We start from the raw sequence: 57,416 nt of genomic DNA on the forward strand, positions 1-57,416 counted from the left end.
CTGCTCGCGATGACGGCGGCCCATTCAACATCGATGCTGGCTGACAGACCGCTTTCGCGAGCAAGCCCGCTCCCACAGGGAATCCGGTTTGTGCAGGTCGATGGGGTGTTCATAGGGAGCGCGCCGGTTCGCGGCTGATGTGTTGGCCGGCTTCGAGCAGCGTCGAGCAGGCGCGCACCCGGCGGCCATCGCCCAGGCGTACCCAGCAGTCCTGACAGGCGCCCATCAGGCAGAAGCCGGCGCGGGGTTCGGCGCTGAAGTCGCTGCCGCGCAGGTGTTCGCTGCAGGTCAGCACGGCCGTCAGCAGGGTGTCGCCGAGCAAACCACGGGCAGGCTTACCATCGAGGGTGAAGTCCAGGGCCGGGCGGTCGCCTTCGGCCAGTCGTTTCAGCAGAGCCATCGGCGCCCTCATTGTTTACCCACCAGAACCCGATCCAGGCCGTACACCCGATCAAGCAGAATCATCGTCAGCGCGGTCAGCGCGATCACCAGTGCCGACACCGCCGCCATCATCGGATCGATGGATTCGGTGGCGTACACGTACATGCGCACCGGCAGCGTTTGCGTGGCCGGTGAGGTAACGAAGATCGACAACGTGACCTCATCGAAACTGTTGATGAACGCCAACAGCCAGCCACCGGCAACGCCCGGCAAAATCATCGGCAAGGTGATTTGCCGGAACAGCGTGAAGCGTCCGGCACCGAGGGATTGCGCGGCATGTTCGGCGCTGCGGTCCAGACCGATGGCCGAGGCCAACACCAGGCGCAGTACGTACGGCGTGATCACCAGCACATGGGCGAAGATCAGCCAGGCGAAGCTGCCGTTGACGCCCATCAACGCAAACAACCGCAGCAAGGCGACGCCCAGTACCAGATGCGGAATGATGATCGGCGACAGGAACAGACCGTTGAAAAAGTCCCGTCCGGGGAACTCGAAGCGAGTGATCGCCAGCGCTGCCGGCACCGCGATCAGCGTCGCCAGCGTGGCGGCGCAGAACGCCAGGATCAGGCTGTTGTAGAACGCATCGACAAAGTCTGCGCGCTCGAACACCGCGCGGAACCAGCGCAGGGAAAATTCCGTGGTTGGCAGGCTCAGGGTGTTTTCCGGGGTGAAGGCAACGAGGCACACCACCATCAGCGGCGCGAGCATGAACAGCACCACCAGGGTATGGAACAGCAGGGCGAAAGGACCGTTTCTGGACATGACGAATTATCCCAATGACTTCTTGTAGCGGCCTTCGATCATCCGGTTCCACGACAGCATGATCAGCAGGTTGAGCAACAGCAGCGCGACGGCAATCGCAGCGCCCATCGGCCAGTTCAGCTCCGACAGGTACTGGTCGTAGATCAGCGTGGCGACCATCTTTATCCGGCGTCCGCCGAGCAGTCCGGGAATGGCAAATGAACTGGCCGCGAGGCCGAACACGATCAAGGTGCCGGAGAGCACGCCGGGCATGATTTGTGGCAGCACCACTTTGCGCATCACCGTGAGGTGGCTGGCGCCCAGCGACAGCGCGGCTTGTTCGGCGGCCGGGTCGAGTTTTTGCAGCGAGGTCCAGACCGGAATGATCATGAACGGCAGCATCACGTGAACCAGCGCGATCACCACCGCGAACGGCGTATACAGCAGCTTCATCGGCGAGCCACCGAAGGCTTGCAGGGTCTGGTTGACCAGGCCGTCGGCGCCGAGCAACAGGCTCCAGCCGAAGGCACGCACCACCACCGAAATCAGCAACGGCGTGAGGATCAGAATCAGGAAGATCGAGCGCCACGGCGCGCCCATGCGGCTGAGGATGTAGGCCTCGGGCACACCGATCACCACGCAGAGCAGGGTGGTCAGGGCGCTGATCCAGAACGTCCTCAGAAAGATCTCGTAGAAGTACGGATCGCCCAGCAGGCTGCTGTAATGATCGAGGGTGTAGGCGTCGCTGTTGATCCCCGAGCTGTAGTCGAAGACGTTGAACGACAGCACCAAGGTCAGCAGCAGCGGGATAACCAACAGGCCGAGGTACAACGCCAGGGCCGGTGCCGATAACCAATACCCCTGACGTCCCTGACGCCCTTGGCGGATGACGGCAAGCGTACTCATGCCGACACCTCGTCGACACTCAGCACCCGCAGCAGCGCCGCGTCCCAGTCGAGCCCCACCGCGGTGCCTTCGGCCAGCGGTGCCGAGCCGTCGTTGCGGCGTACCACACAGAGTTCGCCCAAGGTCGTCGATACGCCGTACAGCCATTGGCTGCCGAGGAAGAAGCGGCTGACGATCTTGCCTTGCAAACGACCATGGCCAACATCACGCAGATCGATTTTTTCCGGGCGCAGGCTCAGGGTCAGCTCACCGTCACCACGGCCGCAGACTTGCACAACACCAGCACTGTCCCGTTCGCCGGGCAGCAGGTTGGCCTTGCCGACGAAGCCGGAAATGAACTCGGTGCGCGGGTGTTCGTAGAGGGTGTAGGGCGCGTCGATCTGAGTGATGCGCCCGGCTTGCATCACCACCACACGGTCGCTGATCGACAGCGCTTCGGATTGGTCATGGGTGACCATCAGCGTGGTGATGCCGACCTCACGCTGGATGCGGCGGATTTCGAACTGCATCTCCTCGCGCAAATTGGCGTCGAGGTTGGACAGCGGTTCGTCGAGCAGCAGCACTGGCGGCTCGATCACCAACGCCCGGGCCAGCGCCACACGCTGGCGCTGACCGCCAGAGAGTTCTCGTGGGTAACGCTCGGCGTGCTGGTTCAGACGTACCAGTTTCAGCACCCGATCCACCCGTTGCTGTAGTTCGCCGTTGGACACTTTACGCATGCGCAGGCCGAAGGCGACGTTGTCTTGCACGGTCATGTGCGGGAACAACGCGTAACTCTGGAACACCACCCCGAGGCCGCGACTGGCGGGTTTGGCGTGGGTGATGTCGCGACCGTCCAGCACAATGCGCCCGCTGCTGACTTCAACGAAGCCGGCGATCATTTGCAGGGTGGTGGTTTTGCCGCAGCCGGAGGGGCCGAGCAAGGAGACGAACTCGCCTTTTTCCACCGACAGATTGGTGGCGACGACTGCGTCGATCTCGCCGTAACGTTTGCCGAGGTTTTCAAGTTGCACGAAGGCCATGACTGCGCTCCACCTGAGATTGTTATGCGTCGCCAAAGGCGCGCTTTTTTGTATGGGCAGATACGAAAAGGATGTTGCCGGGGGGCGTTGGCGCTCGACTTCTGTCGGCTGCCGCTGTTGTTCGAATCGCCCCTGATGGACGCAGAGTAGGACGAAGAATAGGATGGGCTCAATGGCCTATTTCACTGAAGCGATGACTATTTTCAGTTTCATTCAGTGAGTAAATTTATCATCGAGAAAACACATGCCTGATTCCATTGAGCGGAATGAAAATAAAAATGAAGTCGGTGTCGGTGCCGTCTCAAGACTGTTTGCAGTGCTGCGTAGCCTGGGTGACACCGTCGAAGGCGGAGAGCGCGTGACCCAACTGGCGCAGCGCATCGGTTTGTCGCAACCGACCACCCACCGCTTGCTGCGCAGCCTGATGGACGAGGGCATGGTCGAGCAGGACGCGCGCAGCAAACGCTATCGCCTGAGCCTGGAGTTTTTTGCCTTGGCGGCCCGTGCCGGCAACACCGGCAACTTGCGCGAACTGGCGCGGCCGGCATTGCTGCGGCTGTCGGCTTCGTTGGGGGATTCGTTGTTTTTACTGGCGCGCAGCGGTTTCGATGCGATCTGTCTGGACCGCAGTGAAGGGCCGTTTCCGATCCGCACGTTTACCGGCGACATCGGCGGGCGGGTGGCGCTCGGCGTGGGGCAGGGCAGTTTGGCGATTCTGGCGTTTCTGCCGGAAGAGGAGCGCGACACGGTGATTCATTACAACTTGCCGCGGCTCAAGGATTTTCACCTGTACGACGAGGTGTTCCTGCGTTCGGAAGTCGAGAATGTGCGCACCCTCGGTTACGCCGGGCGCAACACCGGTGTATTGCAAGGCATGGCCGGGGTGGCCGTGCCGATCCTCGACCGCGAGGGCCGGGCGGTGGCGGCGCTGAGTGTGGCCACGGTCAGTGATCGCCTGGGGCCGGATCGTTTGCCGACGGTGGTGGAGATGCTCAAACGCGAAGCCGCGCTGATCGGGCCGCGCATCAATCCGTTCGATCCGCTGTTGCGAAGGCCTTCGCAGGTGTTTGGGCAGGGGTGACTGCGATCTCCAAATAATCGCTGCCCAATAATCGCTGACCCAATGTGGGAGCGAGCCTGCTCGCGATAGCGATTTGTCAGTCGACATTAATGTTGAATGTGCCGGCTTCATCGCGAGCAGGCTCGCTCCCACAGGGGGAGGGTGGTGATCAGAACTTTAGCGTCTGCTTTAGCATCTGCGCCGCCGGCGTGTCACTTGGGCTGACCATCGCATAGTTGTACCCGGCCCCCGACCAGTACTCGGCCTGCAACTCGCCATCGCTGCGGCTACCTCGAGGGAGGAGGAAGTTTTTCGGCCCTGGCGGGCGGACGTAGAAGCTGATCTTGTGCCCGCTCCGGTCTTCGTACACCACCATCGCCGCCGGCCCCTGTTCAGTGCTGAGCAGCCGCCCGCTGATGGGGTTGTATCCGGCAGCGGTCAGGTTCGGCAGGCGTTGGGCCTGGCTGAAATAACGGTCGAGCCAGCCCTGCATATCGCCGTCGTCGCTGACTTTGTAGTCCGCCGGCAGAATGCCTTGTTGGGCAATCAGGCGGTAGGCTTGCATGGCATCGGTCATCGGTAGCGGGGCGCTGACCAAGGTCATTTGTCGCGCCTGCCAACCGCCCAATCCGCCGATGCTGACCGCAATCAGCAGCATCGCGGCGCTGGCCAGATGACGGCGCGACTGGCGTGTGACTCGCTGGCGAATCATTGCCGGGTCGAGTTGCGGGTTGGCCGGTTGCTGCAAGGCACCGCTCAGGGCCGCGCGCAATTGTTGGGCATCGTGCTGCCAGGCACGCACTTGCGCGGCCACTTCGGCGTTGCCGGCCAGATAAGACTCCACCAGATGCCGGTCGGCATCGCTGAGTTGGTGATCGACGTAGGCGTGCAGGTCGCGCTCACCGGGAGGCATGCTGATCATTTGAGTCTCCGCAGAGAAGGACGGGTGATTTCGCCGTCGCTGAGCTGGCGCAAGGCCTGGCGCGCGCGGGACAGGCGCGACATCACGGTGCCGGTGGGGACGTCGAGAATCTCGGCGACCTCCTTGTAACTCAAGCCTTCCACCGACACCCAGAGCAACAGCGCACGTTGTTCGGTGCTGAGTTGATCGAAGGCTTGCAGGGTCGATTGGGCGATCACGGTGCGCTCTGCCGAAGGCTGCGCATCGTCACGGCCAGTAAAGAATTCGAGCATCCGCGCATAACGCCGGGAGCGGCGATGAGCGTCGAGAAACTGCCGATAAAGAATCGAAAACAGCCAGGCACGCAAATCGCCCTCAGGACGTTTATCGCCCCAACTCGACAGCGCGCGCTCAAGGCAGGCCTGCACCAGATCGTCGGCGCTGCTGGGGTTGCGCGTCAGCGAAACGGCGAAACGTCGTAGCCTGGGAATGACTTCCCTGAGTTGTTCGTCGATATCGTTCATGGCGTTCTGACGAGTCACTACGCTGTGGTGAGTGTTCAGGAAGACGTCCGGCATTCGAGGTTATTCCACGCCTGGAAAAATAAACACCGGGCGATGGAATAAACCCTGGCGCGGTTCGTCTGCCTGATTCTTCTCACTTGTGGCCGATGGCCCTGGAGTCATTCATGGTAGATCGCTCATCACCGCCAACGGGGCCAGGCCGGCCCCCGTTGAGTGCCGCGAGCCTGACGTTACGCCTGACCGGCATTGCCGTGGTGGTCGCTGCGCTGGCCGGGGCTTTTGCCTACGTCAACGGCACACTCGACCCACAGCGCCTGACGCCGAAAGATTTGGTCAATGTACTGGAGAAAAACAACGGCGTGCACCCGGGATTCCGTCGCAATCATGCCAAAGGCGTGTGCGTGATCGGGCATTTCGAGAGCAGCAGCCAGGCGCGCGAGTATTCCACTGCCCAAGTGTTCAGCGAAGCGCGGACCCCGGTGGTCGGGCGTTTTGCGCTGCCTGCCGGCAACCCTTACGCGCCGGACAACAGCGTGCCGATCCGCAGCCTGGCGTTGCGTTTCACCCAGGCCAACGGCCAGCAATGGCGCACCGGGATGAACAGCATGCCGGTGTTCCCGGTGGGCACGCCCGAGGCGTTCTATCAGTTGCAACAAGCACAGTCACCGGATCCGGCTACCGGCAAACCGAACCCGGCGGCGGTTCCAGCGTTTTTTGGTTCTCACCCGGAAGCCGCGCCGTTTCTGGCCTGGATCAAAACCGCCAAACCTTCGGCCAGCTACGCGACGCAAACCTATAACAGCGTCAATGCGTTTTACCTGGTGAACGCGGCCGGTCAGCGACAAGCAGTGCGTTGGAGCATGATGCCAGTGGCTCAGGATGCGGCAGGTGCAACGGCCCCCGAGGGCGGTGATTTCCTTGAGAAAGACTTGGTGCAGCGTTTGGCCGCCGGACCGCTGCGTTGGCAGTTGAACATTACTCTGGCGAAACCCGAAGATCCGGTCAACGACGCGAGCAAGGCCTGGCCCGACGGCCGAAAAGTGCTGAACGCCGGTACCTTGGTGCTCGAAAGTACTCAGCCGCAACTCAGTGGCGAGTGCCGTGACATCAACTACGACCCACTGGTATTGCCCAGCGGTATCGAAGGCTCCGACGACCCGCTGCTTGCCGCTCGCTCAGCGGGTTACGCCCGTTCCTACCTGCGCCGCACCAGCGAAGTGACGCAATTGCCCAACGCCAGACAGGAGTCTCGACAATGAGCGCTCAACCGAATCATTTCGCGCCGTTGGCGCGGCTGCTGCATTGGCTGATGGCGCTGATGATCATCTCGATGCTGTTTATCGGCGCGGGCATGGTGGCCTCGGTGTCCGAGCGTCATGAGTGGCTGATCCATCTGCACAAACCTCTGGGCGTTGCGATTCTGTTGCTGGTGATCGTGCGTCTGGCCGTGCGCTTTTCGACCCGGCAACCACCGCTGCCAGCGGACCTGCCGGGCTGGCAAGCGTTCGCGGCCAAGGCTTCGCATATCTTGTTGTACGCCTTGATGTTGATTTTGCCATTGCTGGGTTGGGCGATGATTTCGGCGGCTGGCGATCCGGTGATGCTCAGTAGTTCACTGCAATTGCCGTCGATCCTGCCGGCGAATGCGCAGGTGTTTGCGTTGCTGCGCCAGGCGCATGGGTATCTGGCGTATCTGCTGTTCCTGACCGTGCTGCTGCACTTGGCGGCGGCGTTGTTTCACGGTTGGGTGCGCCGCGATGACGTGCTGAACAGCATGCTGCGGGGCAAAGATCGCGGGTGATCAGGGTTGCTGAAAAATGTGGCGAGGGGGCTTGCCCCCGTTCGGCTGCGCAGCAGTCGTAAACCGATTAAACGCGGTATGCCTGACCTATCGCATTTTGGGCTGCTTCGCAGCCCAACGGGGCGATGCGGCGTTCCGACAAGCCCCCTCGCCACAGGTGTTGGGTGTTTTGGTGGCCAACGTCAGCCACCAGTAAATCAACGCCACGGCATTGATGCCCGCACCCAGCCAGCACACCCCGATCCATCCCGCCCAGGCGTACATCGCCGTCGAACCGATAGAACCCAAGGCGCTGCCGATCGAATAGAACAGCATGTAGCCGGCGGTGAGTCGGCTTTGCGCTTCGGGGCGCACGCTGTAGATCATGCTCTGGCTGGTGACATGAACGGCCTGCAAACCCAGATCCAGCGTAATCACCCCAAGCAGCAGCGCCCATAACGAGGATTGGGTGAGTGCGATGGGCAGCCACGAGGCGAGCATCAGCAGCAACGACAGTCCACTGGTCCATTGACCCAGACCGCGATCGGCCAAATGCCCGGCACGAGCGGCGGCCAGCGCACCGGCGGCTCCGGCCAGGCCGAACAGTCCGATTACGGTGTGGGAAAGTGAAAGCGGCGGGGCACTCAACGGCAACACCAAGGGCGTCCACAGCACCATGGCGCTGGCGAAGGTCAGCAGGGCGAGCATGGCCCGTTGACGCAATACCGGTTCTTCCTTGAATAACGTGAATACCGAGCCGATCAACGCACCGTAAGCGCTATCCGGTCGCGCATCTTCGTGCTTGGGCAGCACACGAAACAACAGCAGCGCCATCATCAGGGTCAACCCGGCGGACAACAGATAAATCGAACGCCAGCCGGCCAGATCGGCCATGCCGCCCGCCACCGTTCGTGCCAACAGAATGCCGACGACAATGCCGCTGGTGATCACGCCCACCACACGTCCACGTTGCGCCGGGATGGCCAGGGTCGCTGCGTAGGCCACCAGGACTTGTGTCACGACCGCCAGTAACCCGGTCAACGCCATGCCGAGCAACAGCCAGGTGCTGTTCGACGCTAACGCGATCATCAACAAGGCCAGGGCCGACAACAGCGTTTGCACGACGATCAGCCGGCGGCGGTTGAGCAGATCCCCTAGTGGAACCAGGAGCAACAGACCCACGCCATAACCGATCTGGGTAAGGGTGACGACGATTCCGATAGTTGCAGGCTCTATAGCGAATGCGTCGGCCATGGCATCGAGCAGCGGTTGTGCGTAATACACATTGCCGACAGCCAGGCCGCAGGCGACGGCAAACAGCAGCACCACTGCGCCGTTTAACGGGTGGTCAGGTTTCATCACAGACGTCCTTTTGTGGTTTCAAAATAAAACCAGTTGTACGGTAGGGAGTCTGGTTTTATATTGCAACTACATTGGTTGCCGGCGGACGTGGTCATGGTTAAACGTACAAGCATGGAAGGCGCCGAGTGCCCGGTCGCCCGTTCGCTGGACGCGATTGGTGATTGGTGGTCGTTATTGATCGTGCGCGATGCGTTCGATGGCCTGCGGCGATTCGGTGAGTTCCAGCGCAATCTGGGCATGGCGAAAAACATTCTCTCGGCACGCCTGCGCACGTTGGTGGCTCACGGGATTTTCGATCTGGTGCCAGCGTCGGACGGCAGCGCGTATCAGGAATACGTGCTGACGGAGAAGGGCAAGGGCCTGTTCCCGTTGATCATCGGATTGCGGCAGTGGGGCGAGGCGTTTTTCTATGAGGCGGGGGAGGCGCATTCGCGGGTTGTCGATCGTGAGAACGGTAAACCGGTGCGGGCTCTGGAATTACGTGCCGAGGATGGGCGCTTGTTGGGGCCGGAGGATTGTCTGCGGATCGCTGCCGAGTGAAACATCAAAAGATCGCAGCCTTCGGCAGAAGCCTGCGATCTTTTGATTTTAAGGGCGGTCAACGCAAGGTATCGACCATGTCGGCGATCGTCGTCAGTACGTCCTTGGCCAATTGCTTGGAGCGTTTGCCGGACCAGCCGGTCAGCGGGTTCGGTGCGTCGTTATTGTCCTTGAAAGGCATTTCCAGGGTCTGCGACAGGCAGTCGAACTTCTGGCCGACACTGTTGCAGGCCAGGGTCATGTTGGCCTTGCCAGGCAAGTCGCGGGTGTAGCCGTGTTTGATCTGGAAGTCTTTGGTCTGGTGTTTCAGATGATTGCGGAAATGCGCTTCGAGTTGTTCGATCCGTGGCGTATAGCCCGGGTTGCCTTCGCAACCGGCGGTGAACACGTAGGGGATTTCTTCATCGCCATGGATGTCGAGGAACAGGTCGACGCCATACTTTTCCATCTGCTGCTGAACGAACAGCACTTCCGGACTGATTTCCTGGCTGGCGTTCTGCCAGGCGCGGTTCAGGTCCTGGCCCATGGCGTTGGTGCGCAAATGACCGTGGAAGGCGCCGTCCGGGTTCATGTTCGGCACCAGGTACAGGTCGGCACTGGCCAGGAGTTTTTTCAGTACCGGGTCGTCGTGTTTTTCCAGGCGCTCGATCACGCCTTCCATGAACCATTCGGCCATGTGTTCGCCCGGGTGTTGCTGGGCGATGATCCAGACCTTGCGCTGACCTTCGGCACCCGTACCTTTGCGCAGTAACTGGATGTCGCGACCTTCAACGCTCTTGCCGGTGGCCAGCAGTTCGGTACCGGCCTTGGTCAGTGCCTGTTCGATCAGCCAGTCATGCCGGCCTCGGCTGTAGGGTTCGAAGTAGGCGAACCAGGCATGCGTGGCAGTGGCTTCGAGGCTGAAACGCAGGCAGTCGCCTTCGAAGATGGTTGGCACCCGGAACCAGTTGACGTGGTCATAGGACGCCACGGCCTGATAGCCATCCCAGGCTTTGTTGTACGAGGATTTACTGGCGTTGTTCAGACGAAACCAATGCTCTTGACCGACGTGCAGACCGCTGGCCTTGAAGTGGAACCACTGGAAATGCTGGCTGCGGGTGTCTGGCTTGATCGCCAGCAGCGCTTGCAGAGGATTGCTGATGTCCAGCACTTCGATGTTGCCGCTGTCGAAGTTCGCGCTGATGTCGAAAGAAGATTTAGCCACGGCCATAATCGGTTCCTGAATATGATTTTTATGGCTGTTACTTTACACGCAAGAGAGGGAGAAACCGGGGGGAAATTGCGGGGTTGAAAAGGGGGGGCGTCCTCCTTGACGCCGATGCAGCTTAGAGACTGTGCAAGTGATTCTCAAGTGCTATTTTGCGTTAGTTTGGCCCAATGTTACCGGGCCTCTCTTGCCAACAGATATTCATTTGATATCATCCGCGCCAATCGAATTTGCAGCACCCACAGACTTCATTAGCCTGAAGCCAAAGCCAGAATAACTGGCAAAAAAAAGACCCGGCAAAAAGCCGGGTCAAAAACCGTGATTAGCCTGATGAGGAGATAGTCCAGGAGACCGACCTAAGGTCCCTTGGGCCATCGACTGATCTCGCGACCAGTTGATGCAATAATAATCATTATCATTTGCAAGTCAAATGTTTTTATCTGCGCGATTGGAAAGTTTTTCCTGTCCTCCTCCAAAGCGCTTCCTCCTCAATCGTTCTGATTGCCCTCCAGGGACCGGTCGACCATCGCCTTGGCCATGTCGATCATATGCACCGTCGAAAACGCCAGATCCCGGCTTGCGCCCTGCAGCTGGTTGGCTGATTCATGCGCGGTGGCGGCGGCACATCGCAACAGATCCGAAGCATGGACCAACGCCTCTTCGCTGCTGATGTTACGGTTCACATCGAAGAAACGTTCTTCGCTGACCTCTTCTGACACAGCTGGTTTCAAGTAATAGTCCAGCGCCCGCTGCGCGGCGGCAGAGCCTTTTGGCGAGTTGAGCGTAGTGTCGAATTGCATGTCGGGCAGGGTAATGCTGGGGATGGTCATGACGATGGCAAGCTCCGTGATAGATTCAAATCCGTGAGCCCAGCTTAGTACGTACTGTATTTGTGTCTTGAATTTAAATACTACAATTTGTGTTTTGTTGGTCGGAGTACCCCACGTATCGTGCCGCACATGGATAAATGGATTGAATTGGTCAAGGCCAAAATGAGTGAACTCAAAGTCACTCAAGAGATACTCGCCGAGCGCATCGGAATGTCCCAGGGCGGCGTCGGCCATTGGCTGAATAAACGTCGTCAGCCCCGCATCCAAGAGATGAACCGCGTCTTGCAGGCGCTGGGGATGGACTATCTGGAAGTCGCGATGGTGATCAGGGAACCGCAGGTCTCACAGGATGAAGAGATCTCTCTGACGCAGAAGTACAACCCGTACTTTCGCTACCCGGTCAGTGACTGGCGGGTAACCGGGGAGGTGCGCGACGGAGAGTTATTGACCTACGGCGCTTCATCGGCGGTCAGCAAACCGCGCTTCGAGTTGTCCGATTACCACGCACAGGGCGCCGCGTTCTGGCTGGTGGTGGTCGGTGATGCGATGACCGCGCCCACGGGTCTGAGCATTGCCGCGGACATGTTGATTCTGGTGGACCCGGCCATCGTGCCGGAGCCTGGCAAACTGGTGATCGCCCAATGGCCCGGCAGCGCCGAGGCGGTTTTTCGCAAACTGATCGAAGAGGGCGGGCAGCGTTATCTGGTCCCGCTCAATCCGACCTACCCGAAAGCCCTTTACACCGAAGAATGCCGAATCATCGGCGTGGTGGTTCAGGCGACTGCCAAATTCTAATCAGATCGGTCCTCGCAACGCGTAGGACCGATCTTCATTTCACGTTAGTTCCAACTCCACCAACGCACTGCCTTCGCTGACCATCTCGCCTTCCTGGCAATACAGCGCCTTGATCACTCCGGCGTGGGGCGCGCGGATGCTGTGCTCCATTTTCATCGCTTCCAGCACCACCAATTGCGCCCCGGCGTCGACCGTTTGCCCGGCCTCCACCAGCACTCGCACGATGCTGCCATTCATGGGCGCGGTGAGCCCGCCCTGATGGCTGTGACTGGCTTCGACGGCACTGATCGGGTCATACGACTCGATGCGGCGCAGCTCACCGTCCCATTGCAGATACAGCGTATCGCCACGGCGGATTGCCCGATGCTGGCGGCGCAAACCGTTGTGTTCGGTCAGCAGGTATTCACCCTTGAGCTGTGCGGTATGAGCGTCGGCATCGCCCAGGGTCAGCGCCCGGTCTTGCCCTTCGCAACTCAAGTGCAGGGTGATTTCTGTCGGCAGTCCGGCACGGAATCCGTTGCCGATACCCCAAGGCGAACTCAGGTCATCAGCGCGGGTCATGCTCGGCTGGCTCTGGGCAAATGCTTGCGCGGCCGCTTGCCAGAATTCATCGCTGAGGTCTGAAGGTGCTGGCAGCAGTTGTTCCTGATAACGCGGAATAAAACCGGTATCCAGCTCCGCCGCCGCAAATGCCGGGTGGCCGATGATTCGACGCAGGAAGTTGATGTTGGTCTTCAGCCCGCCAATAGCAAACTCATCAAGCATGCTTAGCAAGCGCAGCCGCGCCTGTTCACGGTCTTCGCCCCAGGCAATCAGCTTGCCGAGCATCGGGTCGTAGAACGGCGAAATCTCGTCGCCTTCTTCAACGCCACTGTCCACGCGACGCCCCGGTCCTGCGGCAGATTCACGATACAACGCCAGACGCCCGGTCGCCGGTAGAAAATCGTTGCCTGGGTCTTCGGCATACAGCCGCACTTCGATCGCATGGCCGATCAGCGGCACCTGGTCCTGAGTCATCGGCAGCGCTTCACCGCGGGCCACGCGAATTTGCCAGGCCACCAGGTCGAGGCCGGTGATCGCTTCGGTGACCGGGTGTTCAACTTGCAAGCGCGTGTTCATCTCCATGAAGAAGAACTCACCGCGCGCATCCAGCAAAAACTCCACAGTGCCGGCGCCGACGTAACCGATGGCCTGTGCCGAGCGCACGGCGGCTTCGCCCATGGCTCGCCGCAGTTCCGGGCTCAGACCCGGAGCCGGGGCTTCTTCGACGACTTTCTGATGCCGACGCTGGATCGAGCAGTCACGTTCATTGAGGTACAGACAATTGCCATGCTGGTCGGCGAATACCTGGATTTCCACGTGGCGTGGTTTGAGCAGGTACTTCTCCACCAACATCCGCGAGTCGCCGAACGACGACTGCGCTTCACGTTGCGCCGAGGCCAGGGCTTCGGCCAGTTGGCTGACATCCTCGACCACTTTCATGCCTTTGCCGCCGCCGCCCGCCGTGGCTTTGAGCAGCACCGGATAACCGATGCGTTCGCAGGCGTCGCGGAAGGTATCAAGGTCTTGGGCTTCGCCGTGATAGCCAGGCACCAGTGGCACGCCAGCGGTTTCCATCAAGGCTTTGGCCGCGGACTTGCTGCCCATGGCGTCAATGGCCGAGGCGGGCGGGCCGAGGAAGATCAGGCCGGCTGCTTCGATTGCGCGGGCGAATCCGGCGTTTTCCGAGAGAAAGCCATAACCGGGATGAATCGCCTGAGCGCCGCTGGCTTTCGCGGCGGCGATCAGCTTGTCGATTTGCAGGTAACTGTCGGCGGCTTTGCTGCCGCCCAGGTCGACGCGGATATCGGCTTCGCGGCTGTGCCGGGCGTCACGGTCGGTGGCGCTGTGCACGGCCACGGTGGTCAGGCCCAGAGCTTTGGCGGTACGCATCACCCGGCAGGCGATTTCGCCGCGGTTGGCCACCAGCAAGGTGGTGAGAACAGGTGCGCTCATCAACGCGGCTCCTTGAGGGTGGTTTCGGCTTGCCAGTTCGGCGGACGTTTTTGCAGGAAGGCGCGCAGGCCTTCCTGGCCTTCGGGGCTGACGCGGATTCGGGCGATGGCGTTCTCGGTGTAGCGCCGCAGCGCCGGGGTCAGCGCGCCGTGGCCGACTTCACGCAGCAAATCCTTGCTGGCGCGCATGGCCGCCGGGCTGTTGAGCAGCAGGTTGTCGATCCACTGATCGACTTTCTGCTCCAGTTCAGCCATCGGATAGCTCTCCGACAAAAGACCGATTTCGCGAGCCCGTTGCCCGCCGAAACGTTCGGCGGTCAAGGCATAGCGGCGTGCCGCGCGCTCACCGATGGCTTGCACCACGAACGGGCTGATGACCGCTGGCGCGAGGCCGATGCGCACTTCCGACAGGCAGAACTGTGCGTCGTCGGCACCGATGGCCATGTCGCAGCAACTGATCAGGCCCAGCGCGCCGCCATAGGCCGCGCCTTGCACCACTGCCACGGTCGGGATTTTCAACTTGGCGAGGTTGTACATCAACTCCGCGAGTTCCCGGGCGTCGTCGAGGTTGGTGTGGTAATCGAGTTCGGCCGATTGCTGCATCCACGCCAGATCGGCACCGGCGCTGAAATGCTTGCCGCGCCCACGGATCAGCAGAAAACGCAGACTGGCATCGCTCGACACTTTGTCCAGCGCAAGGATCAGTTCGCGGATCATTTCGGCGTTGAAGGCGTTGTTCTTTTCTTCACGGCTGAGCCACAGGGTCGCAAAACCCCGCGGGTCGGTCAGCAGTTCGAGGGTGTTGAAGTCGCTCATGTTTTGTCCGTCTCCACGGTCCTTGTGGGGGCGTGCTTGCTCGCGAACGCGATAACCGGTTTTACGATTGCTTCGCAATCGAACGGGGGCAAGCCCCCTCGCCACACAAGCCCGCTCCCACAGAAAATCACATCCGGAACACGCCGAAGCGGCTCGGTTCGATTGGTGCGTTCAGCGACGCCGACAAGGCCAGGGCCAACACGTCGCGGGTCTGCGCCGGGTCGATGACACCGTCGTCCCACAGTCGAGCGCTGGAATAATAGGGATGCCCCTGTTCTTCATACTGATCGAGGATCGGTTGCTTGATCTCGGCTTCCTGCTCGGCGCTGAAACCATGACCACTGCGTTCGGCTTGCTCACGCTTGACCTGCACCAGCACGCCCGCCGCCTGTTCGGCACCCATCACGCCGATCCGTGCGTTCGGCCACATCCACAGGAAACGTGGATCGTAGGCCCGCCCGCACATGCCGTAATTACCGGCACCGAAGCTGCCGCCGATGATCACGGTGAATTTCGGCACCTTGGCGCAGGCCACGGCCGTCACCAGTTTCGCGCCATGCTTGGCGATGCCGCCGGCTTCGTATTTCTGGCCGACCATGAAACCGGTGATGTTTTGCAGGAACAGCAATGGAATACCGCGCTGGCAGGCCAGTTCGATGAAGTGCGCGCCTTTCTGCGCGGCTTCGGCGAACAGGATGCCGTTGTTGGCGAGGATCGCGATCGGGTAACCGTGCAGGTGGGCAAAGCCGCACACCAATGTCGTGCCGAACAGTGCCTTGAACTCATCGAACACCGAGCCGTCCACCAGCCGTGCTATCACTTCGCGCACGTCGAACGGTTGCTTGGCGTCCGCCGACACCACGCCGTATAACTCGTCGCTGCTGTACAGCGGCGCGATCGGCGTGCGCTGTTGCAGTTCACCGAGCTTGCGCCAATTGAGGTTGGCGACGCTGCGCCGGGCCAATGCGAGGGCGTGTTCATCGCTCTCGGCGTAATGGTCGGCGACCCCGGAAATCTTGCAGTGCACATCGGCCCCGCCGAGGTCTTCGGCGCTGACCACTTCACCCGTCGCGGCTTTCACCAGCGGTGGGCCGGCGAGGAAAATCGTCGCCTGTTGACGGACCATGATCGCTTCATCGGCCATCGCTGGTACGTAAGCGCCCCCGGCGGTGCACGAGCCCATGACCACCGCAATCTGCGGAATGCCCATGGCACTCATGTTGGCCTGGTTGAAGAAGATCCGACCGAAGTGTTCGCGGTCCGGGAACACTTCATCCTGACGCGGCAGGTTGGCGCCGCCGGAGTCCACCAGATAGATGCAGGGCAGGCGATTTTGTTGGGCGATGGTTTGCGCGCGCAGGTGTTTTTTCACCGTCAGCGGGTAGTACGAGCCACCTTTCACGGTGGCATCGTTGGCGACGATCATGCATTCGACGCCTTCCACCCGACCGATACCGGCAATCACGCCAGCGGCGGGAACGTCTTCGCCGTACACCGCGTAGGCCGCCAGTTGGCTGATTTCGAGAAATGGCGAACCCGGATCGAGCAGGCGATTGATCCGCTCACGGGGCAGCAGTTTGCCCCGAGATGTGTGACGCTCCTGAGCCTTCGGGCCGCCACCTTGCTGCACTTGCGCGAGCAAGGTGTGCAGGGCGTCGACCTGTTTGAGCATCGCCGCGCTATTGGCCGCGAACTCTGCCGAACGGGGGTTGAGCTGGGTATGCAGGATAGCCATGTGCAGCTCCGTTTAGCGGGTTTCGTTGAACAGTTCGCGACCGATGAGCATGCGACGGATCTCACTGGTGCCGGCACCGATTTCATACAGCTTGGCGTCACGTAGCAGACGACCGGCCGGGAATTCGTTGATATAGCCGTTGCCACCGAGAATCTGGATCGCGTCGAGGGCCATTCGGGTCGCGCATTCGGCGCTGTAGAGGATGACTCCGGCGGCGTCCTTGCGGGCGGTTTCGCCGCGCTCGCAGGCCTGGGCCACCGCATAGAGGTAGGCGCGGCTGGCATTGAGTTGGGTGTACATGTCGGCGACCTTGCCTTGGATCAGCTGGAATTCGCCGATGCTCTGGCCGAACTGTTTGCGGTCGTGGATGTATGGAACGATCAAGTCCATGCAGGCCTGCATGATCCCGGTCGGGCCTCCGGAAAGCACCACGCGCTCGTAGTCGAGGCCGCTCATCAGCACTTTCACGCCACCGTTGAGTACGCCGAGGATGTTTTCTTCCGGGACTTCGACGTCATCGAAAAACAGCTCGCAGGTGTTGGAACCGCGCATGCCGAGCTTGTCGAACTTGCTGCTGCGGCTGAAGCCTTTCCAGTCACGCTCGACGATGAACGCGGTGATGCCGTGCGGGCCTTTTTCCAGGTCGGTCTTGGCGTAGATCACATAGGTATTGGCGTCGGGACCGTTGGTGATCCAGGTTTTGCTGCCGTTGAGCACGTAGTGATCGCCACGTTTATCGGCGCGCAGTTTCATCGACACCACGTCGGAACCGGCATTCGGTTCGCTCATGGCCAAGGCACCGATGTGTTCGCCGCTGATCAGTTTTGGCAGGTATTTGCTTTTCTGTTCGTGAGTACCGTTGCGGTTGATCTGGTTGACGCAAAGGTTGGAGTGGGCGCCGTACGACAGGGCGACCGAGGCCGAGCCACGGCTGATTTCTTCCATGGCGACGACGTGCGCCAAGTAACCCAGGCCTGCGCCGCCGTACTCTTCTGGCACGGTAATGCCGAGCAGACCCATGTCGCCGAATTTGCGCCACAGGTCAGCGGGGAACAGGTTGTCGATGTCGATCTGAGCGGCGCGCGGGGCGATCTCTTTGGCGACGAAGGACTGAACCTGATCGCGCAGCATGTCGATGGTTTCACCGAGGGCAAAGTTCAGGGATGGGTAGCTCATGGGGCACCTTTTGGCTTTTTTGTAGGGTGGGGAGGGCAGTGATTCGGCTCTCACCTTTACGTTAACGTAAGCCTGTGACGAATGGCTGTCAATCACCCTTTACGTTAACGTCAACTTGAGCGACTCTGTAGGAGCTGAGCTTGCTCGCGAAGAACGATAACGCGGTCGTATAGTTACACCGCGGTGCTCCCATCGCGGGCAAGCCTCGCTCCTACAATAAAGACAATAGGGGTCGTCATGGATCAACCCAGTGCAAGCCCGCAGCGCAGCTATACCCGTGGTTCCCAGGACAAAGCCTTGCTGGCGATGACCATCGGTCAGGCGTTCGATAACACGGTCGCGCAATACCCGAACGGGGAGGCGCTGGTCGTGCGCCATCAACAGCTGCGTTACACCTGGCAGCAGTTGGCAGAGGCCGTCGACCTGCACGCCAGAGCATTTTTGGCGCTGGGCTTGCAGACCGGTGATCGTCTGGGTATCTGGGCACCGAACTGCGCCCAGTGGTGCATCAGCCAGTTCGCCAGCGCGAAAATCGGCGTGATCCTGGTCAACATCAACCCGGCTTACCGCAGTTCCGAACTCGAATACGTGTTGAAGCAGTCCGGTTGCCAATGGCTGGTCTGTGCCGGGGCTTTCAAGACCTCCGACTATCACGGCATGCTGCAGGGGCTGGTACCGGAATTGGCAGAGCAATCCATCGGCCAGTTGCAGGGCGAACGCTTGCCGGAACTGCGCGGGGTGATCAGTCTGGATGCGCAGCCGCCATCGGGTTTCCTGCCGTGGTCGCAGCTGACTGATTTGGCGGCCAGCGTGTCGGTCGAGCAATTGCGCGAACGCCAGGACAGTCTGCATTTCGATCAAGCGGTAAACATCCAGTACACCTCCGGCACCACCGGTTTCCCCAAGGGCGCGACCCTCAGTCATTACAACATTCTCAACAACGGTTACATGGTCGGCGAAAGCCTCGGGCTGACGGCCAATGATCGGCTGGTGATTCCTGTGCCGCTTTACCACTGCTTCGGCATGGTCATGGGCAATCTCGGCTGCGTCACCCACGGCAGTACCATGATTTACCCCAACGACGCCTTCGATCCATTGCTGACGCTGAGCACCGTCGCCGAAGAAAAAGCCACCGCGCTTTACGGCGTACCGACCATGTTCATCGCCATGCTCGATCAGCCCAAGCGCGCGGAGTTTGATCTGTCGAGCCTGCGCACCGGGATCATGGCCGGGGCGACCTGCCCGATCGAGGTGATGCGCCGGGTTATCAATGAAATGCACATGAGCGAAGTGCAGATTGCCTACGGCATGACGGAAACCAGCCCCGTGTCTTTGCAGACCGGTCCGTCAGACGAGCTGGAATTGCGCGTCACCACCGTTGGTCGAACCCAGCCGCAACTGGAAAGCAAAATCATCGACGAGGCGGGCAACCTGGTACCGCGCGGCACCATCGGTGAGCTGTGTACTCGAGGCTACAGCGTGATGCTCGGCTACTGGAACAACCCGCAAGGCACCGCCGAGGCTATTGATGAAGCGGGCTGGATGCACACCGGCGATCTGGCGAGCATGAATGACGAAGGCTACGTGTGCATCGCCGGGCGTAACAAGGACATGATCATCCGCGGCGGTGAGAATGTTTACCCAAGGGAGCTGGAAGAGTTCTTCTTCACCCACCCGGCGGTAGCCGACGTGCAAGTGATCGGCATTCCTTGTTCCCGCTATGGTGAAGAGATCGTCGCCTGGATCAAATTCCACCCCGGCCACAGCGCCACCGAGCAGGAACTGCAAGCCTGGTGCAAGGAGCGCATCGCGCACTTCAAGACGCCGCGTTACTTCAAGTTCGTCGAGGAGTTTCCAATGACGGTGACTGGGAAGATCCAGAAGTTTCGGATGCGTGAGATCAGCGTTGAGGAGCTGCGAGGTAATCACGCCTGACCACAATTCCTTGTGGGAGCGAGCCTGCTCGCGATGACGGCAGCACATCCAATATAGATGTCGGCTGAACCACCGCTATCGCGAGCAGGCTCGCTCCCACAGGGGGGGCAGTGGAAATGGCAAACACCAGAAAGCACAAAGGGGAGCCGAAGCTCCCCTTTAATTTTGTCGTTACGTGCTCTTTTTTTATTATTGAGGGGCGGTCTGTTGTTGTTTTTGGCAACCGTGGCCCTTTACCGCTGTTTTTGTCGATCCCCATCCGGGATCAAGAGCAAACGTATTTTTTTGAGCGCTGATCTACTTTTTCGCCAAGCGATCCAACCAGTTCGGGAGCTACCTGAAGGTAGTTTTATTGTTCTCTGCCCGGTTGCGGGTTACTTCGAAAAGCACCCTGAAAAGCACATCCTCTCCAAAAAAATCTGTTAGCTGCGTCTCTGCCGTGTTGTTCTTGTTATGTCAGAGTCGTTACGTCTTATTTTTATTGGTTTGCAGTTTTTATTCTTGTTATGCCATAGAGATAGCAGAAGCCGTGCCAACTTTTAAAAACCCTTTAAATTCAATGCTTTGAGTTTTTCGTAGGATTTTTCATCCGACCCAAACCCGACAATTTGTTTCCGTGTTACTCGCTTCCGCCCACGTTTCTGCACACGCGGTAACACCCGGACACATCCACACTGTCACTGTGCGCTGCGAGCCTTGGCGACGCGCGAACCCGTAGGGCGCCCCAGCACCGCGCAAATCTGTTGGCCGGCCCGAATCAAGGCGTCCAGGTCGACTCCGGTCTCGATACCCAGGCCGTTGAGCAGGTAAACCACGTCTTCGGTCGCGACATTGCCGCTGGCGCCCTTGGCGTACGGGCAGCCGCCGAGGCCGGCGATGGAGCTGTCGAACACCGCGATGCCTTCCAGCAGGCTGGCGTAGATGTTGGCCATGGCCTGGCCATAGGTATCGTGAAAGTGCCCGGCCAGTTTTTCACGTGGCACATCGGCCGAGACCACTTCGAACATCTTGCGGGTCGCGCCGGCAGTGCCGGTGCCGATGGTGTCTCCCAGTGAAACCTCGTAGCAGCCCATGGCATAAAGCTCACGAGCAACCCGGGCGACTTGTGCAGGCGCGACATCACCTTCGTAAGGGCAGCCCAGCACACAGGACACGTAACCGCGCACGCTGACGCCGTGTTGTCTGGCGGCATCCATGATCGGCACGAAACGCTCCAGGCTCTCGCTGATCGAGCAATTGATGTTGCGCTGGGAAAATGCTTCGGACGCAGCAGCGAACACCGCGACTTCCTTGACCCCGGCGGCAATGGCGTCTTCAAAGCCCCGCAGGTTGGGGGCGAGGGCGCCATAGGTCACGCCCGGCTTGCGCTTGATCTGCGCGAAGACCTCGGCGGAACCGGCCATTTGCGGCACCCATTTGGGCGAGACGAAACTGCCGACTTCTATATAGCCCAGGCCTGCGGCGGTCAGCGCGTCAACCAGTTGCACTTTGTCCGCAACGCTGATGGGCTGGGCTTCGTTTTGCAAACCGTCGCGGGGGCCGACTTCGACCAGGCGTACGTGGGTGGGTAGGGACATGGCAATGGACCTGTTGAAATTGTATGAATGTTCACAGAACCCTGTAGGAGCTGAGCTTGCTCGCGAAAGCGTCAGGTCAGTCGACATCAATGTTGAAGGACATACCGCTTTCGCGAGCAAGCTCAGCTCCTACACGAGCTGCTGGCTCTTGATCGTCTGTTCCAACGCCTGGGTACAGCGCTCTTCGGCCGTATCGAGTTCCAGTTTCATCTGTTCGATGTCCAGCAATTGCTGTTCGAGTTGTTCCCGACGCTCGGCGATTTTCGCCAGCATGCTGTGCAGTTGCTTGGTGTTACCGCTGGAGGGGTCATAAAGCTCGATCAGCTCGCGGCATTCGGCCAGGGAAAAACCAATGCGCTTGCCCCGCAGAATCAGCTTCAGGCTGACCTTGTCACGGGGCGAATAAATGCGTTCCTGGCCGCGGCGCTCGGGGCTGAGCAGGCCTTGCTCTTCATAGAAGCGAATGGCCCGGGTGGTGATGTCGAGCTCGCGGGCGAGGTCGGAAATGCTATAGGTCTGGCTGCTCATGGAAGCGCTCGAAAAAGGTCATGGCGCTAAGCTAATGGCAGGTTGACGTTTACGTCAAGGGGCATGGATCTTCGTTGGTATTACCGGCCTCTTCGCGGGCAAGCCTCGCTCCTACAGGTTTGGTGTCGATCATTTAACCTTGTAGGAGCGAGGCTTGCCCGCGAAGAACGATGACGCGGTCCAAAGTCCTACACCTTATCGAGCTTCTTCTCATGCGCCGTAACCTGCTGGCACAACTCGATCATTTGCTCGCGCATCCAGCGGTTGGCCGGGTCCTGGTCGGTGCTTTCGTGCCAGTAGAGGTGAGTTTCCACCGGAGGAACCTCTTTAACCGGCAGGTTCACCGCGTACAAGTCATGGCGACGGGCGAAGCGTTCCGGCACGGTCATGACCATGTCAGTCTGTTGCAACACCTGGGACGCCATCAGGTAATGCTGGGAGCGCAGGGCGATCTTGCGCTGGATGCCCATTTTGCCCAGGGCCAGATCGACATAACCCAGACCGCTGCGCCGGCTGGAGATATGGATGTGGGTCAGGGACAGATAATCGTCGAGGGTGAATTTCTCTTTGCCCGCCAACGGATGGCCCTTGCGCATGGCGCACACGTAACGGTCCTCCATCAACTTGACGTGACGCACCTGCGGGTCGGTGTTGAGCGGCGCATCCACCGCGAAATCGAGACGCCCGGCCGCCAGTTCCTTGGTGGTCTCGCGACGTTTGGACAAGAAGCTTTCGATGATCACCGTCGGCGCCAGGCGTCGCAGGCGCTGGAACAGCGGCGGCAGGATCACCGCTTCAGTGAGGTCGGTCATGCTGATGCGGTAGGTCTTGACCGCCTGTAACGGGTTAAAAATGCGGCTTTCCTGCACCGACACTCGCAGCAAGGAGAGGGCGTTGCGCACGGGGCCGATGATGTTCTGCGCCATCGGCGTCGGCACCATGCCTTGGGCGGTGCGCACGAAAAGCGGATCGTTGAAGGTCTCGCGCAGGCGGGCCAGAGCGTTCGAGACTGCCGGTTGAGTAATGCCGACAATTTGCCCGGCGCGCGTCAGGTTGGCTTCGGTGTAGATCGCGTCGAAGACGATGAAAAGGTTGAGGTCGACCTTGCTCAGATTCATTGCGCTGCGCTCTCTGCTCTTGTTTTAGGAAGGTAGCTCGATCAGTCGATCATATATCGGTGATGAATGTTAATACACGCCGAGAATAGGCTAGGTAAATTATCAACGCTGTTCTAGCATCGATTGCATGACCTGAACAACCTCCCTTTAGAAGGTAGCTGCCCATGGATTTCGCTTATTCGCCCAAAGTGCAAGAACTGCGTGAGCGCGTGACCGCGTTCATGGACACCTACGTTTATCCCGCTGAAGCGGTGTTCGAACGCCAGGTCGCCGAGGGCGATCGCTGGCAGCCGACAGCGATCATGGAAGAACTCAAACTCAAGGCCAAAGCTGAAGGCCTGTGGAATTTGTTTCTGCCTGAATCCGAACTCGGCGCCGGCCTGACCAACCTCGAATACGCGCCATTGGCGGAAATCATGGGCCGCTCGCTGCTCGGTCCTGAACCGTTCAACTGCTCCGCCCCGGACACCGGCAACATGGAAGTGCTGGTGCGTTACGCCAATGAAGAACAGAAGCAACGCTGGCTCGAACCGCTGTTGCGCGGCGAGATTCGTTCGGCGTTCGCCATGACCGAGCCGGACGTGGCCTCGTCCGACGCCACCAACATGGCCGCCCGCGCCGTGCGTGATGGCGACGAATGGGTGATCAACGGCAAGAAATGGTGGACCTCAGGGGCCTGCGATCCGCGCTGCAAGATCCTGATCTTCATGGGCCTGAGCAATCCGGATGCACCGCGCCACGCGCAGCACTCGATGATTCTGGTGCCGGTGGATACCCCGGGCGTGAAGATTGTCCGTCCACTGCCGGTGTTCGGTTACGACGATGCGCCTCACGGCCACGCCGAAGTACTGTTCGAAAACGTCCGGGTGCCGTACGAAAACGTCCTGTTGGGTGAAGGACGCGGCTTCGAAATTGCTCAGGGTCGCCTCGGCCCAGGCCGGATTCACCACTGCATGCGTTCGATCGGCATGGCCGAGCGTGCGTTGGAGCTGATGTGCAAACGTGCGGTCAACCGCACCGCGTTCGGCAAACCCCTGGCGCGTCTGGGCGGCAACATCGACAAAATCGCCGATTCGCGGATGGAGATCGACATGGCGCGCCTGCTGACGTTGAAAGCCGCATACATGATGGACACCGTTGGCAACAAGGTGGCGAAGAGCGAAATCGCACAGATCAAAGTCGTCGCGCCGAACGTGGCATTGCGGGTGATCGATCGGGCGATCCAGATCCATGGCGGGGCAGGGGTTTCCAACGATTTCCCGCTGGCCTACATGTATGCCATGCAACGCACGCTACGCCTGGCCGACGGCCCGGACGAAGTGCACCGCGCGGCGATCGGCAAGTTCGAGATTGGCAAGTATGTACCGAAGGAAATGATGCGTAGCGGTCACTGACAACCTGTGGCGAGGGGGCTTGTCGGAACGCCGCACCGCCCCGTTCGGCTGCGCAGCAGTCGTAAATTGTACACCGCGTCTTTCCAGGAAAAATGCGGTGGCCGGTTTTAGGCCCGCTTCGCGGTCCAACGGGGCAAGCCCCCTCGCCACAGTAAGCCCCCAAGCCACATTGTTCGGTGTTCACTTCAATACACCCAAACCTCAACCCGCCGATTCTTGATCCGTCCCTCATCCCCGCTGTTGGTCGCCACCGGCATCTCGGCGCCGAAACCGCGAATCTCGCGAAACACCACGCCGCTTTTCACCAATTCTCGCCGCACCGCCATGGCCCGCAGTTTCGACAGCAGGTCCGCCCGCGCCGGGTCGCTCTTGGCGTCGCCAAACCCCACCAGCGTCACCTGTCGATTGGTTTTGTCGTGCTGCTTTATATAGTCGAGCACCCGCGACAGGTCCTGTCGGGCCTTGTTGTCCAGTGTCGCGCTGCCCTCTTCGAAACGAAAATTCACCGTCAGCCGCTGGGCATGGCGACTGAGTGCCTGATAACCCTCAGGCATCAGCGCATTCGGCGTGACGGCCATGGCCTGAACGGTCTGCGCGATAAAACCATTGGCCGCGACGACCGCCTGGCCTTTGCTGCTTTGGGCAAACTTCACCAAGGCCTTGGCCCAGGGATTTTTCCCATTCGGCGGCAGGTAAAAGAACAGCCGACGGGACAGCGGGTAATCTTCCGTCGCGATCAGGCTATTGACCGGCAGCATGGCCTGGGAGTCGCCATCGACAATCGCTACGGCTTTGGCCTGGCGCACATAAGGCAAGCCGATGAAGCCGATGCCTTGCGGGTCCAGACTGACCGCGTCGGACAACTGCTCGCTGGATTCGAAGCGTTTCGCGTTGCCGCTCAGGGTTTTTCCACGCGGGCTGAGGACCAGTTCCTTGAACGTGTCATAGGTGCCCGATTGATCATCCCGCGCATAGAGATGAATCGTCCCACCGGTGCCGCCGAGTTCTTCCCAGGTTTTCGCTTCGCCGCTGAAGATTCGCGCCAGTTGTACGGTGTTGAGTTGCTTCAACGGATTGTGCGGATGAAGGATGATTGCCAGCCCATCGATGGCGATGACTTGCTCGGCAACCGGGCTTTTCAGGTCGCCCAGCGGTTCGAGATCCAGCCGTTCGCTGTCCTTGATCGGGCGCGACGAGGCCGCGAGATCGGCCCAGGCGTTTTTCAGGGCTTTGAACCCGGTGCTGGAACCGTGGGCCGCGACCTCCACCTCGACTCGGCGTCCCTGAACGGTTTCGCCGACGATGCGTTGTTCGTTGGCTTTGTCCGGGGTCTCGCGGTGAACCTTGAGCAGGCCCTGTTCACGCATCAAGCCCTCGACCAGCGCCGGGCCCAATGCCGCGCCAATGGTGTTGGAGCCCTGAATGCGCAACACCGGGCCACGTTCGGGCGTCGGCAAATCGCCGGCCGACGCCGACATCGGCAGCACAGCACCGAGCAGCAACAGGAACAACACGCGCAGCGTCATGCCGGCACCTAATGAAGCCAAAGAAAGTGCCGGGAGAATAAGTCAGTAAGGTTTCTGAACGATGACAGTGATCGTTCCCACGCTCTGCGTGGGAACGCCGCCGGGGACGCTCCGCGTTCCGCTCTTGATGTGACGCAGAGCATCACGGGATGCATTCCCACGCAGAGCGTGGGAACGATCAGCAACGCCGCCGGATCAGCTCAACTCAAGCCAGATCGGTGCGTGGTCGGAGGGTTTTTCCATCCCGCGCAAGTCGTAATCCACGCCGGCATCTTTCACTCGCGGCAATAACCCATGGGACGCCATGATCAGGTCAATCCGCAGCCCGCGCTTGGGCTCATCCTCAAAACCGCGGCTACGGTAGTCAAACCAGCTGAAACGGTCGGCAACGTCTGGGTTCAGGTGACGGAAGCTGTCCACCAGGCCCCAATTCTTCAGGCGAGCCATCCATTCGCGTTCTTCTGGCAGGAAGCTGCACTTGCCGGTTTTCAGCCAGCGTTTCATGTTGTCCGGGCCGATGCCGATGTCGCAGTCTTCCGGGGAAATGTTCACATCGCCCATCACCACAATTGGCTGGTCGTTGCTGAACTGGCTTTCCAGCAACTGCTGCAAATCGCTGTAGAAACGTTGCTTGGCCGGGAATTTGGTGGGGTGATCGCGGCTTTCGCCCTGTGGAAAATAGCCGTTCATGATGGTCACCGGCACGCCATTTGCGTCGGCGAACGTGCCCCAGATGAAGCGCCGCTGAGCGTCTTCTTCGTCAGTGGCGAAACCTTTGTACAGCGCAATCGGCTCCTGGCGCGAGAGCAGGGCCACGCCGTAATGGCCTTTTTGCCCATGGAAATGCACGTGATAACCCAGTGCCTGAACCTCGGCCAGGGGAAACTGGTCGTCGTGGACCTTGGTTTCCTGCAACCCGATCACGTCCGGTTGATGTTTCTCAATCAGCGCCGCCAGCTGATGCGGGCGAGCGCGCAGCCCGTTGATGTTGAAGGAGACGATCTTCATGGTCGGCAGTCCTGGCAAAAATGCGATGCTAGCTGACATGTAGGAATGGGGCCAGCCTTGGGGTGAGGCGATTCGTTGTGTTCTGTCAGAGATGTGTTGGCAGATTGGACCTCTTCGCGGGCAAGCCTCGCTCCTACAAGGTTCGCGTCGAGCCATAATTAAATGATCGACACCCAATTTGTAGGAGCGAGGCTTGCCCGCGAAGGCGTCAGCCCGGTCGATGAAGATCCCGGCTTGGTCTATACCTGTCTGGGGAACTGTGAAGCCACCCACAGGCTCGTACCAATAAGAACGCGGCCTTCTGAGCCGCGCCCAGGGGAGAACCACCGTTATGCCCGAAACCTCGACCGTCATCGCCGATATTCACATGCTCGACAGCGGCTATTCCCGTGAAGCCCGCTCCCTGTTGTACCAGGCGTACCGGCACGAGCCGACGTTCGGCTACCTGTTCGAAGCCGAACGCCCCGGTTATGAACAACGAGTTAGGGCGACGGTGCGCGAACTGGTCAAACAACACTTTTTGCAGGATCTGCCGGCCATCGGCCTGCTGGTCAACGACCGCTTGATCGGCATCGCCCTGATTGCACCGCCACAACGCCGCCTGGGCATTACCGAAAGCTGGGCCTGGCGCCTGCGGATGGTGCTCAGCACCGGGTTTCGCTGTACCCGACGCTACCTCGATTACCACGCCGCCGTGATGGCGTGCGTGCCGTCCGACTCGGTGCATGTTTTGCCATTACTGGGGGTTCATCCGCAATTCCAGGGCAAGCACTTTGGCGAGCAATTGCTGCAGGCAGTCCATAACTGGTGCGCGGTCGATGAACACTCCCAAGGCGTGATCCTCGACACCGGGAATCCTCGTTATCTGGAGTTCTATAAGCGTCAGGGCTACGAGGAAATCGGCGAAGTGGCTGTAGGACCGATTCGTGAACACGTATTTTTCCACGCCAACCCGCAGGTGTTACAAACAGCAACGGGATAAAGGTAGAACTTTCAGCGCACGCCAGGCTCTATCACGCTCCCAAGCTCGTGATAGCATCCGCGCCTATGAAGTTTCCACGAAGATTTACCAGTGGCGTGCTGATGCTGATCTCCAGCTGCGCGGCGCTGGCGCAAAGTGAATTGGATGTGCGGATCAAACCGTCCAACGATGAACTGAAGGCCAATATAGAAGGCTATATCGGTAGCCTCGGCGATCGCGATGAAGAAGCCTTGCTGCGCTTCAGTCGTGGCGCCGAAGAACAGGCGCGCAAGGCCGCCCAGGCCTTGGGTTATTACCAGCCGCAAATCGACAGCGACGTGAAGGGCGGCAAGACGCCGCGCCTGGTGTTGAATATCGACCCCGGCGAGCCGATCCATTTGCGCAACGTCACGGTGCGCATCGACGGTCCGGCGGCCTCGTTCAAATCCTTTCGTGTACCGAAAAGCGACCTGCTCAAACCCGGCGCAGTGCTTAACCATGGCCGTTACGAAGACGCCAAGCGGCTGATCCAGAACCAGGCCTCGCGCTACGGTTTTTTCAGTGGGCGCTTCACCCGCCAGAAACTGTTGGTGGACCCGCGGGCTGGCGTCGCCGACATCGAATTGATCTACGACAGCGGCCCGCGCTATGCGCTGGGCAAGGTCAGTTTTGAAGGCGACACGCCGTTCGACGAAGACCTGCTGCAACGCATGGTGCCGTTCAAGGCCGGTGCGCCCTATGACTCTGAACTGATCGCCGAACTCAATCAGGCGCTGCAATCGAGCGGCTATTTCGAGGGCGTGCGCGTGGACGCGGCGCCGACCGCGTCCAAGGACGACGTGATCCCGGTGGCGGTCAAACTGGAAACCCGCAAGCCACGGACCATGGGGTTGGGTCTGGGTTTTTCCACCGACGTCGGTCCACGGGTCAAAGCCAACTGGACCCGCCACTGGGTTAATCCTCAGGGGCACAGTTATGGCTGGGAGGCCGAGATTTCGGCGCCACGGCAGAACGTCGGGCTGTTTTACGACGTTCCGCTGGACCCGCCATTGACCGACAAACTGCGCTTTGCCGGTGGTTATCAATATGAAGAAATCGCTGGCACCGACACCCTCAGCAAGCTGCTGACCCTCGGCCCCGAGTGGCACAGCAAGTTGCCCAGCGGTTGGCAGCGGGTGGTGTCGCTCAAGTGGCAACGCGAGGAATACCAACTCGGTGACGATTCGGGGCTCAGCACCTTACTGATGCCCGGCGTGAGCTATTCGTACCTGAAAAGCGACAATCGCATTGACCCGCACAACGGTTATCGCCTGCAATTCGAAACCAAAGTCGCCAAGGAAGGATTGGGTTCGGACACCAACCTGATCTACGGCACGGCGCTGGTCAAAGGCCTGACCACGGTCTTCGACAAACACCGTTTGCTCGGTCGGGTGCAGGTCGGCGGCAGCGCCACCAACGGCTACAAATCGGTGCCGCCGTCCTTGCGCTTCTTCGCCGGTGGCGATCAGAGCGTGCGCGGGTACGACTACCAGAGCCTGTCCCCGGAAAACTCCGATGGCGACCGTATCGGTGGCCGCTACATGGTGGCCGGCAGCGTCGAGTATCAATACTCCATCGCCGAAAAATGGCGGGTCGCGACCTTCATCGACCAGGGCAACTCCTTCAACACACTCGAACTGCCGAACCTCAAGACCGGTGTCGGTATTGGCGTGCGCTGGGTCTCGCCGGTCGGGCCGATTCGCCTCGACCTGGCCCACGCGATGGACGACGACGGCGGCATTCGATTGCACTTTTCCATGGGGCCTGAGCTGTGAAGCGTGGTTTGAAAATAACGCTGCTGGCGATTCCGGCACTGCTGATGCTGGTCGTGCTGACACTGGTCACCGTGCTGGGCACTCCGACGGGCAGTCGTTGGGCGCTCGGGTTTGTGCCGGGTTTGACCGTGGAGAATTTCCAGGGCCGTTTGGGTGGGCAGTGGAGCGCCGATCATCTGCTGTGGCAGCAGGACAACAGTCGGGTTGAGCTGAACAAAGCAATTTTCGCCTGGTCGCCGCTGTGCCTGATGCGCATGACATTGTGCATCGAGCAACTGCAGGCCGAGCAGGTCAGCCTGCAATTCCCGCCGGGCGTGGAAGAGCAAGGCAGCGGGCCGATCAGTCTCCCGGACTTGAAATTGCCGCTGGCCATCGAATTGGGCGACGTCAAAATCGGCCGCCTGCTGTTCAACGGCAGTGAAGAACTCAAGGGGCTGCAACTGGCGGCGCACTGGACCGAGAAGGGTTTGCAGATCGACTCGGTGCACTTGCAGCGTGATGAACTGAGCCTGAACCTCTCCGGCCTGCTGCAACCGAGCGGTAACTGGCCGCTGACCGCTGAAGGCAAACTGACCTTGCCGGCGCCGGGTACCGAGCCATGGACACTGGCCCTGAAGGTCGATGGCGATCTACTGAAAACCCTGAACCTGAAAGCCGACAGCAGCGGCTACCTGAACGGCCAACTCACTGGCGAGCTGCAACCGCTGGTGGAAAACCTCCCGGCCAAAGTGCGGATCACCGCCGACGGCTTCAAGGCCAGTGCTGATCTACCGGACACCCTGCAACTCAATCAACTGGAACTCACCGGTGACGGCGACCTGAAAAACGGTTACCAGTTGCTCGGCAAAGCCACGTTACCCGCAGAGCAAGGCCCGGTTGCGCTGTTGCTGCAAGGCAAGGTCGATGCCAAGGGCGCGCAAATCGCCGGCCTTGACCTGACGGCCAACGACAAACAAAGCCTCAAGCTCACCGGGCAAGTGGACTGGAGCAAAGGCCTGAGTGCTGATGCAAAAATCGACTGGCTGGACTTCCCGTGGCACCGTCTCTATCCGTTGATCGACGAGCCGCAAGTGGCGCTGCGCAGCTTCAACGGTGAGGTCTCCTACACGGACGGCAACTACATCGGTAACTTCAAGGCTGCGCTGGATGGCCCGGCCGGAGCGTTCAGTCTGAACAGTCCGTTCAGCGGCAACCTAACCCAAATCCACCTGCCGCAATTCAAGCTTGAAGCCGGGCAGGGCAAGGCCGAGGGGCACCTGAATCTGCAGTTTGCCGACGGTATCGCCTGGGATACGGCGCTGGACCTCTCGGCAATCAACCCGGCGTACTGGCTCGCGGAGCTACCGGGCACGTTGGCCGGTCCCTTGCGCAGCAAAGGTGAAATGAAGAATGAAACGCTCAGCCTGACCGCCGACCTGGACCTGAAAGGCAAGCTGCGCGGGCAACCGGCGGTGTTGCAAGCCAAGGCCGATGGCGGCGGCGAGCAATGGAACCTCAGCGCGTTGCAGATTCGCCTTGGTGACAACAGCATCAACGGCCAGGGCAGCCTGCAACAGAAACTCGCCGGCCGGATCGACATCAAGCTGCCACGCCTGGCCCAACTCTGGCCGCAACTGCGTGGTCAGCTCAATGGTCAGGTCGATGTCGCCGGCACGCTCAAGGCGCCACAAGGCAAGCTCGGTCTGCAAGGCACGCAACTGGCGTTCGAAGACAATCGCCTGCAAAGCCTCAATCTGGACGCCACCCTCGACAGCGCCCAGCGCGCGAAAATCGACCTCAAGGGCAGTGGCATTCAGACCGGTGACACGTCACTGGGCACGTTGACCGCCAGCGGTCAGGGCGACATCAAAAATCAGAAGCTCGCCCTCGACCTGCAAGGACCGAAGCTGAAACTGGCGCTTGGTCTTGATGGCACGCTGGACAAGGGCAATTGGCGTGGGCGTCTGGCCAGTGGCGATATCCAGGCCGGCGGTCAGGACTGGAAACTGCAAAATCCGGCGAAGCTTGAGCGACTGGCGGACGGCAAAATCAACTTCGGCGCCCATTGCTGGATGTCCGGCCCGGCCAGCCTGTGTGGCGAAGACCAGCGCTTGATGCCCGAGCCGAAACTGCGTTATCACCTCAAGCAGTTCCCCATCGACAGCCTGGCGCAATGGCTACCAAAGGATTTCGCCTGGAAGGGCAAGCTCAACGCCGACCTGCAACTGGACTTGCCGGCCAGCGGCCCGAACGGCCAAATCAGCATCGACGCCAGCGGCGGCACCTTGCGTATGCGCGAGAAGGAGCAATGGCTGGACTTCCCGTACCAGACCCTGAAGCTCACCAGCAAACTCACGCCTAAACGCATCGACACCGACCTCAACTTTGTCGGCGGCAAGCTCGGTGAGCTGATGGTTCAGGCGCAGATCAATCCGCTGCCGAAGAACAAACCGCTGTCCGGTTCATTCCGCCTCAGTGGTCTGGACTTGTCGGTGGCGCGGCCGTTTGTGCCGATGGTCGAGAAACTCTCCGGGCATTTGAACGGCAGCGGCACACTGTCTGGCGGACTGCTGGCGCCGCTGGTCAACGGCAACCTTGAGCTGCGCGACGGTGAAATCTCCGGGCCTGAACTGCCGATGGCGCTCGAAGCCTTGCAACTTCAAGCTGTGATTGCCGGCGAAACCGTGCAGCTGAATGGCGGCTGGAAAAGCGGCAAGAGCGGGCAGGGCAGCCTCAATGGCAACATCGCCTGGGGTCAGGCGCTGGTCGTGGACCTGGCACTCAAGGGCTCGCAGTTGCCGGTCACCGTCGAGCCCTACGCCGCGCTGGAAGTCGCGCCGGACCTGAAGATTTCCATGAAGGACGACAGACTGGCAATCGTCGGCAAAGTGCTGGTGCCCAAGGGCGAAATCACCGTGCGCGAACTGCCGCCATCGACCGTCAAGGTCTCCGATGACACGGTGATCATCGGTCAGCAGACCGAAAAGGGCAAACCACCGATGGCCATGGCGATGGACATCGATGTAGTGGTTGGGCAGGACAAACTCAGCTTTGCCGGCTTCGGCCTCACTGCCAATCTGCAAGGCCAAGTGCACATTGGCGACAACATGGACACCCGTGGCGAGCTGTGGCTCAACGACGGGCGTTACCGCGCCTACGGTCAGCGACTGACGGTGCGCCGGGCGCGTCTGTTGTTTGCCGGTCCCATCGATCAGCCGTATCTGGACATCGAAGCGATTCGCCAGACCGACGATGTCATTGCCGGTATTCGCCTGAGTGGCAGCGCCGAGCAGCCGACCACGCAGATCTTTTCCGAACCGGCGATGAGTCAGGAGCAGGCATTGTCCTATCTGGTGCTGGGGCGTCCGCTGAGCACTACCGGTGAAGACAACAACATGCTCGCACAGGCCGCTCTCGGGTTGGGTTTGATGGGCAGTTCGGGTGTGACCAGCGGCTTGGCCAAGGACCTGGGCATTCAGGATTTCCAGCTCGATACCCAAGGCAGCGGCACCAGCACCGCCGTAGTGGCCAGCGGCAACATCTCGGAAAAACTCAGCCTGCGTTATGGCGTCGGCGTGTTCGAACCGGCCAACACCATCGCCTTGCGCTACAAACTGAGCAAAAAGGTCTACCTCGAAGCCGCCAGCGGCGTGGCCAGTTCGCTGGACATCTTCTACAAGCGGGATTTCTAAACCCGCGTTTTTCTTCCAGATACCGCGTCGCCCCCAATCGCGGGCAAGCCCGCTCCCACAGGGATCACACCGAACCTTGTGGGAGCGGGCTTGCCCGCGATGGCGTCAGAACGTCCACCGCATAATCCGGCCCCGTTTATCAACCAAATACAAAGCATCCTAACTATTGCATTGACATTCGCTGCCTAGGCAGTAACATCTCGACATACATTCTCTGCCTAGGCAGCTAATCGGTGGTCAGATGAAACATTTCACCTCATACGATTTCCATAATTGCCACCTCGGCCTTTTGCTCGGGCGCGCCGCGCTGCTCAAGGACCGGATCATCGACACGCACATGGAGCCCCACGGCATTACCGCCGCGCAGTTCAAAGTGCTGATCATCATGGCCCAGTTCGGCGTCGATACCCCGGCCGAGCTGTGTCGTCACCTGTCGCTGGACAGCGGTTCGATGACCCGCATGCTCGATCGTCTGGAACAGAAAGGTTTCCTCGCCCGCCAACGCTCTGAGGCAGACCGGCGTCAGGTTCAGCTGGTGCTGACCGAACAGGGCCAGCAGCTGACCGACCAGCTGCCGCAGATCGGCGCCGACGCGATGAATGAACTGGCCGGCGCCATCACCCCGGAAGAATTGAAAACCCTGGAACAGATCCTGAAGAAAATTCTGGTGGCGGCGGGTGACTCGATCACTCTGCTGCGGGTAGGTGGCCATGAACAGTAAAAGCCTGCGTAGCGGCCTGAGCCTGGTGCTGTTGGCCATGAGCCTCGCCGGTTGCGCCAGTTACAGCGGCCTGACCACCGAAGGCGTCAGCCTCGATGCGAAAAATCTCAAGGCCGGGCAATCCCTCAACGGCGTGACTCTGTCGCCCGCGGCGTGGCCGAAAAGCGACTGGTGGAAAAGCCTTGGCGATCCGCAACTCGACGGTCTGATCCGCGAAGCCTTGCACGACAGCCCCGACATGCAAATCGCCGACGCCCGGGCCCATCAGGCCAGCGCCGCCGCCTATGCAGCCGACGCCGAGCGGATGCCGACCCTCGATGCCAGCGCCGGCGTCAGCCGTTCGCGTCTGGCTCGCGATCAGGACCCGAGCGGGCAGGGCGGCACCTACTCCACCGTGCGCAACGTTGGTGCCACTTTCAATTACAACTTCGACCTCTGGGGCGGTCAGCGCGACGCCTGGGAAGCCGCATTGGGCGAGGCCCGCGCCGCCGAAGTCGATCAGCAGGCCGCGCAGCTGACCTTGTCCGCCGACGTTGCCCGCGCTTACAGCGATCTGGGGCAGGCGCACATCATCCATGACCTGGCCAGCGAAGACCTCAAGCGCACCCGGCAAATGCTCGACCTCAGCCAGCGTCGCCTGAGCTCGGGGATCGACAGCCAGTACCAGTTCCAGCAGACCGAAAGCCTGGAGGCCAGTGCCGAAGCCAGCCTGATCGACGCCGAGAAACGCCTGCAAAGCGCGAAAATCGCCTTGGCGGTGCTGTTGGGCAAAGGCCCGGATCGCGGCAATGAAATCGCCCGACCGAAAGTGCTTCAGACCAGCGCCGTGGCGTTGCCGTCGGTGCTGCCGGCGGAGTTGCTCGGTCGTCGCCCGGACCTGGTGGCGGCGCGCTGGCGGGTTGAGGCCGCGAGCAAAAACATCGCGGCGGGCAAGACCCGGTTCTACCCCAACCTCAATCTCAGTGCAGCGGCGGGTGTGGAGTCGTTGCTGGGCGATGCGATGTTCGGTTCGGCGAGTCGCTTCTTCAACATCGCGCCGACGATCTCGGTACCGATTTTCGACGGTGGCCGCCTGCGTGCCGACCTCGATTCCCGCGACGCCGATTACGACCTCGCGGTGGCGCAGTACAACAAAAGCCTGGTGAAAGCCCTGGGCGATGTCAGCGACACCATCAACCAGTTGCGCGATATCGGCCGGCAAATCGGTGCCCAGCAACACGCCACCGACATTGCCCAGGATTCTTACAACACCGTGGTCCAGCGCTACGGTTCCGGCATCGGTAACTACCTGGACGTGCTCAGCATCGAGCAGCAATTGCTCCAGGCCCAGCGTCAGCTGGCCAACCTGAATGCCGAGCAGATCGACCTGTCGATTCAACTGATGCAAGCGCTGGGCGGCGGCTTTCAGGGCGAAACCCTGACCGCGGCCAACGCAACCCCAGCCACGCTGAACCACTAATTCAAGGTACTTGTCATGGCCACAGTCGATACAACTCCAACCCCTGACGACACTCAAGACGCGAGCAATTCGCGCAAACGTAAAGTGATGCTGTTTGTGCTGACAATCGTGGTAATCCTCGCCGGAGCCGGCGTCTGGGGTTATCACCAATTCTTCGGTCGCTGGAATGAAAGCACCGATGATGCCTATGTGAACGGCAACGTGGTGGAAATCACCCCGCTGGTCACCGGCACCGTGGTCAGCATCGGCGCCGATGATGGCGACCTGGTTCACGAAGGCCAGGTGCTGATCAACTTCGACCCGAACGACGCCGAAGTCGGTCTGCAAAGTGCCCAGGCCAATCTGGCCCGCACCGTGCGCCAGGTGCGCGGCTTGTACAGTAATGTCGACGGCATGAAAGCCCAGGTCAATGCGCAGCAGGCCGAAGTGCAAAAGGCTCAGGACAACTTCAACCGGCGGAAAAACCTCGCTGCTGGCGGGGCAATTTCCCAGGAAGAACTGTCCCACGCTCGCGACGACCTGACCTCGGCGCAGAACGCCCTCGCCAACGCCCAACAGCAGCTTAAGACCACCAGCGCGCTGGTGGATGACACCGTGGTGTCGTCGCACCCGGACGTAATGTCCGCCGCCGCGCAACTGCGTCAGGCGTACTTGACCCATGCCCGCAGCACCTTGATCGCGCCGGTCACCGGTTACGTGGCCAAACGCAGCGTGCAACTGGGTCAGCGGGTCCAACCGGGTACGGCGCTGATGGCGGTGATCCCGCTGGATCAGCTGTGGATCGACGCCAACTTCAAGGAAACCCAGCTGCGTGACATGCGCATCGGTCAGCCGGTGGACATCGAGACCGACCTCTACGGCAGCGACGTCAAATACAGCGGCACCATCGACAGCCTCGGCGCCGGGACCGGCAGCGCGTTTGCCTTGCTGCCGGCACAGAACGCCACCGGTAACTGGATCAAGATCGTCCAGCGGGTGCCGGTACGCATTCATATCAACGCCGAAGAGCTGGCCAAGCACCCGTTGCGGGTTGGCCTGTCGACTCAGGTCGATGTGAACCTGCGCGACCAGAGTGGTCCGGTGCTGGCGCAACAGTCGCCGCAAAAGGCTTCGTTCAGCACCGGCATCTACGACCGTCAGTTGGCCGAGGCCGATGCGATGATCACTCAGTTGATCCATGACAACAGCGCAGCGGTCAGTAAAACCGCGCACCGCTGATTGGTCATCACACCGACCCTGTGGGAGTGAGCTTTTGTGGTGAGGGGGCTTGCCCCCGTTGGACTGCGCAGCAGTCCCATCTTCTAGGGCCGCTTCGCGACCCAACGGGGCGATGCGGCGTTCCGACAAGCCCCCTTGCCACAGGAGCCCCGGTCCAAAAAATTCAGCTCCAAAGGATTTGCGATGAGCAATAACGCGTCTTTCACGCCGCCCAGCCTGCTGCTCAGCACCATCGGCCTGTCGCTGGCGACCTTCATGCAGGTGCTCGACACCACCATCGCCAACGTGGCCTTGCCGACGATTTCCGGCAACCTGGGCGTGAGTTCGGAGCAGGGCACCTGGGTCATTACCTCGTTTGCCGTGAGCAACGCCATTGCGCTGCCGCTGACCGGTTGGCTCAGCCGGCGTTTCGGTGAGGTGAAGCTGTTTCTCTGGGCGACGATGCTGTTCGTGCTGGCCTCGTTTCTCTGTGGCATCTCAACCTCGATGCCAGAACTGATCGGCTTTCGGGTGCTTCAAGGCCTGGTGGCAGGTCCCTTGTACCCGATGACCCAGACGCTACTGATTGCAGTCTATCCGCCCGCCAGGCGAGGCATGGCCCTGGCGTTGCTGGCGATGGTCACGGTGGTGGCGCCGATTGCAGGGCCGATCCTCGGCGGCTGGATTACTGACAGCTACAGCTGGCCGTGGATTTTCTTTATCAACGTACCGATCGGGGTTTTCGCGGTGATGGTCGTGCGCCAGCAACTCAAGGCGCGTCCGGTAGTGACCAGTTACCAGCCAATGGATTACGTCGGTTTGATCACCTTGATCATCGGTGTCGGCGCGTTGCAGGTGATCCTCGACAAGGGCAATGATCTGGACTGGTTCGAGTCGAATTTCATTATCATCGGCGCGGCTATTTCAGTAATTGCGCTGGCGGTGTTCGTGATCTGGGAAATGACCGACAAGCATCCGGTGGTCAACCTGCGGCTGTTCGCTTACCGCAACTTCCGTATCGGCACCATCGTGCTGGTGGGCGGTTATGCCGGGTTCTTCGGCATCAACCTGATCCTGCCGCAATGGCTGCAAACCCAAATGGGCTACACCGCCACCTGGGCGGGTCTGGCGGTGGCGCCGATCGGTATTTTGCCGGTGCTGCTGTCGCCGTTTGTCGGCAAGTACGCGCACAGGTTCGACCTGCGACTGTTGGCCGGTGGCGCGTTCCTGTGCATCGGTTTGAGTTGCTTCATGCGCGCCGGGTTTACCAACGAAGTGGACTTCCAGCACATCGCGCTGGTGCAGCTATTCATGGGCATCGGGGTGGCGCTGTTCTTCATGCCGACCCTGAGCATTTTGATGTCGGACTTGCCGCCGAGCCAGATTGCCGACGGTGCGGGCCTCGCGACCTTCCTGCGGACCCTGGGTGGTAGTTTTGCGGCGTCGTTGACCACCTGGATCTGGATTCGCCGCGCCGATCAACACCATGCGTATTTGAGTGAAAGCATCACCACCTATGAGCCGGCTACCCGGGAGGCGTTGAACACGCTCGGCGGGGCGGGCAATCCGGCCTATGCGCAGCTGGATCATGTGCTGACCAGCCAGGCGTACATGCTCTCCACCGTGGATTACTTCACGTTGCTCGGGTGGGCGTTCATGGGGCTGATTTTGCTGGTGTGGCTGGCGAAACCGCCATTTGCGGCGAAGGCGGGGCCTGCTGCTTCCGGGCATTAAGCGACCTCTTGTAGGAGCGAGGCTTGCCCGCGAAGGCGTCGCCACATTCAACATCAATGTTGACTGATATGACGCCTTCGCGGGCAAGCCTCGCTCCTACAGGGGTTTCATTCTGCAGTCAGGCGCGGGTTACCAAAATCAAACGGCGCCAGCGCAAACCCATTCTCATCCACCTGCAACGCCCAGCCCTGACGGTCCCAATCCCCCAACACAATGCGTTTGGCCGCCTGCTCGCCAATCTGCAACTTGTGGATGGCGGGGCGATGGGTGTGCCCGTGGATCAAGGTTTTCACGCCATATTGCTGCATGACCCTCGGCACTTCTTCCGGCGTGACATCGACAATGTCATTGGCCTTCATCCGCGTTTGCGCGCGGCTTTCACTGCGCAGCTTGCGCGCCAGTTTATGCCGAGTACGCAAGGGCAGATGGCGCAGGATGAACCGGGTGATCGGGTTGCGCAGGTAGCGCCGCAGCTTCATATACGCTTCGTCGCGGGTGCAGAGGCTATCGCCGTGCATCAACAGCACCGGCTCACCGTAAAACTGCACGACACTCGGGTCTTTCAACAACGTGCAGCCGGCCTGTTTGCAGAAAGCCTGGCCGAGCATGAAGTCGCGATTGCCGTGCATCAGAAAAATGGCCGTGCCGCTGTCGCTGAGGTCGCGCAGGGCCTGGCAGATGGAACGCTGGAACGGCGTCATGGCATCGTCGCCAATCCACGCCTCGAAAAAGTCGCCTAGAATGTACAACGCACTCGCTGAACGGGCACGTCTAGCGAGCAAATCCAGAAACGCCCGGGTAATGTCCGGGCGCTCCTCTTCCAGATGCAAGTCTGAAATCAGCAGTATCACTCAATGATCTCGGCTTTCTCGATGATCACGTCTTCTGCTGGTACGTCCTGGTGGCCGGCTTTGGAAGTCGTGGCCACGCCTTTGATCTTGTCGACCACGTCGGTGCCTTCGACTACTTTGGCGAATACGGCATAGCCCCAACCCTGAGTGGTTTTGCCACTGTGGTTGAGGAAGCTGTTGTCAGCCACGTTGATGAAGAACTGGGCGGAAGCCGAATGCGGCTCCATGGTGCGGGCCATGGCCACGCTGTACTTCACGTTCGGCAGGCCGTTGTCGGCTTCGTTCTGGATGCTTGGGCGCTTGTCTTTCTTTTCTTTCATGCCTGGCTCGAAACCGCCGCCCTGGATCATGAAGTTGCCGATGACACGGTGGAAAACGGTGTTTTCGTAGTGACCGGCTTTGACGTATTCGATGAAGTTGGCCACGGTGATCGGGGCTTTCTCAGCGTTCAGTTCCAGGACGATGTCGCCATGGTTGGTGGTCAGTTTGACTTGAGTCATGATCGATACTCTTTTTCTATGAATTCGTGGGTTTCGGGGCGTTCAGGCCCTCAACCAGTCCGGCCAGTGTCGGCCAAGGCAGGCAGTTTAGCGTGCCGGGCGCGAATTTCGAGGCTGTTTTTCATTGCCGGCCGATTAAATGCAACCGATTGCCGGCCTGCTCTGTCAGCCACTTGACAGCATCGGCTATGATAAGCCCCTTTGATTTATAACAGCCGCTTTGATTTGGCCAACTGGCCGCGCACTTGTACGTTCAAGGATCCTATGAGCAAGCCCACTGTCGACCCTACCTCGAATTCCAAGACCGGCCCTGCCGTGCCGGTCAATTTCCTGCGCCCGATCATCCAGGCGGACCTGGACTCGGGTAAGCACACGCAGATCGTCACCCGCTTCCCGCCTGAGCCCAACGGCTACCTTCACATCGGTCACGCCAAGTCGATCTGTGTGAACTTCGGTCTGGCCCAGGAATTCGGCGGCGTCACGCACCTGCGTTTCGACGACACGAACCCGGCCAAGGAAGACCAGGAATACATCGACGCGATCGAAAGCGACGTCAAATGGCTGGGCTTCGAATGGTCCGGTGAAGTGCGCTATGCCTCGCAGTATTTCGACCAGTTGCACGACTGGGCGGTAGAGCTGATCAAGGCCGGCAAGGCCTACGTCGACGACCTGACCCCCGAGCAAGCCAAGGAATACCGTGGCAGCCTGACCGAACCGGGCAAGAACAGCCCGTTCCGCGACCGCTCGGTTGAAGAAAACCTCGACCTGTTCGCCCGCATGAAGGCCGGCGAATTCAAGGACGGCGCACGCGTGCTGCGGGCCAAGATCGACATGGCCTCGCCGAACATGAACCTGCGCGACCCGATCATGTATCGCATCCGTCACGCGCATCACCACCAGACCGGCGACAAGTGGTGCATCTACCCGAACTACGACTTCACCCACGGTCAGTCGGACGCCCTCGAAGGCATCACCCACTCGATCTGCACCCTGGAGTTCGAAAGCCATCGTCCGCTGTACGAATGGTTCCTCGAGAACCTGCCAGTGCCGGCGAAACCGCGTCAGTACGAGTTCAGCCGCCTGAACCTGAACTACACCATCACCAGCAAGCGCAAGCTCAAGCAACTGGTCGATGAAAAGCACGTTCACGGTTGGGACGATCCGCGCATGTCCACGCTGTCGGGTTTCCGTCGCCGTGGCTACACGCCGAAATCGATCCGCAACTTCTGCGAAATGATCGGCACCAACCGTTCCGACGGCGTGGTCGACTTCGGCATGCTCGAATTCAGCATCCGTGACGACCTCGACCACAGCGCCCCACGCGCCATGTGCGTGTTGCGTCCGCTGAAAGTCGTGATCACCAACTACCCGGAAGGCCAGGTCGAAAACCTCGAACTGGCGTGCCACCCGAAAGAAGACATGGGCGTGCGCGTTCTGCCGTTCGCCCGCGAGATCTACATCGACCGTGAAGACTTCATGGAAGAGCCGCCAAAAGGCTACAAGCGCCTGGAGCCGAACGGCGAAGTGCGTCTGCGCGGCAGCTACGTGATCCGTGCCGACGAAGCGATCAAGGACGCCGATGGCAACATCGTCGAACTGCGTTGCTCCTACGACCCGGAAACCCTGGGTAAAAACCCTGAAGGCCGCAAGGTCAAAGGCGTGGTGCATTGGGTGCCGGCTGCGGCCAGCGTCGAGTGCGAAGTGCGTTTGTACGATCGCCTGTTCCGTTCGGCCAACCCTGAGAAGGCCGAAGACAGCGCCAGTTTCCTGGACAACATCAACCCTGACTCGCTGCAAGTTCTCACTGGTTGTCGTGCCGAGCCTTCGCTGGGCAATGCACAGCCGGAAGACCGTTTCCAGTTCGAGCGCGAAGGTTACTTCGTCGCGGATATCAAGGACTCGAAACCGGGCGCTCCGGTATTCAACCGTACCGTGACCTTGCGTGATTCGTGGGGCCAGTGATTCAAGGAACCTAAAGTGCTTACGATCTACAACACGCTCACCAAGAGCAAAGAAGTTTTCAAGCCGCTGGATGGCAACAATGTGCGCATGTACGTCTGCGGGATGACCGTGTACGACTACTGCCACATTGGCCACGGCCGCAGCATGGTCGCGTTCGACCTGGTGACTCGCTGGTTGCGTTTCAGCGGTTATAACCTGACGTATGTGCGCAACATCACCGATATTGAAGACAAGATCATCAATCGGGCCAAGGAGAACGGCGAGCCGTTCGACGTATTGACCGAACGCATGATCACCGCGATGCACGAGGACGAGGCGCGGCTCAATATCCTCAAGCCGGACATGGAGCCACGGGCCACCGATCATATCGCTGGCATGCAGAGCATGATCCAGACCTTGATCGACAAGGGCTATGCCTATGCACCGGGCAATGGCGACGTGTACTACCGCGTCGCCAAGTTCATGGGTTACGGCAAGCTGTCGCGCAAGAAGATCGAAGACCTGCGCATCGGCGCACGGATCGAAGTCGACGAGTCGAAACAGGACCCGCTGGACTTCGTGCTCTGGAAAGGCGCCAAGCCGGGCGAGCCGAGCTGGCCTTCGCCGTGGGGCGACGGACGTCCGGGTTGGCACATCGAGTGCTCGGTGATGTCGACCTGCTGCCTCGGCGAGACCTTCGACATTCATGGCGGCGGCAGCGACCTCGAGTTCCCGCACCACGAAAACGAAATCGCCCAGAGCGAAGCGGCCACCGGCAAGACCTACGCCAACGCGTGGATGCATTGCGGCATGATTCGCATCAATGGCGAGAAGATGTCCAAGTCCTTGAACAACTTCTTCACCATTCGCGACGTGCTGGAAAAGTACCACCCGGAAGTCGTGCGCTACCTGCTGGTGTCGAGCCACTACCGCAGCGCGATCAACTATTCGGAAGACAACCTCAAGGACGCCAAAGGCGCGCTCGAGCGTTTCTACCATGCGTTGAAAGGCCTGCCGAACGTGGCGCCTGCTGGCGGCGAAGCGTTCGTCGAGCGTTTCACTCAGGTGATGAACGACGACTTCGGTACCCCGGAAGCCTGTGCGGTGCTGTTCGAGATGGTGCGCGAGATCAACCGTCTGCGCGAGAGCGATCTTGATGCGGCGGCTGGTTTGGCGGCGCGCTTGAAGGAATTGGCGAGCGTGCTGGGTGTGTTGCAACTCGAAGCCGATGACTTCCTGCAGGCCGGTGCCGAAGGGCGGGTCGATGCGGCTGAGGTCGATGCACTGATCCAGGCTCGTTTGACGGCTCGTGCCAACAAGGACTGGGCCGAGTCCGACCGCATCCGCGACCAGCTCACCGCCATGGGTGTGGTGCTGGAAGACGGCAAGGGCGGAACGACCTGGCGATTGGCTGACTGATTGCTTGATTGGCTACGCCTTTCACAAAAACAGAAACCCGCCTTGTGCGGGTTTTTGTTTATGTGCAGGGTTTTAGTTTTGCGGTGACAGGGCTGGAGCCATCGCGAGCAGGCTCGCTCCCACAGGGGATTTGTGTCGTGCCGAAGATCAAATGTGGGAGCGAGCCTGCTCGCGATTGACTGCGCAGCAGTCAGCTTTCTGACTGGCGCAATCGCTTGTAAAGGGTATTGCGGCTAACCCCCAACCGCCGCGCCAAGTGGGAAATATTCCCCCCAGCCGCCTGCAACTGCCGATTCAATTCCTCGGCATCATTCAAATCAACCACTATCGGCTCCGGCGAATCCACCGGCTCCATCTCCAGATCGACAAAAAAATCATCCGGCAAATGCTCCGGCCGCACGGGTTGCTCCTCGGCCATGGCCAGCGCTACCTGCATCACACTGCTGACCTGACGCAAATTCCCGGGCCACGGGTGACGGCTGAACAGCTCCATCACTTCACGGCTCAAGCCAGCCCATTGGCTCGGTTCGCGGTGCTGTTCCCACAGCCGTTTGAACAGCGCTTCTTTATCGCTGCGTTCCCGTAGCGGCGGCAGTTCCAGGGTCAAACCACCGATGCGGTAATACAAATCCTCACGGAACCGCCCCAGCTGAACCTGTTCGCGCAACGAGCGGTTGGTCGCTGAAATGATCCGAATGTCCACCGGGAACAGCTCACTGCTGCCCACCGGTTGCACGCAACGCTCCTGCAGCACCCGCAACAGCCGCGCCTGGGTTGGCAGCGGCATGTCGCCGATTTCGTCGAGGAACAGCGTGCCTTTGTCGGCCTTGCGGATCAGCCCGATACTGCCTTTCTGATTGGCGCCGGTGAACGCGCCTTTCTCGTAGCCGAACAGTTCGGATTCCACCAGTTCGGCGGGGATCGCGGCACAGTTGACGGCAATGAACGGTTGTTTGCTGCGTGAACTGGCCTGATGCAGGGCTTTGACGAAGACTTCCTTGCCGACTCCGGTTTCCCCGTGGATTAACAGCGGGATGTCCTTTTCCAGCAAGCGCTCGGCCTGGCGCACGGCTTTTTCCACACGGCTGTCGCCAAAATGCAGGGTGTTGAGGCTGATCGCTGTGGGCGCCGGCGCCGTGGGTTCAGCACGCTCAGGTTCAGAAAACAGACGAGCCCGAATCGGCGCCTGTTTCGGCCGCTTCAACAGGCATTGAAAACGGTTGCGCCCCGAGGCTTGCAGGGCAAACGGCAGGCCGTCCGGCTGGTTCAGCAGTTCCAGCAAAGAGACTTTGAACAGGCTTTCGACGCTGACCCGCGACAGGCTGATGCCCAGCAGGTTGTCGGCCCGGCGATTGGCCGACAGCACCTGACCGGTTTCGTCGAAGATCAGCAACCCGGCCCATTGGCTGTCGAGGTTGTTCAGCCCGGTGTTGAAGGTCAGCTGGAAATGCTGGCCATGGAACAGGTTGAGGATCAGCCGGTTCTCCACGGTCTGGCTCATCATCTTGACCATGCCCAGGGTGTGCGACGGCGGCAGGTAGCTGTCGCTGGACACATCCAGCACCGCGATCACCTTGCGCTCGGCATCGAATATCGGTGCGGCGGAACCGGTCATGAAGCGGTTGGCCTTGAGAAAATGTTCATCGTGCTCGATGTGCACCGCCTGCTCGCAGGCCAACGCAGTGCCGATCGCATTGGTCCCGCTGCAACGCTCCATCCAGCTGGCGCCGGCACTGAAACCGCGAGTCAGGCTTGGCTCGATGAAACGCTGGGCACCCCAGGACGTCAGCACCTGGCCCTGATTGTCGGCGAGCATGATCAGGCAATTGGAGTTGCTGAGGATGTTCTCGTAATACGGCAGGACTTCCTGATGGGTGGTCTGCACCAGTGAATGCTGGCTCTCCAGCAACTGAGCGATGCCATCGGCGGGTAGCTGATCGAACGCCGGCGCGCTCTGATGATCGAGCCCGAACGCGCGGCAGCGAGACCAGGAGTCCAGGATGATGGCGTCGTGGGAGAGCGGCGGGGCGGGTGCGGCCATGGCAGTCGATCTCTGAGCAAGCTTTTATTGTTGTTATAGGTAGTTCCCTGTGGGAGCGAGCCTGCTCGCGATAGCGATCGGTCAGTCGACTTCAATGCTGACTGATCCACCGCTATCGCGAGCAGGCTCGCTCCCACAGGTTCTGCGACTTTGCGCATCTGCAGGCAAGACAAAGCATCCGTAGAGTGTTGTTCACATTTGTTCATTGTCAATCTTTGAACTGTTCAATTGTTCAGTCTCGGTTGTTCATTTCTGTTCAGCAACGAACGCGGTTTTTCCTTCTTTTTCGTATTTTCCAAGCCAGATCAATCGCTTGGAATTTCTGGCACGAATGTCGCTGTAGTGCTCCGGTCGCTTGACTCCAATAATAAAAAGGCCGAGCCATGTCACTAATCCTGGAGCACGTCAGCCGTACCGTCGAGGGTCAGACCTGGATCGACGATGCGTGCCTTAACTTCGAACCCGGATCGTTCAATGTTTTGCTCGGTCGCACGCTGTCCGGCAAAACCAGCCTCATGCGCCTGATGGCAGGTCTGGATAAACCCGACAGCGGCCGCATCCTGATGAACGGCGTCGACGTCACCCAGCGCCCGGTGCGCTTGCGCAATGTGTCGATGGTCTATCAGCAGTTCATCAACTACCCGACCATGACAGTGTTCGAGAACATCGCCTCGCCGCTGCGTCAGGGCGGCGTCTCCAATGAGCTGATCCAGAGCAAGGTGCTGGAAACCGCGAAGATGCTGCGCATCGAGAAATTCCTCCAGCGCCATCCTTTGGAACTCTCCGGCGGCCAGCAACAGCGCACCGCCATGGCCCGGGCGCTGGTCAAGGATGCCGAGCTGATTCTGTTCGATGAGCCGCTGGTCAACCTCGACTACAAGCTGCGCGAAGAGCTGCGCCAGGAAATGCGCGAGCTGTTCGCGGCCCACCACACCATCGCTATCTACGCCACCACCGAACCCAACGAAGCCCTGGCGCTGGGCGGCACCACCACGATTCTTCACGAAGGTCGGGTGATTCAGAGCGGCAAGTCCTCCGAGGTGTATCACCAGCCGCAAACCGTGCTGGCGGCGGAGTTGTTCTCTGAGCCGCCGATCAACCTGATGCCGGGGCGCATCGCTGGTAACGAAGTGAGCTTCGCCAATTTTGTGCACTTCCCGTTGAACGTCGATCTGCGACCGGTGGGCGAGGGCGAGTTCCGTTTTGGCGTGCGCCCCAGCCATATTTCGCTAGTGCCGAGCAACGACGATGACCTGGAACTGGCGGTAACCGTGGAGGTGGCCGAGATCAGCGGTTCGGAAACCTTCCTGCACGTGCGCAACGAGTATTTCCTGCTGGTGCTGCACTTGCCGGGTGTTCACGAATACGACGTCGATGCGCCGATTCGCATCTATATCCCGACTCATAAACTGTTTGTGTTCGATATGCAGGGGCGGCTGGTCCAGGCGCCCGGTCGCCGCATTGCGAGGGTTGCCTGATGGCCGAAATCCGTTTGCAGAGCCTTGCCCACAGCTACACCCCTACGCCGACCGGCCCCGAGGATTACGCGATCCGCGAGATGGACCACGTCTGGGAGCAGGGCGGTGCTTATGCGTTGCTCGGGCCTTCGGGGTGCGGCAAGTCGACCTTGCTCAACATCATTTCCGGGTTGCTCAGCCCGTCCCAGGGCCAGGTGCTGTTCGACAGCAAAGTGGTCAACGAGCTGACCCCGGAAAAGCGCAACATCGCTCAGGTTTTCCAGTTTCCGGTGGTCTACGACACCATGACGGTGTTCGATAACCTGGCCTTCCCGTTGCGCAATCAGGGCATGGCGGAAGCGAAAATTCACACCAAGGTGCAGGAAATCGCCGAAGTCCTCGACCTTCAGGCATTGCTGTACAAGAAGGCTCGTAACCTTACTGCTGATGAAAAGCAGAAAGTCTCCATGGGCCGTGGGCTGGTGCGCGATGACGTGTCGGCGATCCTCTTCGATGAACCGCTGACGGTGATCGACCCACACCTGAAATGGAAACTGCGACGCAAGCTCAAGCAGATCCACGAGCAGTTCAACATCACCATGGTCTACGTCACCCACGATCAGCTCGAAGCCTCGACCTTCGCTGACAAGATCGCCGTGATGTACGGCGGCCAAATTGTGCAGTTCGGAACGCCACGGGAATTGTTCGAACGGCCGAGCCACACCTTTGTCGGTTATTTCATCGGCAGCCCGGGGATGAACCTGATCGAGGTCCAGCCACAAATCGGCGGTGTCGGTTTTGCCGGGACTCACTTGCCGTTGTCCGACGCGATGCAGAAACGAATCGCCGAGTCCGAATGGAAATCCCTGAAGGTCGGTATTCGTCCGGAGTTCGTCCATGTGTGGGACGAACCCTTTGATGACGCGATGCAGGCACAGGTCGTACACGTCGAAGACCTGGGTACCTACAAGATCATGACCCTGAACCTCGACGGCACACCGCTGAAAGTACGCCTGGCCGAAGACAAACCGGTGCCAGAAGGCACGGCGTACATCAGTTTTCCGGCGCAATGGCTGATGGTCTATGCCGATGATTACCTGCTGGAGGTGCTGCCATGAACAAGGTGCAGAACAACAAGGCCTGGTGGCTGGTGTTGCCGGTGTTCCTGCTGGTGGCATTCAGTGCGGTGATCCCGATGATGACCGTGGTCAACTACTCGGTGCAGGACATCTTCGACCAGTCCAGCCGCTACTTCGTCGGTGCCGACTGGTACAAGCAAGTGCTGCTCGACCCACGGTTGCATGACTCGCTGCTGCGCCAGTTCATCTACTCCGCTTGCGTGCTGCTGATCGAAATCCCCTTGGGCATCGCCATCGCCCTGACCATGCCGATCAAGGGCCGCTGGTCGTCAGTCGTGCTGATTATTCTGGCTATTCCGCTGCTGATTCCATGGAACGTGGTCGGCACCATCTGGCAGATTTTCGGCCGGGCCGACATCGGTTTGCTCGGTTCGAGCCTCAATGCCATGGGCATCAGCTACAACTATGCGTCCAATACCATGGACGCCTGGGTCACGGTGTTGGTGATGGACGTGTGGCACTGGACGTCGCTGGTGGCGCTGTTGTGTTTCTCCGGTTTGCGGGCGATTCCGGACGTGTATTACCAGGCGGCGCGGATTGATCGAGCGTCGGCCTGGGCGGTGTTCCGACACATCCAGTTGCCCAAGCTCAAGAGCGTGCTGCTGATCGCGGTGATGCTGCGGTTCATGGACAGCTTCATGATCTACACCGAGCCGTTCGTGCTGACGGGGGGCGGTCCGGGCAATGCCACGACCTTCTTGAGTCAGACCTTGACCCAAATGGCCGTAGGGCAATTCGACCTCGGCCCGGCGGCAGCTTTCTCGCTGGTGTACTTCCTGATCATCCTGTTGGTGTCGTGGCTGTTCTACACCGCCATGACTCACTCTGACGCCAATCGGTGAGGCCTGCCATGAGCAAGAGAAAGCTTATCCCGTTGCTGATCTACATCCTGTTCCTGCTGGTGCCGATCTACTGGCTGCTGAACATGTCCTTCAAGAGCAACACCGAAATCCTCGGCGGTCTGACGCTGTTTCCCCAGGATTTCACCTTCGCCAATTACAAGGTGATCTTCACCGACCCGAGCTGGTACACCGGTTACCTCAACTCGCTGTACTACGTGAGCCTGAACACGGTGATTTCCCTGAGCGTGGCGCTGCCGGCGGCGTATGCGTTTTCGCGCTATCGTTTTCTCGGTGACAAGCACCTGTTCTTCTGGCTGCTGACCAACCGCATGGCGCCGCCGGCAGTTTTCCTGCTGCCGTTCTTCCAGCTGTATTCCTCGATCGGGTTGTTCGATACCCACATCGCGGTGGCGTTGGCCCATTGTCTGTTCAACGTGCCGCTGGCGGTGTGGATTCTTGAGGGCTTCATGTCTGGCGTTCCCAAGGAAATTGACGAAACCGCCTACATTGATGGCTACAGTTTTCCCAAGTTCTTCGTGAAGATCTTCGTCCCGCTGATCGGCTCCGGGATCGGTGTTACGGCGTTTTTCTGTTTCATGTTTTCCTGGGTCGAGCTGTTGCTGGCGCGAACCCTGACTTCGGTGAACGCCAAACCCATCGCCGCAGTCATGACCCGCACGGTCTCGGCGTCCGGCATCGACTGGGGTGTGCTGGCGGCCGCGGGGGTGTTGACCATCCTGCCAGGCATGCTGGTGATCTGGTTTGTTCGCAACCACGTGGCCAAGGGCTTTGCCCTGGGCCGGGTATGAGGAACTGATGATGGAATGGATGAGTTGGACTGGCCCCACGGCGGCGTTTTTCGGCGTCATTGCCTTGATCCTGGCGAGCATGACGACCTGGGAGTTGCGTTCGCCGAGTGTCCCTCGGCGTGGTTTTTTGCCGATTGCCACCACCCGTGGCGATCGGCTGTTTATCGGTCTTCTCGGCAGCGCCTACCTGCATTTGCTGGTAATCGGCGCAACCGACTGGAGCATCTGGGTAGCGTTCGCGTTGTCCCTGGTGTGGCTGTTGGCTGTGATGCGTTGGGGCTAGTCGAAATCGATCGGCATGCATGTCCCGAAACCTAAACAGGAGGTCTCTATGTTCGACAAAAACAATAAGCTGCGACATAGCGTTTCATTGGCAGCCATGCTGGCACTCAGCGGGTTGAGCGCTGCGGCCTGGGCCGATGCCTATGAAGACGCCGCCAAGAAATGGATTGGCAGCGAGTTCAAACCGTCCACCCTGACCCCGGAACAGCAGCTCGAAGAGTTGAAGTGGTTCATCAAGGCATCCGAGCCGTTTCGCGGGATGAGCATCAAGGTGGTTTCGGAAACCATCGCGACCCACGAATATGAATCCAAAACGCTGGCCAAGGCCTTTACCGAGATCACCGGGATCAAGCTGACCCACGACTTGCTGCAAGAAGGCGACGTGGTGGAAAAACTGCAGACCCAGATGCAATCGGACAAGAACATCTATGACGGTTGGGTCAACGACTCGGACCTGATCGGTACGCACTTTCGCTACGGCAAGACCGAATCGATCACCGACCTGATGGCCAACGAAGGCAAGGCCTACACCTCGCCGACCCTGGACATCAAAGACTTCATCGGTATCTCGTTCACCACCGCGCCGGATGGCAAGGTCTATCAACTGCCCGACCAGCAGTTCGCCAACCTCTACTGGTTCCGCGCCGACTGGTTCGAGCGGGCGGATCTGAAAGCGAAATTCAAAGAAAAATACGGTTATGAGCTGGGTGTACCGGTGAACTGGTCGGCCTATGAAGACATCGCCAAGTTCTTCAGCGAAGACATCAAGGAAATCGACGGCAAGCGTATCTACGGGCACATGGACTACGGCAAGAAAGACCCATCCCTCGGCTGGCGCTTCACCGATGCCTGGTTCTCCATGGCCGGCGCTGGCGATAAAGGCATACCGAACGGCTTGCCGGTGGACGAGTGGGGCATCCGTGTCGAAGACTGCCATCCGGTCGGTTCCAGCGTGACCCGCGGCGGCGACACCAACGGCCCGGCGGCGGTCTATGCGACTACCAAGTACGTGGACTGGATGAAAAAATACGCGCCACCGGAAGCGGCGGGCATGACCTTCTCCGAATCCGGGCCGGTGCCGTCTCAGGGCAACATCGCCCAGCAGATCTTCTGGTACACCGCGTTTACCGCTGACATGACCAAACCGGGCCTGCCGGTAATGAACGCCGACGGCACGCCGAAATGGCGCATGGCACCCTCGCCAAAAGGGCCGTACTGGGAAGAGGGCATGAAGCTCGGTTATCAGGACGCCGGTTCCTGGACCTTCCTCAAGTCCACACCTGAAAAGCAAAAACTCGCTGCCTGGCTGTACGCGCAGTTCGTGACCTCGAAAACCGTATCGCTGAAGAAAACCATTGTCGGCCTGACCCCTATCCGCGAGTCGGACATCAACTCGCAAGCCATGACTGACCTGGCGCCGAAACTCGGTGGTCTGGTGGAGTTCTACCGCAGCCCGGCCCGCGTGCAATGGACCCCGACCGGGACCAACGTGCCGGACTATCCGCGTTTGGCGCAACTGTGGTGGAGCCACATCGCGGAAGCCGCCAGTGGCGAGAAAACGCCACAGCAGGCACTGGACGGTTTGGCCAAGGATCAGGACGCGATCATGACCCGTCTGGAACGTTCCAAGGTACAACCGACCTGTGGGCCGAAAATGAATCCGGAGCGGGATGCGCAGTACTGGTTCGATCAGCCGGGTGCGCCGAAAGCGAAACTGGCGAACGAGAAGCCTAAAGGCGAAACCGTGAGCTATGCCGAACTGCTGAAGTCGTGGGAGGCGGCGCGTAAGTAAACAGCGGGACCGCGTGAAGCGAAACGGCACCGCAACAGGTGCCGTTTTTATTTGTTTGCCACCGCCATCGCGAGCAGGCTCGCTCCCACATTGAACCGCATTCTTTCTGACAGAACGTAGTCCCCTGTGGGAGCGGGCTTGTTCGCGAAGGCGTCATTGAATACGCCGCAAACACTTCAGGTCAGCGCCGCCAGTTGTTCAACCGTTTCCGGAAAACGCTCAACCAGCCGGATAAGGGTGGTGGCCTGAGCATTAGGTTTCGCCCGTCCTTGTTCCCAGTTCTCCAGCGTCCGGGTATTCGTACGCAAATACATCGCGAATACAGAACGGGAAAGGTTGAGCTGTTGGCGTATGGCTACCACTTCCTCGGCAGTGATTGGCACCAGTTTTGGCAGTTTGACCTTGTGGGTTCGCAGCGTGACCTTGCCTTGGCGCTCGTCGGCCAAGGCTTCAAGGCCTTCCATCAGTTCGGCAAAAATGTCACGTTTCATAGTGGGATCTCGTGTTGATTTCGCTATCTAGAGTTTGTCTGAAAAGTTTCTTCTGGGAAGGCGACAAGTCGTCTTGCTCGTTTTTGCTATATACGGTGAACAGCCAGAATTGATCAAAACCCGACCACCAGTAATAAATCACCCTTAGTCCACTGCGCTTGCCTTTGCCGCGTCGCTGGTCGGAGAAACGGACCTTTCGCAACCCACCCATACCTTCCACCAGGTCGCCAGTTTCCGGGTTTTTCAGCAGCTCCAGTTGAAAGCTGCGAAACAGTTCGTCGTCCAGATAGTCATTTCTGTGTTTTTGAAATGCGGGTAATTCGATAAAAAGAGCGTCCATGTTCTGTACGTTACCTGCGTATATTTCTATCACAAGAATCGAATAGGTCAAGGCTTCTGTGCCTGCCAATTCGGTCAAGTCATTACATTAATGTCGAAGGCGGGATCGGGATGTAGGACGCGGCTGATTCACCCGCGAGACGATTCTGGAAAGGGGGATGAGACTGGGAAAGGCAGGCTGGGCTAACCCAAAATTGCTAAATCTGTGTGCTGGGCAACCAATGGGTCGGCGACATTTATTCCTCGGGGGCGGGAAACCCCAATCGAAACACCGTCACGGTTCCCGGCAAGCTCTTGGCCTCGGCCACCCCCTGATGCAGGCTCATGATCGAACGCACGATGGCCAGGCCCAGTCCGGTGCTGCCTTGCGAGCGGGAGCGGCTGCTGTCGACCCGGTAAAAGCGGTCGAACAGATGCGGCAGATGCTGCGCTTCGATGCCTGCGCCGGGGTTGCTGACCCGCAGCGAAACCTCAGTCGCCTCTTGTTCAATGTGTAGCGAAACCGTTTGCCCGGCCGGGCAGTGGCGCAGGGCGTTGGACAGCAGGTTCGAGATCGCCCGTTGAATCATCAGGCGGTCGCCCCGTACCCGCGCGCTGGCGCCGGTCACGCTCAGGCTGATGCGTTTGTCTTGCGCCGACAAGGAAAACAGCTCGGCCACTTTCTCGGCTTCTTCTTCCAGGGCGACCGACTCGAAGGACGTGAGCGCTGCCGGGTTACTGGCCTGCGCCAGAAACAGCATGTCCGAGACAATCCGCGCGACACGCTCCAGTTCTTCGGTGCAAGACACCAAAACGTTCTTGTACTCCTCGGTCGTGCGTTCCCGGGACAGCGTCACCTGTGCCTTGCCCATCAGATTGTTGATCGGCGAACGCAATTCATGAGCCAGATCATCGGAGAACTGCGACAACTGCTGCACACCATTGTCGAGGCGATCGAGCATGAAGTTGATCCCCCGGGCCAGCTCACTGAGTTCCTGAGGCATGTCGAGCACCGACAGCCGATGGCCGAGGTCTTGCGTCGAGACCATCGCCGCCACTTTGCGAAACTCGCGCAGCGGCGTCAGCCCCCGCTGTACGGCGGCCCAGGCACTGAGGCCGATGAAGATCAGCAGCAACGGCAAGGCAATCAGTGTCGAGCGCAGATAGGCGTTGAGCAACGCCTGATTGTGGGCATCGTCCATCGACAGCAGCACCGGGATGCGGGTGCCGTCCTTGATGCGGATCAACCGAGAGGCGGTCAGGTAGCGCTTGTCTTGGTCGTCGGTGCTGCTGGAGAACCCCGGTTGTTCGTTGGCGGCCAGCACGGCCTTGCGTTCCAGGCGCGGGTCGGCCATGCCGGAGCCGGATTTCAACAGCGGTGTGCGTAAGTTGGTGCGGTCATAAATCGTCAGAGTGAGGTTGTCATGGCCCATGACCTGATCGAGCAAAATGTGCGGCGCCGAACGAATTTCCGCGGAATCGGCATACAGCGACAGGCTGTGTTCCACCTGTTCCATCTTCTGGGCCAGGCTGTTTCTGGATAACGCGTTCAACTCATGGGTCAGGGCGAAATACGCCAGGATCGCCAGAAACACTACCAGCAGCGCCCCGAGAATACTCACCGTCAGCCCCAACCGCATTGACAGGCTGGCCGGCTTCATTCCCGTGCCTCCAGCACATAGCCGACACCGCGCAGGGTATGGATCAGTTTGCTGTCGAACGGGTCGTCGATCTTGGCGCGCAAACGCCGGATCGACACTTCGACCACGTTGGTGTCGCAGTCGAAATTCATGTCCCACACCAGCGAAATGATCTGGGTGCGGGTGAGCACTTCCCCGGACTGGCGCATCAGCAGATGCAGCAGGGCGAACTCCTTGGTGGTCAGGTCGATGCGCTGCTCGCCGCGAAAGGCGCGGTGGCGCCCAGGATCGAGTTCCAGATCGGCGACTTTGAGCACTTGCGGCACCGGGATGTTTTCGCTGCGGCGCATCAGCGTGCGGACCCGCGCCAGCAATTCCGGAAACTCGAATGGCTTGACCAGATAATCGTCGGCACCCAGATCCAGGCCGCGAATCTTGTCGGCCAGACGGCCACGCGCGGTGAGCATCATCACCCGGGTGGAGTGGGTACGACGCAGTTGTTCAAGCACACCCCAGCCGTCCAGCTCCGGCAGATTGACGTCCAGTATCACCAGGTCATAAACCTGTTGTCGGGCCAGATGCAGTCCATCGGCACCCGTGGCCGCGTGGTCAACGATATAACCACTTTCCGTCAGTCCCTGATGTAAGTATTCGGCAGCTTTAAGCTCGTCCTCGACGACAAGGATTCGCATGGTTAATCACCACTTTTATTTAATGGATATTTAATTAAGGTGGCCGGGGAAGTTGTTGTTTTTGTAGGGGAGGCCGGACGGGTTTTAATAACGACTAGAGGTTGTGAGTTTCTGGTTTCCTACAGAGGTTTCCCTGTGTGATGGCGTGCAAGGTAAAGGCTGTAGTGGCTACAGAGTCAACTGAAATGCTGGGTCTTGAGCCCTTAAAATGGCGATCTGCGACAGCCTGTCGCAGCAGGCAAGCCTGAATGCCCATGCCCCGCATTCAGGCAAGGGCTGTTCGGCAGATAACTACCGTGTATTTGTTTCCATGTATTGCTATGTCGCTTTTCGCACTTCGCATCCTAAATCAAAACAACTTCCACATGCCGTGGATAACGTATTTGTAATGTTTCAGTCACCTTGTCGATAAGTTCAAAACCCTACCGTGGCGGCATCAAAGATTCTTGAATGAAGGAAGTCCTCCATTGCCCGGTTTAAAAGAACTGACGGCGCGATCACGCCTGAAAAAAACAACGAGGACAGTGACGGCCAGCGTTGTGTTGCTGGTCGGCACGGGTCTTGTGCATGCATCGACCCTGACCCTGGATCAAGCCCTGCAAACGGCATTCGCCGGTAACCCGGATCTGGCGGCCGCGCAGTGGGAAATCGGCATCGCCGAGGGTGAGCGCAAACAGGCCGGCCTGATCCCCAACCCCGAAGTGTCGTGGGAGGCCGAAGACACTCGGCGCAATTCGCGAACCACCACGGTGATGCTCAGCCAACCGATCGAGCTGGGCGGCAAACGTGGCGCACGGATCGACGTCGCCAGCCGCGCACAGGACGCCGCCGGGATCGAACTGGAGCGCAAGCGCTATGCGTTGCGCGCCGATGTTATTCAGGCGTTCAACAGCGCCCAGACCGCGCAACAACGCTTGCAGTTGTCCCGCCAGTCGCTGCAACTCGCCGAACACGGTTTGCGCGTCGCCCAAGGACGCATCGAGGCCGGTAAATCATCGCCAGTCGAAGGCACCCGTGCACAGGTGCAACTTTCCGAAGTGCGCCTGGAACTGAGCCGCGCCGAACGCGATCAGGCCAACGCCTATCAGCAATTGGCGCAGGTCATGGGCTCACCGTTGCCCACCTCGACCACCGTGCAAGCGGCCACGCAAAGCATGCCCACCGTGCCACCGCCGACCCGATTGCTTGAGCGTCTGAACGAGACCGCCGAACTGCGTCTGGCCAAATTGCAGATCGATCAGCGCGAAGCCTCATTGGGTCTGGAAAAGTCGCAACGCATTCCCGACCTGACCGTGAGCATTGGCAGCCAATACAGCGAAACCGAGCGCGAGCGGGTCAACGTGGTCGGGCTGTCGATGCCGATTCCGCTGTTCAACCGCAATCAGGGCAACGTGCTGGCGGCGGCCCGGCGCAGCGATCAGGCGCGGGATCTGCGCAACGCCACCGAGCTGCGTTTGCGCACGCAAATCGAGACCACCCTGGAGCAATGGCAGACCGCCAACGGCGAAGTCGCAGCGTTCAACCAGACCATCCTGCCCGCCGCGCAAAGTGCGGTCGACAGCGCCACGCGCGGCTTCGAAATGGGCAAGTTCGGATTCCTCGACGTGCTCGACGCCCAGCGCACCCTGATCAGCGCGCGCAGCCAATACATCCAGGCCGTCAGCGAGGCGACGGATGCCCGAGTACGCATCGAACGCATCTTCGGCGACCTCACCGTCAGCCCTTGAATTTCATCTTTCAGATCACTGCGCGATGGCATGGCGCAGAGGAGTTTCCATGGAAAAAAAACTGATCATCGTTGCAGCAGCGACGTTGGCGCTGGGCCTTGGTATTGGCTCGATGTGGCCGGGCAATGCCTCCATCGACGCTCACGCCGATGAAGCGGCGGAACACGCCGATCACGCTGAAGAAGGTGCAGCAGCCGAGGGTGAACATGCAGAAGAAGGGCGCCTGGAGTTGAGCGCCGAACAGATTGCGGCGGCAGGCATTCAATTGACCGAAGCGCGAGCGCAGAACATCAGCCTCGGCTTGCCATTCCCCGGTGAAGTGCGTTTCGACGAAGACCGCACCGCGCACGTGGTGCCTCGGGTGCCCGGCGTGGTCGAGTCGGTGTCGGTCAACCTCGGGCAGTCGGTGAAAAAGGGCCAGTTGCTGGCGGTGATCGCCAGTCAGCAGATCTCCGATCAGCGCAGTGAACAGGCTGCCGCACAGCGTCGCCTGACCTTGGCGCGCACCACTTATGAACGCGAGAAAAAACTGTGGCAGGACAGGATCTCCGCAGAACAGGATTTCCTTCAGGCCCGGCAGGCGCTGGAAGAAGCCGAAATTGCCCTGGCCAATGCCCGGCAAAAAATCAGCGTACTCAGCGGCAGCGTGGTCGCCACCGGCGGCAATCGCTATGAGTTGCGCGCGCCGTTCGACGGCGTGGTGGTGGAGAAACACCTGACGCCGGGGGAGGTGGTCGACGAAACCGCCAATGCCTTCACGCTTTCGGACCTGTCCCGGGTGTGGGTGACCTTCGGCGTATCGCCCAAGGATCTGACCAAGGTGCAGGTGGGTAAACCGGTCACCGTCAGCGCCCCGGAACTCAATGCCGAAGTCGCCGGCACCGTGGCCTACGTCGGCAGTTTGCTGGGAGAGCAGACGCGCACCGCGACGGTTCGCGTAACCCTGGCCAACCCTAAAGGCGCGTGGCGTCCGGGATTATTCGTGACGGCGCTGGTTGCTAC

Annotated in this window: 49 protein-coding genes (1 of these 49 running past the window's edge); 24 read left to right on the forward strand and 25 right to left on the reverse strand. The window is 59.9% G+C overall.

The window, feature by feature from the left end; translation table 11 throughout:
- Positions 1 to 109: 109 nt before the first annotated feature.
- Genes PMI30_RS03145 through PMI30_RS03130 form a run of 4 tightly spaced genes read right to left on the reverse strand, consistent with a single transcriptional unit; the run spans position 110 to position 3,110 of the window.
- Positions 110 to 400, reverse strand: coding sequence for a (2Fe-2S)-binding protein (locus PMI30_RS03145; protein WP_008014259.1), 291 nt, complete (start codon positions 398 to 400; stop codon positions 110 to 112).
- Between the two features lie 8 nt (positions 401 to 408).
- The gene (locus PMI30_RS03140) at positions 409 to 1,203 is read right to left on the reverse strand and encodes an ABC transporter permease (RefSeq protein WP_008014261.1); all 795 of its coding nucleotides are present in this window, start codon (positions 1,201 to 1,203) and stop codon (positions 409 to 411) included.
- 6 nt (positions 1,204 to 1,209) lie between these two features.
- Positions 1,210 to 2,088 (reverse strand): ABC transporter permease, encoded by an 879-nt coding sequence (locus PMI30_RS03135; protein ID WP_008014263.1) that lies wholly within the window; start codon positions 2,086 to 2,088, stop codon positions 1,210 to 1,212.
- The gene (locus PMI30_RS03130; RefSeq protein WP_008014265.1) at positions 2,085 to 3,110 is read right to left on the reverse strand and encodes an ABC transporter ATP-binding protein; all 1,026 of its coding nucleotides are present in this window, start codon (positions 3,108 to 3,110) and stop codon (positions 2,085 to 2,087) included. Before PMI30_RS03130 ends, PMI30_RS03135 begins: the two co-directional genes overlap by 4 nt.
- A gap of 244 nt (positions 3,111 to 3,354) precedes the next feature.
- Between PMI30_RS03130 and PMI30_RS03125 the strand changes: the two genes are divergently transcribed.
- Positions 3,355 to 4,191 carry an IclR family transcriptional regulator gene (locus tag PMI30_RS03125; RefSeq protein ID WP_007896916.1) on the forward strand — a complete coding sequence of 279 codons (837 nt, stop codon included), beginning with the start codon at positions 3,355 to 3,357 and terminating at the stop codon, positions 4,189 to 4,191.
- Positions 4,192 to 4,339: 148 nt separating this feature from the next.
- On the opposite strand, the gene PMI30_RS03120 is transcribed toward PMI30_RS03125, so the two are convergent.
- Positions 4,340 to 5,092 carry an anti-sigma factor family protein gene (locus PMI30_RS03120; protein WP_008014268.1) on the reverse strand — a complete coding sequence of 251 codons (753 nt, stop codon included), beginning with the start codon at positions 5,090 to 5,092 and terminating at the stop codon, positions 4,340 to 4,342.
- Positions 5,089 to 5,595: an RNA polymerase sigma factor gene (locus PMI30_RS03115; RefSeq protein ID WP_032836266.1), complete on the reverse strand. Its 507-nt coding sequence runs from the start codon at positions 5,593 to 5,595 to the stop codon at positions 5,089 to 5,091. The genes PMI30_RS03120 and PMI30_RS03115 overlap by 4 nt, the downstream gene beginning before the upstream one ends.
- Positions 5,596 to 5,759: 164 nt before the next feature.
- Here PMI30_RS03115 and PMI30_RS03110 point away from each other — a divergent pair, with 164 nt between their 5' ends.
- Both PMI30_RS03110 and PMI30_RS03105 read left to right on the forward strand, forming a co-directional pair.
- The gene (locus tag PMI30_RS03110; protein ID WP_008014272.1) at positions 5,760 to 6,854 is read left to right on the forward strand and encodes a catalase family peroxidase; all 1,095 of its coding nucleotides are present in this window, start codon (positions 5,760 to 5,762) and stop codon (positions 6,852 to 6,854) included.
- Complete coding sequence (locus PMI30_RS03105) at positions 6,851 to 7,396, forward strand: cytochrome b (RefSeq protein WP_008014274.1); 546 nt, start codon at positions 6,851 to 6,853, stop codon at positions 7,394 to 7,396. Before PMI30_RS03110 ends, PMI30_RS03105 begins: the two co-directional genes overlap by 4 nt.
- 87 nt (positions 7,397 to 7,483) lie before the next feature.
- On the opposite strand, the gene PMI30_RS03100 is transcribed toward PMI30_RS03105, so the two are convergent.
- Positions 7,484 to 8,734: an MFS transporter gene (locus tag PMI30_RS03100; protein WP_008014276.1), complete on the reverse strand. Its 1,251-nt coding sequence runs from the start codon at positions 8,732 to 8,734 to the stop codon at positions 7,484 to 7,486.
- Between the two features lie 96 nt (positions 8,735 to 8,830).
- On the opposite strand from PMI30_RS03100, the gene PMI30_RS03095 reads away from it, so the two are divergent.
- Positions 8,831 to 9,277: a winged helix-turn-helix transcriptional regulator gene (locus tag PMI30_RS03095; protein ID WP_008014278.1), complete on the forward strand. Its 447-nt coding sequence runs from the start codon at positions 8,831 to 8,833 to the stop codon at positions 9,275 to 9,277.
- 58 nt (positions 9,278 to 9,335) lie between these two features.
- Here PMI30_RS03095 and PMI30_RS03090 read toward each other — a convergent pair whose 3' ends face one another.
- On the reverse strand, positions 9,336 to 10,487 hold the full coding sequence (locus tag PMI30_RS03090) for a M14 family metallopeptidase (RefSeq protein ID WP_008014280.1): 1,152 nt from the start codon (positions 10,485 to 10,487) through the stop codon (positions 9,336 to 9,338).
- Positions 10,488 to 10,972: 485 nt separating this feature from the next.
- A complete protein-coding gene (locus tag PMI30_RS03085) occupies positions 10,973 to 11,314 on the reverse strand; it encodes a DUF6124 family protein (protein WP_008014282.1) in 342 nt (113 codons plus the stop codon).
- Positions 11,315 to 11,443: 129 nt separating this feature from the next.
- On the opposite strand from PMI30_RS03085, the gene PMI30_RS03080 reads away from it, so the two are divergent.
- Positions 11,444 to 12,109: a LexA family protein gene (locus PMI30_RS03080; protein ID WP_008014284.1), complete on the forward strand. Its 666-nt coding sequence runs from the start codon at positions 11,444 to 11,446 to the stop codon at positions 12,107 to 12,109.
- Between the two features lie 39 nt (positions 12,110 to 12,148).
- On the opposite strand, the gene PMI30_RS03075 is transcribed toward PMI30_RS03080, so the two are convergent.
- The 4 genes from PMI30_RS03075 to PMI30_RS03060 form a co-directional block, all read right to left on the reverse strand.
- A complete protein-coding gene (locus tag PMI30_RS03075) occupies positions 12,149 to 14,104 on the reverse strand; it encodes an acetyl/propionyl/methylcrotonyl-CoA carboxylase subunit alpha (RefSeq protein ID WP_008014286.1) in 1,956 nt (651 codons plus the stop codon).
- A complete protein-coding gene (locus PMI30_RS03070; protein WP_008014289.1) occupies positions 14,104 to 14,919 on the reverse strand; it encodes a gamma-carboxygeranoyl-CoA hydratase in 816 nt (271 codons plus the stop codon). Before PMI30_RS03070 ends, PMI30_RS03075 begins: the two co-directional genes overlap by 1 nt.
- Positions 14,920 to 15,046: 127 nt before the next feature.
- Positions 15,047 to 16,654: a carboxyl transferase domain-containing protein gene (locus tag PMI30_RS03065; RefSeq protein WP_008014290.1), complete on the reverse strand. Its 1,608-nt coding sequence runs from the start codon at positions 16,652 to 16,654 to the stop codon at positions 15,047 to 15,049.
- 12 nt (positions 16,655 to 16,666) lie between these two features.
- The gene (locus PMI30_RS03060; RefSeq protein ID WP_008014292.1) at positions 16,667 to 17,830 is read right to left on the reverse strand and encodes an isovaleryl-CoA dehydrogenase; all 1,164 of its coding nucleotides are present in this window, start codon (positions 17,828 to 17,830) and stop codon (positions 16,667 to 16,669) included.
- Positions 17,831 to 18,067: 237 nt separating this feature from the next.
- Between PMI30_RS03060 and PMI30_RS03055 the strand changes: the two genes are divergently transcribed.
- Positions 18,068 to 19,765, forward strand: a complete 1,698-nt coding sequence (locus PMI30_RS03055) for an AMP-binding protein (RefSeq protein WP_008014294.1) — start codon at positions 18,068 to 18,070, stop codon at positions 19,763 to 19,765.
- A gap of 677 nt (positions 19,766 to 20,442) precedes the next feature.
- Here PMI30_RS03055 and PMI30_RS03050 read toward each other — a convergent pair.
- The 3 genes from PMI30_RS03050 to PMI30_RS03040 form a co-directional block, all read right to left on the reverse strand.
- Complete coding sequence (locus tag PMI30_RS03050) at positions 20,443 to 21,342, reverse strand: hydroxymethylglutaryl-CoA lyase (RefSeq protein WP_008014295.1); 900 nt, start codon at positions 21,340 to 21,342, stop codon at positions 20,443 to 20,445.
- Positions 21,343 to 21,471: 129 nt separating this feature from the next.
- A complete protein-coding gene (locus PMI30_RS03045) occupies positions 21,472 to 21,870 on the reverse strand; it encodes a MerR family transcriptional regulator (protein ID WP_007904077.1) in 399 nt (132 codons plus the stop codon).
- 188 nt (positions 21,871 to 22,058) lie between these two features.
- The gene (locus PMI30_RS03040) at positions 22,059 to 22,988 is read right to left on the reverse strand and encodes a LysR family transcriptional regulator (RefSeq protein ID WP_007904083.1); all 930 of its coding nucleotides are present in this window, start codon (positions 22,986 to 22,988) and stop codon (positions 22,059 to 22,061) included.
- Positions 22,989 to 23,152: 164 nt separating this feature from the next.
- On the opposite strand from PMI30_RS03040, the gene PMI30_RS03035 reads away from it, so the two are divergent.
- The gene (locus tag PMI30_RS03035) at positions 23,153 to 24,382 is read left to right on the forward strand and encodes an acyl-CoA dehydrogenase (RefSeq protein WP_008014296.1); all 1,230 of its coding nucleotides are present in this window, start codon (positions 23,153 to 23,155) and stop codon (positions 24,380 to 24,382) included.
- A 185-nt stretch (positions 24,383 to 24,567) separates the two neighbouring features.
- On the opposite strand, the gene PMI30_RS03030 is transcribed toward PMI30_RS03035, so the two are convergent.
- On the reverse strand, positions 24,568 to 25,908 hold the full coding sequence (locus tag PMI30_RS03030) for a substrate-binding domain-containing protein (RefSeq protein ID WP_008014297.1): 1,341 nt from the start codon (positions 25,906 to 25,908) through the stop codon (positions 24,568 to 24,570).
- Positions 25,909 to 26,103: 195 nt separating this feature from the next.
- Positions 26,104 to 26,916, reverse strand: a complete 813-nt coding sequence (gene xthA / locus PMI30_RS03025) for an exodeoxyribonuclease III (RefSeq protein ID WP_008014298.1) — start codon at positions 26,914 to 26,916, stop codon at positions 26,104 to 26,106.
- A 331-nt stretch (positions 26,917 to 27,247) separates the two neighbouring features.
- Between xthA and PMI30_RS03020 the strand changes: the two genes are divergently transcribed.
- The 7 genes from PMI30_RS03020 (at position 27,248) to PMI30_RS02990 (ending at position 38,473) form a co-directional block, all read left to right on the forward strand.
- The gene (locus PMI30_RS03020; RefSeq protein ID WP_007904091.1) at positions 27,248 to 27,898 is read left to right on the forward strand and encodes a GNAT family N-acetyltransferase; all 651 of its coding nucleotides are present in this window, start codon (positions 27,248 to 27,250) and stop codon (positions 27,896 to 27,898) included.
- A 65-nt stretch (positions 27,899 to 27,963) separates the two neighbouring features.
- On the forward strand, positions 27,964 to 29,691 hold the full coding sequence (locus tag PMI30_RS03015) for an autotransporter assembly complex protein TamA (RefSeq protein ID WP_008014299.1): 1,728 nt from the start codon (positions 27,964 to 27,966) through the stop codon (positions 29,689 to 29,691).
- Positions 29,688 to 33,362 carry a translocation/assembly module TamB domain-containing protein gene (locus PMI30_RS03010; protein WP_008014300.1) on the forward strand — a complete coding sequence of 1,225 codons (3,675 nt, stop codon included), beginning with the start codon at positions 29,688 to 29,690 and terminating at the stop codon, positions 33,360 to 33,362. The genes PMI30_RS03015 and PMI30_RS03010 overlap by 4 nt, the downstream gene beginning before the upstream one ends.
- A 241-nt stretch (positions 33,363 to 33,603) precedes the next feature.
- Positions 33,604 to 34,083 carry a MarR family winged helix-turn-helix transcriptional regulator gene (locus tag PMI30_RS03005; protein ID WP_007896150.1) on the forward strand — a complete coding sequence of 160 codons (480 nt, stop codon included), beginning with the start codon at positions 33,604 to 33,606 and terminating at the stop codon, positions 34,081 to 34,083.
- Entirely contained in the window at positions 34,073 to 35,542 is a 1,470-nt protein-coding gene (locus PMI30_RS03000; RefSeq protein WP_008014301.1) for an efflux transporter outer membrane subunit, read from the forward strand. Before PMI30_RS03005 ends, PMI30_RS03000 begins: the two co-directional genes overlap by 11 nt.
- 15 nt (positions 35,543 to 35,557) lie before the next feature.
- On the forward strand, positions 35,558 to 36,760 hold the full coding sequence (locus PMI30_RS02995) for an HlyD family secretion protein (RefSeq protein ID WP_008014302.1): 1,203 nt from the start codon (positions 35,558 to 35,560) through the stop codon (positions 36,758 to 36,760).
- Between the two features lie 183 nt (positions 36,761 to 36,943).
- Positions 36,944 to 38,473 carry a DHA2 family efflux MFS transporter permease subunit gene (locus PMI30_RS02990; RefSeq protein WP_008014303.1) on the forward strand — a complete coding sequence of 510 codons (1,530 nt, stop codon included), beginning with the start codon at positions 36,944 to 36,946 and terminating at the stop codon, positions 38,471 to 38,473.
- A 107-nt stretch (positions 38,474 to 38,580) separates the two neighbouring features.
- Here the strand turns inward: PMI30_RS02990 and lpxH are convergent, their stop codons facing one another.
- Together lpxH and PMI30_RS02980 are read right to left on the reverse strand one after the other, a co-directional pair.
- Positions 38,581 to 39,324, reverse strand: coding sequence for a UDP-2,3-diacylglucosamine diphosphatase (gene lpxH, locus PMI30_RS02985; protein WP_008014305.1), 744 nt, complete (start codon positions 39,322 to 39,324; stop codon positions 38,581 to 38,583).
- Positions 39,321 to 39,824, reverse strand: coding sequence for a peptidylprolyl isomerase (locus PMI30_RS02980; RefSeq protein ID WP_007896145.1), 504 nt, complete (start codon positions 39,822 to 39,824; stop codon positions 39,321 to 39,323). The genes lpxH and PMI30_RS02980 overlap by 4 nt, the downstream gene beginning before the upstream one ends.
- Positions 39,825 to 40,088: 264 nt before the next feature.
- On the opposite strand from PMI30_RS02980, the gene PMI30_RS02975 reads away from it, so the two are divergent.
- Both PMI30_RS02975 and cysS read left to right on the forward strand, forming a co-directional pair.
- Positions 40,089 to 41,786, forward strand: coding sequence for a glutamine--tRNA ligase/YqeY domain fusion protein (locus PMI30_RS02975; RefSeq protein ID WP_008014307.1), 1,698 nt, complete (start codon positions 40,089 to 40,091; stop codon positions 41,784 to 41,786).
- Positions 41,787 to 41,801: 15 nt separating this feature from the next.
- On the forward strand, positions 41,802 to 43,184 hold the full coding sequence (gene cysS / locus PMI30_RS02970) for a cysteine--tRNA ligase (RefSeq protein ID WP_008014309.1): 1,383 nt from the start codon (positions 41,802 to 41,804) through the stop codon (positions 43,182 to 43,184).
- A 190-nt stretch (positions 43,185 to 43,374) separates the two neighbouring features.
- On the opposite strand, the gene PMI30_RS02965 is transcribed toward cysS, so the two are convergent.
- Positions 43,375 to 45,225, reverse strand: coding sequence for a sigma-54-dependent Fis family transcriptional regulator (locus PMI30_RS02965; RefSeq protein WP_008014311.1), 1,851 nt, complete (start codon positions 45,223 to 45,225; stop codon positions 43,375 to 43,377).
- Positions 45,226 to 45,608: 383 nt separating this feature from the next.
- Between PMI30_RS02965 and PMI30_RS02960 the strand changes: the two genes are divergently transcribed.
- The 6 genes from PMI30_RS02960 to PMI30_RS02935 are packed head-to-tail and all read left to right on the forward strand — an operon-like array spanning position 45,609 to position 51,546.
- Complete coding sequence (locus PMI30_RS02960) at positions 45,609 to 46,703, forward strand: ABC transporter ATP-binding protein (RefSeq protein WP_008014313.1); 1,095 nt, start codon at positions 45,609 to 45,611, stop codon at positions 46,701 to 46,703.
- A complete protein-coding gene (locus tag PMI30_RS02955) occupies positions 46,703 to 47,800 on the forward strand; it encodes an ABC transporter ATP-binding protein (protein WP_008014315.1) in 1,098 nt (365 codons plus the stop codon). Before PMI30_RS02960 ends, PMI30_RS02955 begins: the two co-directional genes overlap by 1 nt.
- A complete protein-coding gene (locus PMI30_RS02950; RefSeq protein WP_008014318.1) occupies positions 47,797 to 48,663 on the forward strand; it encodes a carbohydrate ABC transporter permease in 867 nt (288 codons plus the stop codon). The genes PMI30_RS02955 and PMI30_RS02950 overlap by 4 nt, the downstream gene beginning before the upstream one ends.
- An 8-nt stretch (positions 48,664 to 48,671) precedes the next feature.
- Entirely contained in the window at positions 48,672 to 49,472 is an 801-nt protein-coding gene (locus PMI30_RS02945) for a carbohydrate ABC transporter permease (protein WP_007896138.1), read from the forward strand.
- A 10-nt stretch (positions 49,473 to 49,482) separates the two neighbouring features.
- Positions 49,483 to 49,755: a DUF2160 domain-containing protein gene (locus PMI30_RS02940; RefSeq protein WP_032836262.1), complete on the forward strand. Its 273-nt coding sequence runs from the start codon at positions 49,483 to 49,485 to the stop codon at positions 49,753 to 49,755.
- A 48-nt stretch (positions 49,756 to 49,803) separates the two neighbouring features.
- Positions 49,804 to 51,546 (forward strand): ABC transporter substrate-binding protein, encoded by a 1,743-nt coding sequence (locus tag PMI30_RS02935; protein ID WP_007896136.1) that lies wholly within the window; start codon positions 49,804 to 49,806, stop codon positions 51,544 to 51,546.
- A 176-nt stretch (positions 51,547 to 51,722) separates the two neighbouring features.
- On the opposite strand, the gene PMI30_RS02930 is transcribed toward PMI30_RS02935, so the two are convergent.
- The 4 genes from PMI30_RS02930 to PMI30_RS02915 all read right to left on the reverse strand — a co-directional run bounded on the left by PMI30_RS02930 (position 51,723) and on the right by PMI30_RS02915 (position 54,687).
- Positions 51,723 to 52,037: a helix-turn-helix domain-containing protein gene (locus PMI30_RS02930; RefSeq protein ID WP_007896134.1), complete on the reverse strand. Its 315-nt coding sequence runs from the start codon at positions 52,035 to 52,037 to the stop codon at positions 51,723 to 51,725.
- Positions 52,027 to 52,377, reverse strand: coding sequence for a toxin (locus tag PMI30_RS02925; protein ID WP_032836267.1), 351 nt, complete (start codon positions 52,375 to 52,377; stop codon positions 52,027 to 52,029). Before PMI30_RS02925 ends, PMI30_RS02930 begins: the two co-directional genes overlap by 11 nt.
- A 235-nt stretch (positions 52,378 to 52,612) precedes the next feature.
- On the reverse strand, positions 52,613 to 54,016 hold the full coding sequence (locus tag PMI30_RS02920) for a heavy metal sensor histidine kinase (protein ID WP_008014323.1): 1,404 nt from the start codon (positions 54,014 to 54,016) through the stop codon (positions 52,613 to 52,615).
- On the reverse strand, positions 54,013 to 54,687 hold the full coding sequence (locus PMI30_RS02915) for a heavy metal response regulator transcription factor (protein ID WP_008014325.1): 675 nt from the start codon (positions 54,685 to 54,687) through the stop codon (positions 54,013 to 54,015). Before PMI30_RS02915 ends, PMI30_RS02920 begins: the two co-directional genes overlap by 4 nt.
- A gap of 467 nt (positions 54,688 to 55,154) precedes the next feature.
- Here PMI30_RS02915 and PMI30_RS02910 point away from each other — a divergent pair, with 467 nt between their 5' ends.
- Both PMI30_RS02910 and PMI30_RS02905 read left to right on the forward strand, forming a co-directional pair.
- Positions 55,155 to 56,414 (forward strand): TolC family protein, encoded by a 1,260-nt coding sequence (locus PMI30_RS02910; protein WP_008014326.1) that lies wholly within the window; start codon positions 55,155 to 55,157, stop codon positions 56,412 to 56,414.
- Between the two features lie 49 nt (positions 56,415 to 56,463).
- Positions 56,464 to 57,416, forward strand: partial view of an efflux RND transporter periplasmic adaptor subunit gene (locus PMI30_RS02905; RefSeq protein ID WP_008014330.1) — the 5' portion only. The gene runs 241 nt beyond the window's last position; only the first 953 of its 1,194 coding nucleotides appear in the window; it begins with the start codon at positions 56,464 to 56,466; its stop codon lies beyond the right edge, outside the window.

The sequence above is a fragment of the Pseudomonas sp. GM50 genome (assembly GCF_000282375.1).
Lineage (GTDB): Bacteria > Pseudomonadota > Gammaproteobacteria > Pseudomonadales > Pseudomonadaceae > Aquipseudomonas.

Bases quoted from the DNA above. Each gene is read 5' to 3' on its own strand.
- PMI30_RS03105 (WP_008014274.1), top strand. From the start codon at position 6,851: ATGAGCGCTCAACCGAATCATTTCGCGCCGTTGGCGCGGCTGCTGCAT.
- PMI30_RS03055 (WP_008014294.1), top strand. From the start codon at position 18,068: ATGGATCAACCCAGTGCAAGCCCGCAGCGCAGCTATACCCGTGGTTCC.
- PMI30_RS02945 (WP_007896138.1), top strand. From the start codon at position 48,672: ATGAGCAAGAGAAAGCTTATCCCGTTGCTGATCTACATCCTGTTCCTG.
- PMI30_RS03015 (WP_008014299.1), top strand. From the start codon at position 27,964: ATGAAGTTTCCACGAAGATTTACCAGTGGCGTGCTGATGCTGATCTCC.
- PMI30_RS03040 (WP_007904083.1), bottom strand. From the start codon at position 22,988: ATGAATCTGAGCAAGGTCGACCTCAACCTTTTCATCGTCTTCGACGCG.
- PMI30_RS02950 (WP_008014318.1), top strand. From the start codon at position 47,797: ATGAACAAGGTGCAGAACAACAAGGCCTGGTGGCTGGTGTTGCCGGTG.
- PMI30_RS03000 (WP_008014301.1), top strand. From the start codon at position 34,073: ATGAACAGTAAAAGCCTGCGTAGCGGCCTGAGCCTGGTGCTGTTGGCC.
- PMI30_RS03020 (WP_007904091.1), top strand. From the start codon at position 27,248: ATGCCCGAAACCTCGACCGTCATCGCCGATATTCACATGCTCGACAGC.
- PMI30_RS03080 (WP_008014284.1), top strand. From the start codon at position 11,444: ATGGATAAATGGATTGAATTGGTCAAGGCCAAAATGAGTGAACTCAAA.
- PMI30_RS03060 (WP_008014292.1), bottom strand. From the start codon at position 17,830: ATGAGCTACCCATCCCTGAACTTTGCCCTCGGTGAAACCATCGACATG.
- PMI30_RS03050 (WP_008014295.1), bottom strand. From the start codon at position 21,342: ATGTCCCTACCCACCCACGTACGCCTGGTCGAAGTCGGCCCCCGCGAC.
- PMI30_RS02915 (WP_008014325.1), bottom strand. From the start codon at position 54,687: ATGCGAATCCTTGTCGTCGAGGACGAGCTTAAAGCTGCCGAATACTTA.
- PMI30_RS02955 (WP_008014315.1), top strand. From the start codon at position 46,703: ATGGCCGAAATCCGTTTGCAGAGCCTTGCCCACAGCTACACCCCTACG.
- PMI30_RS02980 (WP_007896145.1), bottom strand. From the start codon at position 39,824: ATGACTCAAGTCAAACTGACCACCAACCATGGCGACATCGTCCTGGAA.
- PMI30_RS03035 (WP_008014296.1), top strand. From the start codon at position 23,153: ATGGATTTCGCTTATTCGCCCAAAGTGCAAGAACTGCGTGAGCGCGTG.
- PMI30_RS03145 (WP_008014259.1), bottom strand. From the start codon at position 400: ATGGCTCTGCTGAAACGACTGGCCGAAGGCGACCGCCCGGCCCTGGAC.
- PMI30_RS03085 (WP_008014282.1), bottom strand. From the start codon at position 11,314: ATGACCATCCCCAGCATTACCCTGCCCGACATGCAATTCGACACTACG.
- PMI30_RS03130 (WP_008014265.1), bottom strand. From the start codon at position 3,110: ATGGCCTTCGTGCAACTTGAAAACCTCGGCAAACGTTACGGCGAGATC.
- PMI30_RS03070 (WP_008014289.1), bottom strand. From the start codon at position 14,919: ATGAGCGACTTCAACACCCTCGAACTGCTGACCGACCCGCGGGGTTTT.
- PMI30_RS02920 (WP_008014323.1), bottom strand. From the start codon at position 54,016: ATGAAGCCGGCCAGCCTGTCAATGCGGTTGGGGCTGACGGTGAGTATT.
- PMI30_RS03125 (WP_007896916.1), top strand. From the start codon at position 3,355: ATGCCTGATTCCATTGAGCGGAATGAAAATAAAAATGAAGTCGGTGTC.
- PMI30_RS02925 (WP_032836267.1), bottom strand. From the start codon at position 52,377: ATGGACGCTCTTTTTATCGAATTACCCGCATTTCAAAAACACAGAAAT.
- PMI30_RS03120 (WP_008014268.1), bottom strand. From the start codon at position 5,092: ATGATCAGCATGCCTCCCGGTGAGCGCGACCTGCACGCCTACGTCGAT.
- PMI30_RS02960 (WP_008014313.1), top strand. From the start codon at position 45,609: ATGTCACTAATCCTGGAGCACGTCAGCCGTACCGTCGAGGGTCAGACC.
- PMI30_RS03075 (WP_008014286.1), bottom strand. From the start codon at position 14,104: ATGAGCGCACCTGTTCTCACCACCTTGCTGGTGGCCAACCGCGGCGAA.
- PMI30_RS02995 (WP_008014302.1), top strand. From the start codon at position 35,558: ATGGCCACAGTCGATACAACTCCAACCCCTGACGACACTCAAGACGCG.
- PMI30_RS02930 (WP_007896134.1), bottom strand. From the start codon at position 52,037: ATGAAACGTGACATTTTTGCCGAACTGATGGAAGGCCTTGAAGCCTTG.
- PMI30_RS02935 (WP_007896136.1), top strand. From the start codon at position 49,804: ATGTTCGACAAAAACAATAAGCTGCGACATAGCGTTTCATTGGCAGCC.
- PMI30_RS03110 (WP_008014272.1), top strand. From the start codon at position 5,760: ATGGTAGATCGCTCATCACCGCCAACGGGGCCAGGCCGGCCCCCGTTG.
- PMI30_RS03140 (WP_008014261.1), bottom strand. From the start codon at position 1,203: ATGTCCAGAAACGGTCCTTTCGCCCTGCTGTTCCATACCCTGGTGGTG.
- PMI30_RS03100 (WP_008014276.1), bottom strand. From the start codon at position 8,734: ATGAAACCTGACCACCCGTTAAACGGCGCAGTGGTGCTGCTGTTTGCC.
- xthA (WP_008014298.1), bottom strand. From the start codon at position 26,916: ATGAAGATCGTCTCCTTCAACATCAACGGGCTGCGCGCTCGCCCGCAT.
- PMI30_RS03135 (WP_008014263.1), bottom strand. From the start codon at position 2,088: ATGAGTACGCTTGCCGTCATCCGCCAAGGGCGTCAGGGACGTCAGGGG.
- PMI30_RS02990 (WP_008014303.1), top strand. From the start codon at position 36,944: ATGAGCAATAACGCGTCTTTCACGCCGCCCAGCCTGCTGCTCAGCACC.
- PMI30_RS03065 (WP_008014290.1), bottom strand. From the start codon at position 16,654: ATGGCTATCCTGCATACCCAGCTCAACCCCCGTTCGGCAGAGTTCGCG.
- PMI30_RS03090 (WP_008014280.1), bottom strand. From the start codon at position 10,487: ATGGCCGTGGCTAAATCTTCTTTCGACATCAGCGCGAACTTCGACAGC.
- PMI30_RS03045 (WP_007904077.1), bottom strand. From the start codon at position 21,870: ATGAGCAGCCAGACCTATAGCATTTCCGACCTCGCCCGCGAGCTCGAC.
- PMI30_RS03030 (WP_008014297.1), bottom strand. From the start codon at position 25,908: ATGACGCTGCGCGTGTTGTTCCTGTTGCTGCTCGGTGCTGTGCTGCCG.
- PMI30_RS02940 (WP_032836262.1), top strand. From the start codon at position 49,483: ATGGAATGGATGAGTTGGACTGGCCCCACGGCGGCGTTTTTCGGCGTC.
- PMI30_RS03095 (WP_008014278.1), top strand. From the start codon at position 8,831: ATGGTTAAACGTACAAGCATGGAAGGCGCCGAGTGCCCGGTCGCCCGT.
- PMI30_RS02975 (WP_008014307.1), top strand. From the start codon at position 40,089: ATGAGCAAGCCCACTGTCGACCCTACCTCGAATTCCAAGACCGGCCCT.
- PMI30_RS03115 (WP_032836266.1), bottom strand. From the start codon at position 5,595: ATGAACGATATCGACGAACAACTCAGGGAAGTCATTCCCAGGCTACGA.
- PMI30_RS03005 (WP_007896150.1), top strand. From the start codon at position 33,604: ATGAAACATTTCACCTCATACGATTTCCATAATTGCCACCTCGGCCTT.
- PMI30_RS02965 (WP_008014311.1), bottom strand. From the start codon at position 45,225: ATGGCCGCACCCGCCCCGCCGCTCTCCCACGACGCCATCATCCTGGAC.